At 38.7% G+C, this 56950-nt stretch carries 56 protein-coding genes and 2 tRNA genes (1 of these 58 running past the window's edge); 34 read left to right on the forward strand and 24 right to left on the reverse strand.

Annotated elements, in window-relative coordinates; translation table 11 throughout:
* The 7 genes from EOK74_RS03020 to galU all read left to right on the forward strand — a co-directional run.
* On the forward strand, positions 1 to 59 hold the 3' portion of the coding sequence (locus tag EOK74_RS03020; RefSeq protein ID WP_239023990.1) for a glycosyltransferase family 2 protein. It extends 1645 nt beyond the left edge of the window; 59 of the gene's 1704 nt are visible here — the last part of the coding sequence; its start codon lies off the left edge, out of view; the stop codon is at positions 57 to 59.
* Between the two features lie 4 nt (positions 60 to 63).
* The gene (locus tag EOK74_RS03025) at positions 64 to 1197 is read left to right on the forward strand and encodes a glycosyltransferase family 2 protein (RefSeq protein WP_133468428.1); all 1134 of its coding nucleotides are present in this window, start codon (positions 64 to 66) and stop codon (positions 1195 to 1197) included.
* Positions 1198 to 1361: 164 nt separating this feature from the next.
* Positions 1362 to 1994: a sulfotransferase family protein gene (locus tag EOK74_RS03030; protein ID WP_133468429.1), complete on the forward strand. Its 633-nt coding sequence runs from the start codon at positions 1362 to 1364 to the stop codon at positions 1992 to 1994.
* A gap of 249 nt (positions 1995 to 2243) precedes the next feature.
* Positions 2244 to 3074 (forward strand): glycosyltransferase, encoded by an 831-nt coding sequence (locus EOK74_RS03035; RefSeq protein ID WP_133468430.1) that lies wholly within the window; start codon positions 2244 to 2246, stop codon positions 3072 to 3074.
* Positions 3071 to 3937 (forward strand): glycosyltransferase family 2 protein, encoded by an 867-nt coding sequence (locus EOK74_RS03040; protein WP_133468431.1) that lies wholly within the window; start codon positions 3071 to 3073, stop codon positions 3935 to 3937. Before EOK74_RS03035 ends, EOK74_RS03040 begins: the two co-directional genes overlap by 4 nt.
* 96 nt (positions 3938 to 4033) lie before the next feature.
* The gene (locus EOK74_RS03045) at positions 4034 to 5374 is read left to right on the forward strand and encodes a UDP-glucose dehydrogenase family protein (RefSeq protein WP_133468432.1); all 1341 of its coding nucleotides are present in this window, start codon (positions 4034 to 4036) and stop codon (positions 5372 to 5374) included.
* 3 nt (positions 5375 to 5377) lie between these two features.
* Entirely contained in the window at positions 5378 to 6271 is an 894-nt protein-coding gene (gene galU / locus EOK74_RS03050) for a UTP--glucose-1-phosphate uridylyltransferase GalU (RefSeq protein ID WP_133468433.1), read from the forward strand.
* A 50-nt stretch (positions 6272 to 6321) separates the two neighbouring features.
* On the opposite strand, the gene EOK74_RS03055 is transcribed toward galU, so the two are convergent.
* The 5 genes from EOK74_RS03055 to queF all read right to left on the reverse strand — a co-directional run bounded on the left by EOK74_RS03055 (position 6322) and on the right by queF (position 11302).
* Complete coding sequence (locus EOK74_RS03055; RefSeq protein ID WP_239023991.1) at positions 6322 to 6627, reverse strand: ComEA family DNA-binding protein; 306 nt, start codon at positions 6625 to 6627, stop codon at positions 6322 to 6324.
* Between the two features lie 179 nt (positions 6628 to 6806).
* The gene (locus EOK74_RS03060) at positions 6807 to 8555 is read right to left on the reverse strand and encodes an HDOD domain-containing protein (RefSeq protein ID WP_133468434.1); all 1749 of its coding nucleotides are present in this window, start codon (positions 8553 to 8555) and stop codon (positions 6807 to 6809) included.
* Positions 8556 to 8575: 20 nt separating this feature from the next.
* A complete protein-coding gene (locus tag EOK74_RS03065; RefSeq protein WP_133468435.1) occupies positions 8576 to 8950 on the reverse strand; it encodes a DUF3192 domain-containing protein in 375 nt (124 codons plus the stop codon).
* Between the two features lie 108 nt (positions 8951 to 9058).
* Positions 9059 to 10417 (reverse strand): nucleotide 5'-monophosphate nucleosidase PpnN, encoded by a 1359-nt coding sequence (gene ppnN, locus EOK74_RS03070; protein ID WP_133468436.1) that lies wholly within the window; start codon positions 10415 to 10417, stop codon positions 9059 to 9061.
* Between the two features lie 45 nt (positions 10418 to 10462).
* A complete protein-coding gene (gene queF / locus EOK74_RS03075; RefSeq protein WP_205964474.1) occupies positions 10463 to 11302 on the reverse strand; it encodes an NADPH-dependent 7-cyano-7-deazaguanine reductase QueF in 840 nt (279 codons plus the stop codon).
* A gap of 127 nt (positions 11303 to 11429) precedes the next feature.
* Here queF and syd point away from each other — a divergent pair, with 127 nt between their 5' ends.
* Entirely contained in the window at positions 11430 to 11984 is a 555-nt protein-coding gene (gene syd / locus EOK74_RS03080; protein ID WP_133468437.1) for a SecY-interacting protein, read from the forward strand.
* On the opposite strand, the gene EOK74_RS03085 is transcribed toward syd, so the two are convergent.
* Positions 11961 to 12257, reverse strand: a complete 297-nt coding sequence (locus EOK74_RS03085; RefSeq protein WP_239023992.1) for a hypothetical protein — start codon at positions 12255 to 12257, stop codon at positions 11961 to 11963. The two genes, syd and EOK74_RS03085, sit on opposite strands and share 24 nt — an antisense overlap.
* Positions 12258 to 12430: 173 nt before the next feature.
* Between EOK74_RS03085 and EOK74_RS03090 the strand changes: the two genes are divergently transcribed.
* Together EOK74_RS03090 and EOK74_RS03095 are read left to right on the forward strand one after the other, a co-directional pair.
* A complete protein-coding gene (locus tag EOK74_RS03090; protein ID WP_133468439.1) occupies positions 12431 to 12799 on the forward strand; it encodes a DUF3192 domain-containing protein in 369 nt (122 codons plus the stop codon).
* Positions 12800 to 12919: 120 nt separating this feature from the next.
* The gene (locus EOK74_RS03095) at positions 12920 to 13567 is read left to right on the forward strand and encodes a GNAT family N-acetyltransferase (protein ID WP_133468440.1); all 648 of its coding nucleotides are present in this window, start codon (positions 12920 to 12922) and stop codon (positions 13565 to 13567) included.
* Positions 13568 to 14202: 635 nt separating this feature from the next.
* Here EOK74_RS03095 and EOK74_RS03100 read toward each other — a convergent pair.
* Together EOK74_RS03100 and EOK74_RS03105 are read right to left on the reverse strand one after the other, a co-directional pair.
* A complete protein-coding gene (locus EOK74_RS03100) occupies positions 14203 to 14508 on the reverse strand; it encodes a DUF3301 domain-containing protein (RefSeq protein WP_133468441.1) in 306 nt (101 codons plus the stop codon).
* A 6-nt stretch (positions 14509 to 14514) separates the two neighbouring features.
* The gene (locus EOK74_RS03105) at positions 14515 to 15531 is read right to left on the reverse strand and encodes a DUF3549 family protein (protein ID WP_133468442.1); all 1017 of its coding nucleotides are present in this window, start codon (positions 15529 to 15531) and stop codon (positions 14515 to 14517) included.
* A 91-nt stretch (positions 15532 to 15622) separates the two neighbouring features.
* On the opposite strand from EOK74_RS03105, the gene EOK74_RS03110 reads away from it, so the two are divergent.
* From EOK74_RS03110 to EOK74_RS03120, 3 genes are read left to right on the forward strand one after another with little or no spacing between them, the layout of a single operon-like run.
* Complete coding sequence (locus EOK74_RS03110) at positions 15623 to 15964, forward strand: YqcC family protein (protein ID WP_275404650.1); 342 nt, start codon at positions 15623 to 15625, stop codon at positions 15962 to 15964.
* 1 nt (position 15965) lies between these two features.
* Positions 15966 to 16712, forward strand: a complete 747-nt coding sequence (truC, locus tag EOK74_RS03115) for a tRNA pseudouridine(65) synthase TruC (RefSeq protein WP_133468444.1) — start codon at positions 15966 to 15968, stop codon at positions 16710 to 16712.
* 21 nt (positions 16713 to 16733) lie between these two features.
* Positions 16734 to 17180, forward strand: a complete 447-nt coding sequence (locus tag EOK74_RS03120; RefSeq protein WP_133468445.1) for a flavodoxin domain-containing protein — start codon at positions 16734 to 16736, stop codon at positions 17178 to 17180.
* 94 nt (positions 17181 to 17274) lie between these two features.
* Here the strand turns inward: EOK74_RS03120 and rpsT are convergent, their stop codons facing one another.
* Positions 17275 to 17538 (reverse strand): 30S ribosomal protein S20, encoded by a 264-nt coding sequence (gene rpsT / locus EOK74_RS03125; protein ID WP_133468446.1) that lies wholly within the window; start codon positions 17536 to 17538, stop codon positions 17275 to 17277.
* A 327-nt stretch (positions 17539 to 17865) separates the two neighbouring features.
* On the opposite strand from rpsT, the gene murJ reads away from it, so the two are divergent.
* From murJ to ispH, 6 genes are all read left to right on the forward strand, one after another.
* On the forward strand, positions 17866 to 19422 hold the full coding sequence (gene murJ / locus EOK74_RS03130) for a murein biosynthesis integral membrane protein MurJ (RefSeq protein ID WP_133468447.1): 1557 nt from the start codon (positions 17866 to 17868) through the stop codon (positions 19420 to 19422).
* A 190-nt stretch (positions 19423 to 19612) separates the two neighbouring features.
* Entirely contained in the window at positions 19613 to 20539 is a 927-nt protein-coding gene (ribF, locus tag EOK74_RS03135; protein WP_133468448.1) for a bifunctional riboflavin kinase/FAD synthetase, read from the forward strand.
* Between the two features lie 46 nt (positions 20540 to 20585).
* The gene (gene ileS, locus EOK74_RS03140; RefSeq protein ID WP_133468449.1) at positions 20586 to 23405 is read left to right on the forward strand and encodes an isoleucine--tRNA ligase; all 2820 of its coding nucleotides are present in this window, start codon (positions 20586 to 20588) and stop codon (positions 23403 to 23405) included.
* Positions 23398 to 23892: a signal peptidase II gene (lspA, locus tag EOK74_RS03145; RefSeq protein ID WP_133468450.1), complete on the forward strand. Its 495-nt coding sequence runs from the start codon at positions 23398 to 23400 to the stop codon at positions 23890 to 23892. Before ileS ends, lspA begins: the two co-directional genes overlap by 8 nt.
* Entirely contained in the window at positions 23885 to 24331 is a 447-nt protein-coding gene (gene fkpB, locus EOK74_RS03150) for an FKBP-type peptidyl-prolyl cis-trans isomerase (RefSeq protein WP_133468451.1), read from the forward strand. Before lspA ends, fkpB begins: the two co-directional genes overlap by 8 nt.
* Before the next feature lie 50 nt (positions 24332 to 24381).
* Positions 24382 to 25326, forward strand: a complete 945-nt coding sequence (gene ispH, locus EOK74_RS03155) for a 4-hydroxy-3-methylbut-2-enyl diphosphate reductase (protein ID WP_133468452.1) — start codon at positions 24382 to 24384, stop codon at positions 25324 to 25326.
* Positions 25327 to 25340: 14 nt separating this feature from the next.
* On the opposite strand, the gene EOK74_RS03160 is transcribed toward ispH, so the two are convergent.
* Complete coding sequence (locus EOK74_RS03160) at positions 25341 to 25754, reverse strand: type IV pilin protein (RefSeq protein WP_133468453.1); 414 nt, start codon at positions 25752 to 25754, stop codon at positions 25341 to 25343.
* A 107-nt stretch (positions 25755 to 25861) separates the two neighbouring features.
* On the opposite strand from EOK74_RS03160, the gene EOK74_RS03165 reads away from it, so the two are divergent.
* The 9 genes from EOK74_RS03165 to EOK74_RS03205 all read left to right on the forward strand — a co-directional run bounded on the left by EOK74_RS03165 (position 25862) and on the right by EOK74_RS03205 (position 35517).
* Positions 25862 to 26380 carry a prepilin-type N-terminal cleavage/methylation domain-containing protein gene (locus tag EOK74_RS03165; protein ID WP_133468454.1) on the forward strand — a complete coding sequence of 173 codons (519 nt, stop codon included), beginning with the start codon at positions 25862 to 25864 and terminating at the stop codon, positions 26378 to 26380.
* Complete coding sequence (locus tag EOK74_RS03170; RefSeq protein WP_133468455.1) at positions 26374 to 27003, forward strand: prepilin peptidase dependent protein B; 630 nt, start codon at positions 26374 to 26376, stop codon at positions 27001 to 27003. The genes EOK74_RS03165 and EOK74_RS03170 overlap by 7 nt, the downstream gene beginning before the upstream one ends.
* 52 nt (positions 27004 to 27055) lie before the next feature.
* Positions 27056 to 28126, forward strand: coding sequence for a hypothetical protein (locus EOK74_RS03175; protein WP_133468456.1), 1071 nt, complete (start codon positions 27056 to 27058; stop codon positions 28124 to 28126).
* 10 nt (positions 28127 to 28136) lie between these two features.
* The gene (locus tag EOK74_RS03180; protein ID WP_133468457.1) at positions 28137 to 28706 is read left to right on the forward strand and encodes a type IV pilus modification PilV family protein; all 570 of its coding nucleotides are present in this window, start codon (positions 28137 to 28139) and stop codon (positions 28704 to 28706) included.
* A gap of 178 nt (positions 28707 to 28884) precedes the next feature.
* Positions 28885 to 29514 carry a prepilin-type N-terminal cleavage/methylation domain-containing protein gene (locus tag EOK74_RS03185; RefSeq protein ID WP_275404651.1) on the forward strand — a complete coding sequence of 210 codons (630 nt, stop codon included), beginning with the start codon at positions 28885 to 28887 and terminating at the stop codon, positions 29512 to 29514.
* The gene (locus tag EOK74_RS03190) at positions 29514 to 30371 is read left to right on the forward strand and encodes a PilW family protein (RefSeq protein WP_133468458.1); all 858 of its coding nucleotides are present in this window, start codon (positions 29514 to 29516) and stop codon (positions 30369 to 30371) included. The genes EOK74_RS03185 and EOK74_RS03190 overlap by 1 nt, the downstream gene beginning before the upstream one ends.
* Positions 30368 to 30949 (forward strand): pilus assembly PilX family protein, encoded by a 582-nt coding sequence (locus EOK74_RS03195; protein ID WP_133468459.1) that lies wholly within the window; start codon positions 30368 to 30370, stop codon positions 30947 to 30949. Before EOK74_RS03190 ends, EOK74_RS03195 begins: the two co-directional genes overlap by 4 nt.
* A gap of 12 nt (positions 30950 to 30961) precedes the next feature.
* A complete protein-coding gene (locus EOK74_RS03200) occupies positions 30962 to 35038 on the forward strand; it encodes a PilC/PilY family type IV pilus protein (RefSeq protein WP_133468460.1) in 4077 nt (1358 codons plus the stop codon).
* Positions 35039 to 35046: 8 nt separating this feature from the next.
* Positions 35047 to 35517, forward strand: coding sequence for a type IV pilin protein (locus tag EOK74_RS03205; protein WP_133468461.1), 471 nt, complete (start codon positions 35047 to 35049; stop codon positions 35515 to 35517).
* Positions 35518 to 35536: 19 nt separating this feature from the next.
* Here EOK74_RS03205 and EOK74_RS03210 read toward each other — a convergent pair whose 3' ends face one another.
* The 10 genes from EOK74_RS03210 to EOK74_RS03255 form a co-directional block, all read right to left on the reverse strand.
* Positions 35537 to 35731 carry a YwbE family protein gene (locus EOK74_RS03210; protein WP_133468462.1) on the reverse strand — a complete coding sequence of 65 codons (195 nt, stop codon included), beginning with the start codon at positions 35729 to 35731 and terminating at the stop codon, positions 35537 to 35539.
* A gap of 12 nt (positions 35732 to 35743) precedes the next feature.
* Positions 35744 to 36382, reverse strand: coding sequence for an endonuclease III (nth, locus tag EOK74_RS03215; protein ID WP_133468463.1), 639 nt, complete (start codon positions 36380 to 36382; stop codon positions 35744 to 35746).
* A 29-nt stretch (positions 36383 to 36411) separates the two neighbouring features.
* Positions 36412 to 37110 (reverse strand): electron transport complex subunit E, encoded by a 699-nt coding sequence (locus EOK74_RS03220; protein WP_133468464.1) that lies wholly within the window; start codon positions 37108 to 37110, stop codon positions 36412 to 36414.
* A complete protein-coding gene (rsxG, locus tag EOK74_RS03225) occupies positions 37103 to 37783 on the reverse strand; it encodes an electron transport complex subunit RsxG (RefSeq protein ID WP_205964485.1) in 681 nt (226 codons plus the stop codon). Before rsxG ends, EOK74_RS03220 begins: the two co-directional genes overlap by 8 nt.
* 46 nt (positions 37784 to 37829) lie before the next feature.
* Positions 37830 to 38924: an electron transport complex subunit RsxD gene (gene rsxD, locus EOK74_RS03230; protein ID WP_133468465.1), complete on the reverse strand. Its 1095-nt coding sequence runs from the start codon at positions 38922 to 38924 to the stop codon at positions 37830 to 37832.
* Complete coding sequence (gene rsxC / locus EOK74_RS03235; protein WP_133468466.1) at positions 38921 to 41179, reverse strand: electron transport complex subunit RsxC; 2259 nt, start codon at positions 41177 to 41179, stop codon at positions 38921 to 38923. Before rsxC ends, rsxD begins: the two co-directional genes overlap by 4 nt.
* An 8-nt stretch (positions 41180 to 41187) precedes the next feature.
* Complete coding sequence (gene rsxB / locus EOK74_RS03240) at positions 41188 to 41757, reverse strand: electron transport complex subunit RsxB (RefSeq protein ID WP_133468467.1); 570 nt, start codon at positions 41755 to 41757, stop codon at positions 41188 to 41190.
* On the reverse strand, positions 41757 to 42338 hold the full coding sequence (gene rsxA, locus EOK74_RS03245; protein WP_133468468.1) for an electron transport complex subunit RsxA: 582 nt from the start codon (positions 42336 to 42338) through the stop codon (positions 41757 to 41759). The genes rsxB and rsxA overlap by 1 nt, the downstream gene beginning before the upstream one ends.
* A 167-nt stretch (positions 42339 to 42505) precedes the next feature.
* Positions 42506 to 42582: transfer RNA gene (locus tag EOK74_RS03250), tRNA-Asn, on the reverse strand.
* A gap of 51 nt (positions 42583 to 42633) precedes the next feature.
* Positions 42634 to 42710 (reverse strand) — tRNA-Asn (locus tag EOK74_RS03255).
* A gap of 1000 nt (positions 42711 to 43710) precedes the next feature.
* On the opposite strand from EOK74_RS03255, the gene EOK74_RS03260 reads away from it, so the two are divergent.
* The 4 genes from EOK74_RS03260 (at position 43711) to EOK74_RS03275 (ending at position 49590) form a co-directional block, all read left to right on the forward strand.
* A complete protein-coding gene (locus tag EOK74_RS03260) occupies positions 43711 to 45090 on the forward strand; it encodes an MATE family efflux transporter (protein WP_476704075.1) in 1380 nt (459 codons plus the stop codon).
* Positions 45087 to 47096: an excinuclease ABC subunit UvrB gene (uvrB, locus tag EOK74_RS03265; protein ID WP_133468469.1), complete on the forward strand. Its 2010-nt coding sequence runs from the start codon at positions 45087 to 45089 to the stop codon at positions 47094 to 47096. The genes EOK74_RS03260 and uvrB overlap by 4 nt, the downstream gene beginning before the upstream one ends.
* Positions 47097 to 47262: 166 nt before the next feature.
* Positions 47263 to 48177 (forward strand): LysR family transcriptional regulator, encoded by a 915-nt coding sequence (locus tag EOK74_RS03270; RefSeq protein ID WP_133468470.1) that lies wholly within the window; start codon positions 47263 to 47265, stop codon positions 48175 to 48177.
* A gap of 201 nt (positions 48178 to 48378) precedes the next feature.
* A complete protein-coding gene (locus EOK74_RS03275; RefSeq protein ID WP_133468471.1) occupies positions 48379 to 49590 on the forward strand; it encodes a pyridoxal-phosphate-dependent aminotransferase family protein in 1212 nt (403 codons plus the stop codon).
* Here EOK74_RS03275 and EOK74_RS03280 read toward each other — a convergent pair.
* Together EOK74_RS03280 and EOK74_RS03285 are read right to left on the reverse strand one after the other, a co-directional pair.
* Positions 49581 to 50222 carry a GntR family transcriptional regulator gene (locus tag EOK74_RS03280; RefSeq protein WP_133468472.1) on the reverse strand — a complete coding sequence of 214 codons (642 nt, stop codon included), beginning with the start codon at positions 50220 to 50222 and terminating at the stop codon, positions 49581 to 49583. The genes EOK74_RS03275 and EOK74_RS03280 overlap by 10 nt on opposite strands.
* Before the next feature lie 4 nt (positions 50223 to 50226).
* Entirely contained in the window at positions 50227 to 51399 is a 1173-nt protein-coding gene (locus EOK74_RS03285) for a benzoate/H(+) symporter BenE family transporter (protein ID WP_133468473.1), read from the reverse strand.
* A 221-nt stretch (positions 51400 to 51620) separates the two neighbouring features.
* Here EOK74_RS03285 and EOK74_RS03290 point away from each other — a divergent pair, with 221 nt between their 5' ends.
* Together EOK74_RS03290 and EOK74_RS03295 are read left to right on the forward strand one after the other, a co-directional pair.
* Complete coding sequence (locus EOK74_RS03290; RefSeq protein WP_133468474.1) at positions 51621 to 52787, forward strand: YHYH protein; 1167 nt, start codon at positions 51621 to 51623, stop codon at positions 52785 to 52787.
* A 116-nt stretch (positions 52788 to 52903) separates the two neighbouring features.
* On the forward strand, positions 52904 to 53836 hold the full coding sequence (locus tag EOK74_RS03295) for a 2-hydroxyacid dehydrogenase (RefSeq protein WP_133468475.1): 933 nt from the start codon (positions 52904 to 52906) through the stop codon (positions 53834 to 53836).
* Between the two features lie 78 nt (positions 53837 to 53914).
* On the opposite strand, the gene EOK74_RS03300 is transcribed toward EOK74_RS03295, so the two are convergent.
* Together EOK74_RS03300 and EOK74_RS20790 are read right to left on the reverse strand one after the other, a co-directional pair.
* Positions 53915 to 54550 (reverse strand): nucleoside deaminase, encoded by a 636-nt coding sequence (locus EOK74_RS03300; protein ID WP_133468476.1) that lies wholly within the window; start codon positions 54548 to 54550, stop codon positions 53915 to 53917.
* 680 nt (positions 54551 to 55230) lie between these two features.
* A partial coding sequence (locus tag EOK74_RS20790) for a hypothetical protein (protein WP_166638705.1) occupies positions 55231 to 56950 on the reverse strand: 1720 nt, incomplete at its 5' end.

A 56950-nucleotide genomic window follows, 5' to 3' on the forward strand; every position in this document is an offset into this window, starting at 1 on the left:
CCGCCTATAGTCCCAATTTAACATTGAGAAGAGAAAACTTCTCGATAAAAGAGTGTTGATAAATTGAGTTTAAAAAAATTATTCAGATTTAGGTTCAGTATTTATCTCTCTTACCGTAAAGCCTTTAAATATTTGTTTTGGTTATGGATTTTAATCAACAAGTGCATTAGGAAGAGAAAGCCTTATAGAGTAAAGCTAGTCGCAATTGCAAAAAATGAAGCTTGCTATTTACCTGAGTGGTTGGCCCATCATCAATACTTTGGCTTTGACTATATTTCAGTCTATGTAAATAACACCACTGATAATACTAATAATATAATTCGCAAATTAAGCTCAGTAAAGCATATTGAGTTTTGTGATGGAGATGAGTATTTTCAACCAGATATAAATGTACCGCAGACTCATATATATCAGCGTGAATTAAAGCGTAGTAAGAAGCAGGGGTTTTCTCATGTCATGTTTTTAGATATAGATGAATTTTGGACACCGAAAGATTTAAAAACTACCATTCATGACTTCTTGAAACAAAAGACTACAGATGTAGTTTGTTTCGAATGGTTAAATCGAACTAACGAAGCTAAACCTTTTCTGCCAACAATAGAAAAGAAGATAGACGGAATTAAAGGCAATCATGTAAAATCACTTGTTTCTACGCATATTTTACTTGAGGCTATTAACCCTCACAACATATTGGGTTATAAAATTAAGCATCAATTGGCGGATGGTAGTAGATATCTCGTAGATGAAAATAATTTCGCAAAGATAAGCCCAGAAGAAATAAAATCCCCTTTAAAAGATATTTTTATTTTACATCGAATGTTTCGCAGCCAAGAGGAATATGTGGCGCTATTACTGCGAGGAAGGCCCATCCAAAATCGACCTTTCGCAGATATATTTAAGACGAATAGAAGTGGGTATATACCTCGTAAACCTAAAGCGTCAATATCATTTGACAGTAATGTTTTCGGTGAATATAAGCGCTTTATCGAAAAATTTTTTACTAATTATAAGTTGAATGAAGAAATTGAATTAGGCAGAGCGTTTGTGATGGAAAAAAGAGAACAGGTTTCACAAGTTATTATCGACTCGCCTTTTGAAGTCCTCCCTATCTTATCTAAAATTTTTACCCGAGTGACACTGCCTGACGTTGTATCTGCGTTAAAAACAAAACAAAGCAGTTGCAAGTCTAACAATTAACGACAGTGCTACTGCGACAGGAAATATAGACACATTACCTGTAAATTCAGAATAGGAAGTTTCATAGATACTTACTAACCTTTAAAATTAAATGAAATGCAAAAATGAATTTATTATCGAACATATTAAAAATACTAAAATTTAAATCAGATGGACGGAGTTCAGTGACCTGGTTATCTCACCATATCCCTAAAACTGCAGGAACATCATTAAAGTTGGGGTATGCCAGTGCTTTTGGAAATAATGCTGTAAAATATCTATATGCGCCAGATGAGGTGAAAGTTATTGGTCGTGGTGAAAGTATTCGTCTGCCATACGGTACACGAATACTCCATGGACACTTTCATGCCCACCCTGAGCAAATAGAGCTATATCCAAATGCTAAAAGAATAGTTTGGGTAAGAGATCCTGTAGAGCGAGCTTGGTCTCTTCTTGGACATTTATTGGCAGTGCAAAAATCTAAAGAAGAGTTTCAAATAATTTACAAAGAGTTTGGTGAAAATATAGAAAAAAATAAGTTAGACGTGTTTGAGTTTTTTTTAACGCACCCTCGTTTACAAATATTAAATAGACCCTATCAGAATCATTTTTCTAAAGTGCCTATAAACGATTTTCATTTTGTTGGGCGTACTCACTGTTATACCGAAGATTTGCAACGTTTATCACAATTAATGGGGGCAGAGATTCCACTTCTTGAGAAAAATGTTAGATCGTCTGGAAAAGGTTTGCCTAAAAATAGAGGTTCGTATCAAGAACTCTTGGTAAAAGAGTACGAAATTGTAGATGACTTTCTTTAATGTCTTTAAAGTTTCTAGAAACCTTATCATGACTTTATAGGGTAAAGAATGATAGACGTATTTTCTTTAGCTAAAGCGGTGAATTAAAAAAATAGTCTGTTATACTTCTCCGCCGACCTTTCATCGCTATGCTAATCACTCAAACCGAAATTCTGGAGCAAGTTTCTGAAGTCTTCAAACCATCTGCCACTAAATTTTAAGTTCATACAAGCACCTAGTAAGTATCAAATTTGTGATTCCGTAGTTGGTATGAGTGTTTATATTGAAGACCAGCTTGATTGGGTTGAGCAATCAGTGGAAAGTGTTCTTTCTCAAAGTTATCAAAACTTTCAGCTGATAATCGTGTTAGATGGTGAAGTAAAAGAAGATGTGTTTAATTATCTTTCGCAGTTATGTTCGGAACGAATTAATGTTCAATTAATTCAGTCTGCTGAAAACGTCGGTTTGAGTGCCTGCATGAACCATATTATTGATTGGACGATTGCAAACCTGCCATCCACAAAGTATTTTTTCAGAATGGATGCTGATGATATTTCCCTTTCGGAGCGTTTTGAAAAACAAATTGATTTTCTACAAGCACATAAAAACACCCAAGTACTGGGGACTTCTTTAGTTGAAATAGACGAATATGGAAAAAAAGTAGGGAAACGAACACTTCCGAATAATCATGCTGATATATTTCGTATATTACCTAAGCGTTGTGCCATTAATCACCCTACAGTAGTGGTAAGGATGGATGTGTTTAAGGCTGGTTTTCGATATAATCATACGTTAGAAAATACCCAAGATTACTTTTTGTGGATAGAACTTTGTGCTGCAGGATACAAATTTGCTAACCTTTCAGAGCCTTTATTGCAATTCAGGCGAGTAAACGATTTTTATAAACGCAGAGGTTTAAGTAAGTCTTTAAATGAATTTAAAGCTCGTTTTTATACAATGAAGGTATTAAAACGATACAGTATTGGGAATATCTTTTATGCTTGTGCCGTGCTCTTTTTGAGGTTAATGCCTTCAAAAGTTGTTAAGCTGGCATATAAGGTAGATAGATATTTTTTAAATAAGTCGGTAAATAACGAGTGATTGGCGCAACAATAATTTTATATAAACCTGAATTAGATATGGCTGAAGCCTTACTCAAGGCGACTATGGAGCAAGTTGATGTAGTCAGTATTATTGACAATTCTCCGGCCCCTTCCGATGTTTCATTTGATAAAAACGCATGTCATTATCACCATTTCCCAAACAACATTGGAATTGCAGCTGCTCATAATATTGGCCTTAAAGATCTCAAGTCTGCTGGTTGCGACTACGGATTGTTGCTTGACCAAGACAGCCGCTTTGATGACGATTTTGCATTTAGATTATCTAGTCTTATGGTGGCATCTAAAGTTGAAAATCGCCCATTAGTTGCAATAGGCCCCCGTATTATTTGCTCATTCTCTGAGAAAACTGTAAAACCAAGAGTACAACGTGAAGTCGCTGTATACGACGAGTTAGTGTGTGTAACTCAAATAATATCTTCTGGTATGATGATTGACCTATCTCAATTAGGTAAAATTGGGTTTAAAGATGAGTCTTTATACATAGATGGCGTGGATCATGAATGGTGTTGGCGGGCTAAACAGCATAACTTGTTAGTTGCAGTAGCAGATAAAGTTGAAATGGTGCACCGTTTGGGTGATTCAAGAAGTAAATTTGCAGGCATAACGTATAAAGTAGGGTCTCCTGTTAGGTTGTATTATCAATTTCGTAATATCTTTATTCTAGCAAGAAGAGGTTATGTTCCTTGGTATTGGAAGTTTAGAAATTTGGGGGTGTTACCTATTCGTTTTTTTGCAAATGCATTCCTTCAAAAAAATAGAGCGCAGCGAGTAAAATTTATGATTTGTGGTCTTTGGGACGGCATCTGGAAGCGGGAAGGTGCATTTTCCGATAATTGGTGATAAATAAACATAATTAAAGTTTATTTCAGAAATTCGTAAAATCTTAATAAAACAATAGTATTTTAAATTTGGTATCTGTTTAGGGAATAAATAACAATGAAAGTAACAGTGTTTGGTATTGGGTACGTAGGTTTAGTGCAAGCTGCTGTGATGGCGGAAGTTGGACATGATGTTATGTGTATCGATGTAGACCAAAAAAAGGTAGATCGTTTAAAAGAAGGCCACATTCCTATTTTTGAGCCAGGCCTCACCCCATTAGTTACTTCTAATTATGAAGCCGGTAGGGTAGATTTTACTACTGATGCAGCTAAGGGGATTGAACATGGAGAGGTTATATTTATAGCCGTAGGAACGCCTCCTGATGAAGATGGCTCAGCGGATCTTAAGTATGTGTTAGCTGTAGCAGAAACTATAGCAGAGCACATGACTTCACATAAAATTGTGATTAACAAATCCACAGTACCAGTAGGTACAGCTGATAAAGTCAAAGCAAAAATATCCGCTACTCTTTCAAGTTATTCTAAGTCTATAACCTACGATGTTGTATCAAACCCCGAATTCTTGAAAGAGGGAGCTGCAGTAAATGATTGTATGCGACCAGATCGTATCATTTTAGGTACAAATAGTGATTATGCAGAGAAAAAGCTTCGAGACTTGTACTCTCCCTTTAATCGTAATCATGACAAAATTATTGTGATGGATATTCGAAGTGCTGAGTTAACTAAATATGCAGCAAACTGTATGTTGGCTACAAAGATTAGCTTTATGAATGAAATGTCTAATCTTGCCGAAGTTTTCGGGGCTGACATAGAAAACGTTAGACGTGGTATTGGTTCTGACCCGAGAATCGGTTATCAATTTATCTACCCTGGCTGTGGTTATGGTGGCTCATGTTTCCCTAAAGATGTGCAAGCGCTTGCTCGAAGTGCAACGGCTGCTGGGTATACCGCCAGAGTCTTAGAAGCGGTTGAAGAAGTAAACTATGCTCAAAAAGAGAAGTTATTTGAATACATATCGCGTCATTTTTCTGGAGATTTAAAAGGTAAAACTGTTGCATTGTGGGGCTTGTCATTTAAACCGAATACCGATGATATGCGCGAAGCATCTAGCCGTGTGTTAATGGAAAGTTTATGGGCTGCTGGAGCGAAAGTGAAAGCCTTTGATCCAGAAGCGATGGAAGAAACCCAGCGAATTTATGGAAGTAGAGCAGATTTGGAATTGATGGGAACAAAAGAAGCGGCGTTAGAAGGAGCTGACTTTTTAGTCATTTGTACCGAGTGGCAAGTCTTTAAAGCTCCAGATTTTGAGTTACTCAAAGAAAAGTTATCTATGCCATTATTATTTGATGGCCGAAATTTATTCGAACCTGCTCGAATGATGGAATATGGTTTGCATTATTATGCGATTGGTCGTGGTTTATCAGTAAAGGAACTTTAAAAAATGAGTCAAGTTAAAAAAGCAGTAATACCAGTAGCTGGATTGGGTACCAGAATGTTACCCGCTACAAAAGCTATTCCGAAAGAAATGTTACCAGTGGTAGATAAACCCCTTATCCAGTATGTGGTTTCTGAGTGTGTCGCTGCTGGAATTAAAGAAATAATTTTAGTGACTCATGCAAGTAAAAATAGTATTGAAAATCACTTTGATACTAGTTTCGAGCTTGAAGCAACCTTAGAAAAAAGGGTGAAACGTCAGCTTTTAGAGGCAGTGCAAGCTATTTGTCCTAAAGACGTAACTATTATGCATGTGCGTCAAGGGGTCGCTAAAGGGTTAGGGCATGCAGTATTGTGTGCCAGACCTATGGTTGGAGATGCTCCATTTGCAGTGGTGTTGCCTGATGTAATTATTGATGAGTATACAAGTAATTTGAAAAAAGATAATTTGGCGGATATGGTGGCCAAATTTAACACTAATCGTGTTAGCCAAATTATGGTTGAGCAAGTGCCTCAAGAAGACGTTAGCAAGTACGGTGTTGTTGATTTAGAAGGGCTTGAATTAACTCAAGGTGAATCTGGAAAAATTTATGATATGGTTGAAAAGCCCGCATTAGAGGATGCGCCTTCTGATTTAGCTGTGGTAGGGCGTTATGTTCTGTCAGGTAAAATTTGGGGTTTATTAGAATTCACTCCGCCAGGAGCTGGAGATGAAGTGCAATTAACGGATGCCATTTCTTCTTTGATGGAAACTGAGCAAGTTGATGCTTATTACATGAAAGGCAGAAGCCATGATTGTGGTAGTAAACTTGGATATATGACGGCAAATGTTGAATATGCTTTACGTCATCCTGAGTTGGGTGCTGAGTTTAAAGACTTCTTAACTACTCTTAAGTATTAGTGGTTTGCCGCCCATTCATTTGGATGGGCGGCATTTCTAACGTCTACTGGTTAATTTAGCTTTATTCTGCCTTCTAGTTTTTGTAACATTTTACTTCCAATACCTTTTACATTTGTTAATTCATTTAACGATTTGAATTTTCCATTTTTTGTCCGGTACTCGATAATAGATTGTGCCTTCTTCGCACCTATACCTGGTAATAATATTAATTCCTCTAGTTGAGCTGTGTTTATATTTACTTTTACAGTTTTTACCTGACTAGCCTCGCTCTTTGCAGGTGCCGCGTGAAGAAAGCTAGGTAAAAAGAGTAGGCTTGATATACTAAAGAGAAAAGCTACTGTGTGTTTATTCATCATTAAATTCCTTGTAATTGATTAAATAGTTGGTGTGTATACATCGATTTAACCATAGTCGAGGTTTTTAATGTGGTAAAGTTTTTACCTTATATTTCCATGAATTAAAGCTTGCTAATATATAGCATGTATTTTTTCTTTTACGGTAAGGCTTCAGGCTGGCTGGGGCAGATGGATGACTGTTAACTTGCTATTTTTATACTAATTTGAGCGATAACTTCATTGGTTCTTAGTATTCTTTCTTTGCTTTTTACTAAGTCTTGCTCTGTTATTTTTAATATTCTACAGGCTTTTTTTCGATAGGCAGTTGTCGCATCATCGGAGTCTTTGTTCAACATATATAATTCTCGGGCCAGAATTAGGCTCAAACCTAAAAGATGAGCAATTTTATTGGTTTGAATTTGATTAGTGGTACTGGGTTTAACATCCCAAATTTGCAAACAATGTATAGATTGACTGGGTTGTTGCCATGATTTTGCGAGCAAAATAGCATCTTCATGTAGTTTTTGGTTTCCTTTCTGACAAATTAGACTGGCTAGCTTAAAAGCTGTCTTATGCTCTATTTCCCATTGGGTCAACAACCTGAATGAGGGCATAGTATATAACCTAGATAGTGCGAAATAGACAAGTGATTTTACCATTTCAGGTGACTCTAACTTTGCTAAGACAGCTAGCTCATTTGCAATGTTTGCCATTAATTGACTGAAGTTTAAAAAGCTTTGCTGTAAAGGGAAATGCTGTTGATTCAAACGAGTCATTAATGAATATTGCAGTAATAGTTGACCACTATTTTCCAAGCCTAACATAGCAAGTGCATGTTTAATGGAGTGTACTTTTTGTTTTTGTCTGTTATTTGCTTTAGCTGATTTCAATATTTGATGAGAATAAATCATGTCATTTTCTAATGCTTTTTCGATAACGGATATATTACTATCTTTATAAGTTAACTGGTCTTGTAGTACCAACAAAGATGCAGGTGCGTGCTGGATTGGTAAAATTTTAGGGAATGCTGCAATTGTGTTTTCAGTTCTTTGGGTTTTTATCCACTTATTAAGATCATCATTCCACCATTCATTTAGTTTGTTAAAATTTGAAAGTTGTTGACTGGTATATGTATGGTTAATATCCTCAATTTTAATTTTTTCTAATTTATTTATTTGTTCGTTTGTAGGCTTGATAAGGCGGGCTGTTAATGAGTCCTCAGTTATTGCGATAACAAGGCTTAGGTCACCGCTTTTTTGTTTTATGTAGCAGCCAGGGGGATATAGGCCTGGGTATGTCAAAAGTGGAGCGACTAATGTATACCAAGACATAGGTATTTTTGAAACTAAGTGTTTTAACGTAGTGCCGAATGTTAGATGCTTATATCGAATATTTGGGGTGGTATGGATCGCAATTCTATTTGCTAGATAAGTTGCTGTAATTATTAAGTTGACATTAGTTAATTTTGGTAACTTTGGGCTATGGATCACTTCAGATAATTCGTAAGCACTTAACCAAGGAGCAAGGTTAACCTGGTGCAACAGAGCCTTAAACTTTGGGTTTATCTGGCCAGTTATTTCTTTTGGAGTTTTTAATAAACTATCAGTAGTTTGGTAAAAATCATTTAGCTTGTTTTGATTTAATGCATAGAAACTGATGGACGCGCACATTAGCTGTATTGTAAGTGTAGAGTCGAACTTATTACGGACACCTACTAAACAAGTGTAAATACACGCGTTAAATGTGATATTAACTATGTAAGGAAGTTTTATCTTATATAAATTAGGCTGTGCAAACACCTCATCAGACTTCACCTGAGCTAGCCCATACAAGTTACTACAGAACACATGGGTCTTTTGTAGTAAATGTTTATCAATTGGTTTTTTTGCGTAATAGTTAAGAAGGCTAATTAAATCAATATATTGCTGTTTTATATCATTATTAGCCATATCAGTTTAAGAGCGATTCTTTATCCATCAATAAATGACTGGTAGGCATTATCACCCCATGCAATCAATTCGTTATTTTCAAATAAAAGTGGAGTACATTCGTCTTCAGTAGTTATCCCATCAGCTTGCATGTGTTGAGTCCTGTAAAACATGACTTGAAACTCTTTGTCATTATTTCGCTTAGCTTCAGTAATATCTGGGCTGCCTAGTAGTTCCAATATGTTTGTTTTGTGCAACCCTAGTTCAAGCTTGGATATCTGAACTTTGTTATATGCTTCTCTATCCTGCCAGTCCATATCCTCTGGTTTATCAGGGTAAAGATTTATTACCGCAACAACAAAAATACCATACAAAAATACACCCATTACAATTCTATTTACGATTTTTTTATTCATATTTTTCTTTCTAGTTTGTATATTTACAGAATGATATAAAATTTAGGCATCGCTTACAGCGAGTTAAACGCAAATTTTAGTTAATTTGGCCGAATAATAATACTGGTATTATTTGTTTATTACATAACATGGAATATATTTGGTACCAGGGAGTTTCATTCGTTGTTGTTCCACAAATGAAGTTAGTAGTTCATCCATCATACCCATTAACTGGTTGTCGCCATTTAATTTAAATGGACCATGCTCTCGTATTAACTGTACCCCATCTGATTTTACATTTCCTGATACAATACCTGAAAATACTTTTCGCAATGCGGCTGCTAACTCAGCTTTGGGTTGCTTAAAATAAAGTTTTAATGTCGACATAGTTTCATGATCGGGAATAAAGGGAAGTTGAAAGTCCGATGAAATTTTCAATGACCAGTTAAAGTCGTAAGAGTCACCCGTTGTTTTTCTATATTCTCTTACGCTACTTTGTTTTTGCTTCACCGTATAAGCCACTTTAGCTGCGTCGCCAACTATAATTGTGTATAGACTCTGTGCTTCACTCCCTAATGTTTTACCTATAAAATTATCTATCGCTTCAAAGTACGCTTTGCTTTCCTCGGGGCCAGTTAAAATAATGGGGAGGATCTGTTTTGAGTTTTGAGGATCTAACAAAACGCCAATAATATAGAGTAGCTCCTCTGCCGTCCCAGCTCCCCCTGGGAAAATAACAATTGCGTGAGATAAACGTAAAAATGCCTCCAGTCTCTTTTCAATGTCAGGCATGATAACTAATTCATTTACAATGGCATTCGGTGGCTCAGCAGCAATAATTCCCGGCTCAGTTAATCCTAAATATCTTCCATTTTTATATCGTTGTTTTGCGTGAGCAATAGTTGCCCCTTTCATTGGTCCTTTCATGGCTCCAGGGCCGCACCCTGTACAAATATTTAACTCTCTAAGTCCCAATTGATAACCTACTTCTTTGGTATATTGGTATTCTACATTACCAATTGAATGGCCTCCCCAACATACAACTAAGTTTAGCTCTCCAGTGTTTTTAATTGCTTGTGCGTGGCGTAACATATCAAATACGCTATGGGTTATGAAACTCGAATCAAGGTTTTCTTTAAAGGAGTGGGCTGAATATTTTGTACCCATATGCAGCAAATCCCTGAGCACCGCAAAAATATGCTCATGTACCCCTTTAATTAATTGGCCATCAACAAAAGCATGAGGGGGGGGATTAACTAATTCGACTTTTACTCCACGCTCGCGAATGATCAAGTTAACGTTGAAGTCATGATGGGGTGAAAAAATATCGTCACTATTGTCAATTTCTGCACCGCTATACAAAACCGCTAAACAACAATCACGAAAAAGTTGGTAGAGCTCACTATCAGCAGATTGATTGAGCATATCTACTTCTAATTGGGATAGCTGGCTCATTGCACCTACAGGATTCAATTGAATGCTTTTCATACACACCTTTGTATTAATTGTTTTGAGTTATCATATTGATAATGGTTATTGCCTTGCGTTTCTTTGTTCTGGGGAAATATTCTCAAAATTACTTCTAAATGGATTGATATCTAAACCTCCTCTTCTAGTATAGCGCGCATATACCGTGAGTTTCGATGGCTTACATTGACGCATAATATCCCAGAAAATACGTTCTACACATTGTTCGTGAAATTCATTGTGCTGTCTAAATGAAATTAAATATTTTAATAGCCCTTCATGGTTAATTTGAGGCCCAATGTAATGAATATAAACACTTCCCCAATCAGGTTGATTTGTAATAAGACAATTAGATTTTAAAAGGTTACTGCAGAGCTTTTCTTCTATTATGCCACCACCGGAGTATAGGGTAGAGCTGTCCATTTTATAGTTGTCTATTTCAATATCTAAGTCATCTATATTCAGTGCAGAAAAACTAGATATTGTTAGGTTTGTGAACAACTCAAGTGGCAGAACTTTAACTGTTACATAGTCGCCTGCACAATTCGATAAATCTTTTTGTATTGCATCCTGTACTGATTCACGTGATGAAAATATACTTTGATTAAAGCTATTGAGATATAGTTTGAAGGATTTTGATTCAATTAAGTTAGGAGTTGTAGCAGGTATATCGCATTGTAAAATAGCAACTTGTGGCTTACCTTTTGGATTCAACCAAGATAATTCATAACCATTCCATCGATCACAGCCATGAAATGGCAAAGTACTGGGTAAGTTTAAATCATCACGATTCATACTGCGTGGGACTGATTGGAGTAAACTGGGGGTATAGGTTTCTAGGTAATCAGTTTTTTTACCTAAGCCTAGTGAAGCTAGCGTCGCTTCTTTATCAACAGATATATTCACGATTGTTCTTACTTTGGATAACTATATTATTAAGTTTACCTTATGATACATAGCTCCTAAACCTCAATGTGTTTTTTATTCTTTAAGATGTTAAATTGTTGCTTATTTAGTATGACCTAGGTTTATTATGAGTGGCTCTGTATCAGTAGCATTAAGTCAGTTTGTAGAAAAATATCTTAGAAAAGCATCCGTATCTTCAGAATCATTAACTATCGAATATGATCCACAGTGGCCGTCCTTGTGTTACGTATCAAAAGCTGAGGTAGGTGAGCCAGTAATATGGCAGCCTGTTAAGCGCACATTTAAAAGTGATTTTAGTGATATTGAGAGCGCGCTAAATGTATCTATCCATACAGATTTAATTGAGTTTTACAATGAATATTGGAGTGACAACCTAAATGCTATAGCCAGCAAAGGTAGTCTACAACTTTTACAAGCTTGGAATGAGGATGACTTTGTTCGGTTACAACAGAACTTAGTGGGGCACGTTTTAATGAAGCAAAGGCTAAAACAGCCTATAACATTGTTTTTTGGGTTAACCGATGATGATGATTTTATCATTACATTAGATAATCAATCTGGTGAGGTAATGCTAGAGCAAGTCGGTCTGCTCCCCAAAGAAGTTCTTGCACCGAATTTAGCTTCTTTTCTTCATAGTTTAGAGCCTAATTTTGCTCTTTAGCTCAGTCATTTCGTTAATAGTCTGAGCTAGTTGTTGTTCTAACTGACTAACCCTTTGTTCTAGTGACTGAGAAGTTGGTATTTTTTGTTTGGATATTATTTTTTCAGCACTGGGTCGATATTCAGGGTTAGCCTTCCAATATTTTATTGCTTTAATAACATCGGGAATAGGTAAAGGCATTGAAGCAGTACTCCGAACTAATGCTACTGAAGGCGTTTTACCTTGTTGCTGCATATCATGGCAAAGGTTAATAATATAATCAGTATTACTCATAGAGTTGGTCAAATTTCCTAATTTTTTACTTTAATCACTAAGTTAACCCTATCTAATTATCTTAACCTTATCAATATTTATATAAAAAACAAATGGTTACATAATTGGCTTTGTTTTTGAATAGCACTGTCGAATTATCGTTTTATACAAATTTAATAATTAAGGAATTGAAAATGAAAAAATTACTACTTGCTACAACTTTGTGTACTTCAATGTTTTTGAGTGGTTGTGTTATTTCAGTGGATGGAGATGGAGATTATGGTAACTCTTCATCTTGGCACGATAGCGCAAAGGTGAACCGTAAGCATTTGTCTCGGTTACAGCCAGATACCACTTATGAAGAAGTGTTGAGTACTATGGGAGTCGCCGACTTTAATGAGTTCTATAAAACAAACGGAGATCATTATCAGGTTTTATATTATCGAACCCAAAGAGTCGAGGGTGATGGTGTAACTAAGAAAGACGAGTGCACCCCTTTGGTTTTTAAAAATGGTGCTCTTGCAGGTTGGGGGGATAGCGCTTATAAAATGATAAATAATTAGATATAGATTATATGCAGTAAGCTTATGTTTAATAGTTTTATTATTTATTCCTGAATAACATTTAGTTAACAATTGACTGGCCATGATGTAAAGTTATAGAAAATGTAAATGGTTATAAATATGCGCAAGTCAATAGACAATAAAATAGAAGACGTTAGCAATATAAAGGCTATCTATTTAGCGGCTGAAGATTTGAAAATTGCAGCCTCCATTCTTTATCTTGCTTATCATGACGATCCCCTCTTTGTTGATATTTTTCAATACGACAAAGAGGGGTATGAGTCTCGTTTACGTTCTGCAATCAGAGAGGAGTTACATGCATTTTGGGTTGCTAAACAGCCCATGATAGGCCTATTCGATGATAGTAGACTTATAGCTGTGGCTTGCTTAGTTAGTCCAAAAAATCAATTAGCACCAAGTAGATTTTGGCATTGGCGTTTGAAGATGTTACTGACTGCAGGTTACTTTGGTACTAAGCAAATGGTAGAAAAAGAGTCGCTTGTGAGGGAGCGCATTCCAGCAAATCATTTTCATATGTTGTCTTTAATTGGAGTACATCCTGATCAACAACACTTAGGTTTAGGGCATGTTTTAATGAGTGCTGTAGAAGGAATCATGTTAGATGACAAAGCTAGCGAAGGCATAGGAATGTATGTGACTTTGCCTAAATGCTTGTCTTTTTTTGAAGATGGAAACTACTCTATGATTGAAGAATTAGAGTTTGGAAATATTAAAGGGCATTTAATGTTTCGCCATAGAAAGTCCTAATCTGCACTGTAAGATTTTCGCCCATTCCGTGTAAGATATTTCGTACAGAGATGTAAGATAAGTCGTCAATACTACAATGTCTTTAACTTACACGCTAATTAACTCATTGTTTTTTATATAAAATAAAAATATACAAATGAGTTAGAGCATTTTTTCTCACTTTCTTTGTAAATCCTTTGTAGTCAATTCTTAGAAATCCTCTATCTTTAACTCGTCACAAGGAAACACGACGAGTCAGGATGACATAAGGATAGACAGGATAGCTTAAGGAATTAAGCAGATATTACATGGTAGTAGTATTAAAGGATGGGAACTTAGGATGAGGGCTTTAGAGGGAAATAAAGCTAAAGGAATGGAATACAGTGATGTAGGATTTGCTTTGGATGGCAAGTTAAAGGAGATGGACACGCTAGGATAGCGCCCCTGAAGGAAAAAGGGATGGAAGGGATAAAGGACACACTCAGGAGGAGTGGCTCATTGGGATAAATGAGATGTAATGGAAAGGGTAAAAAAAGGATTTTTTAGGACAATATTGCTAAGGATAGCTGAGAAGGAACTTCAAAATTCTACCAAAAGGCATTTCTTGATTTTCAAGTTATGCCTTTTTCAATTTTAAACACTCAATAAAGCTACAATTAATCAATTTTATATGCGGGTGTCTCTACTTTTACCGAGCGTAGCCCAATCATTAATATTCTTCCTCGATAACTATCTTCACCATTGCCTGAAAACTCAAAATAAAACTCTGTGTGAAAGTCAAGTTTTCCTCGATAGCTTTTAATGCGAGTACTGACCCTAGCTACACTAATAAGTTGGATATTGTGTGTCTCACAGTAGTGTTCCAATGATACTTTTACCTGTTCGGATATAGCTCTGAATCGCCAAAACATCGCAATAAAACATAGTATTAAAATAAGTACAATTAAGTCATACAGATTCATTAGCTATTATTGTCCAAATACTTTGCCTATTGCCTGTGTAAGGCTAGGGCTTTTATTGGTCCAACGTAATATTGCTAACATTGAAGGACGTGTTTCTGGTATCTGAACCAAATCAGAGTACAGCCCAATAAAAGAAGCTGCATCATTTTGTGCCAAGTTTTCTATATATAACTTTAAAATTTTTGCATCCGCCAGTTGTTTCCAATGTCTGGCTGCAATCAGCATTAAAATGGTGTTGTCTCTCCCCAAATGACCTTTCAGTATAGAAAAAATATAATCCTTAACTTGGCTCCTAGCTTGGCTTTGGCTTAATGCTCTAATTACAGATAGAGTTGTCTCTAGATTTTTTGGCTCTTGCAAACCCCAATCAATCAACAGTTGACTAAGCTTTGAATTAAGTTGATGGTTCTCTAAAGATGCACACAAAGCTTTCTGAATTTGAGGGGCTAGATTCTCAAAACTGGTTAGCAATAAGTTTTCAAAATGCAATGTTTCAAGGGAGGTGCAGAAGTCTGCTATACCTTGTAGTGGAATATTTCTCCAATCTTCATTTTGTGAGTGCTGGATGTATTTAACGGTACTTTCTAGGTGTTCAGAAAAAGGTAGCCCTAGTCTTGTTTTACATAAACTATTAAAGTCGGCCAGTTGCTGCTGTCCTGGAATAAAAGTAAAAGGGTTGTCTGGAAGTTGATTGTTAGGGTTCTTCTCATTGTTAAGAGTTTCTCCTAGTGCTTCAACGACAATATGCAAGAATTGTTGTCTACCTGCTTCAATCACTAAGCCTTTTTCATCAAGTGGTAACTTTATAAACCAAATATAATGTTCAGAACTTGCTAATTTATTAAAGAAGATAATTCCGAACCATGCATGTTGCTGCCTTGGCCTAGGCGCTGGTTTTTGTGCGCTTTCTATTTCTAGAAAGTCTTGTGAATTTACACTTATTATCCCTCTTGCCATATCAAACACGTGGCACTCAGTGCCTGCGTGTAGTAAAAATTCACTGATTGTATTAATGTGACTCATGGTATTCTTACAACTGAAATTAGAATTAGATTGTAAAGCCTTCAAGAGTTTAGTCTCTATTCAGCTTAAGCAAATATTTAAGTTATTGATCATGCCATGTAGATACAAAGAAGTCGAAGTTCTACTTAAAAAATTAGAGAAGCAAATGACTTTAGCACTATTATGGTCGGATGCTCCTCCATCTGACGTCGACTTAAATAGTCAGGCTCCTTTTGCTTGCGATAAAATTCCCTTTGAGCATTGGTTACAATTTATTTTTATTCCTAAAATGACTATGGTCGTAAATTCAAGAAATAGCTTACCCCAAAATTTATTACTGATGCCTATGGCTGAACAGAGTTTTCTGGGGAGGTCACATTTGTCGAAAGTATTGTTGGTAATTGCAGAGATTGATAGATGGTTTGAATGTTTTTCAAGAGAGTCGAGAGTATGAAGTGCAATTAGATATTATTTATCAAGATGAGTTTTTAGTAGCTATAAACAAACCGTCTGGCCTATTAGTACATCGAAGTTTAATTGATAAACATGAAACTCAGTTTGCCATGCAGTTACTAAGAGATCAGATAGGACAACATGTGTTTCCTGTACATCGTCTTGATAGACCTACTTCTGGCGTGTTGGTGTTTGCTTTATCTTCAGGAGTGGCTAGAACGTTAGGGGAGCAATTTTTTAAACAGAAAGTAGCCAAAACATATTTGGCCCTAGTTCGTGGGCACGTAGCGGATGAGGGAGAGATTGATTATGCACTTAAAGAAAAGTTAGACAAAATAGCTGATAAAATGTCGAGACAAGATAAGCCGGCTCAAGCTGCGGTAACTTTTTTTAGTAAACTGCATGCGTTTGAGTTGTGCTTTGCTGTTGGCCGATATCCAACGGCACGTTATTCATTAGTTAAGCTAACACCAAAGACAGGGCGAAAACATCAACTAAGGCGTCATTTAGCCCATATCAATCACCCTATCCTAGGTGACACTACCCATGGCGATGGTAAACATAATCGTTTTGTCCGTGAGCAATACGGATTGCGGCAATTGGCGTTAACATGCAAGTCTATGCATTTTCAGCATCCAGTTAGCCAGGAGAGTTTGTCACTTCACTGCCCATTGAATAAAGGCTTTTCTAACCTACTAGAAGCATGGCAAGTCAGCCAAGCTGAATTAACTGAATTATCCAAACTATAAGATAAACTTAAAGGTTACTTTATGAAAGATGTAGGAATTTTTGTTGGATCTGTATATGGAAACTCCCAACATGTAGCTGAAGCAGTTGGTTCGGTATTAACATCAAATGGTTACTCCGCAAAAGTGTTCTTAGATCCAAATATTGCTACTTTTTCAAAAGTATCTAATGTGCTTTTTATTACATCAACCACAGGGAACGGAGATATACCGCCCAACCTTGAGTTTTTTATACATGACTTAGAAGTTCAAAAAATTGAGATTGAGCATAAGCCATTCGCAGTAGTTGCTTTAGGTGATAGCAGTTACGGTGATAGCTATTGTGCTGCTGGAAAGAAAATATTTAGCCTATTAACTGAGTTAAAAGGTGAGGCCATTGCTGAAATATTAGAGATTGATGCTTGTGAAACACTGGAGCCGGAAATAGAAGTGGTGCCTTGGGTAAAATCCATAATGGCTAAGTTTCCATAAACGCTTGAGAGTACCAACCAATTTTACTGTAGATCTGCATTTTTAGGCACAAAAAAAGCGCCTAAGGCGCTTAATTTAATATACGTACAAATTTCTAGCTTAACGCTTTGATTTGTGCCGCCAGACGACTCTTATGACGAGCAGCCTTGTTTTTGTGGATCAATCCTTTAGTTGCCATACGGTCAAGCAAAGGTGTTGCTGCGTTATAAGCAGCTTGTGCTACTTCTTTATCACCAGAGGCGATAGCAGCGATTACTTTTTTCAAAGATGTACGTGTCATTGAGCGACGGCTAGCGTTGTGTTGGCGACGCTTTTCGGCCTGTATTGCACGTTTCTTAGCAGACTTGATGTTAGCCAAGTTGGAACTCCCAAAAAATTCTAGTCAAAATTCAAGGGTGCGGATTATGGAGAACAAGCTATCCAATGTCAATCATTTTTGAGCTATTTATATACAAATAGTAATGAATATTCTTTGTGATAATTCTGGCAATAAATTTTAAGCATTATCATAGATTTTCCATGTTGCTTTTTTTCAATTTAACTCTTTGTTGTAAATAATAAAAATTTTGAATGCATATATTTTAATACTGTAAATTATTTCGTTAACTTGACGGGGCGAGAATCACTATAGATTGGTTCTGTCAATTGCCGCATAATAGAACTTTTGTATATTGGAATTAAGTGATTGTCACGTAAGTTATTAAAATCTGGAGTTATTGTCAGCTTTATGACATTTATCTCGCGAATTCTAGGCTTGGTTAGGGATGCGGTTATCGCTAATTTAATGGGGGCTGGCGCGAACGCTGATGTTTTTCTATTTGCAAATAAAATTCCTAACTTTTTAAGACGACTTTTTGCAGAAGGGGCTTTTGCTCAAGCCTTTATTCCAGTTTTGACTGATGTCAAAAATGAAGGCGATGAGAATCACTTAAGAGAGTTTATCGCCAAAGTGACAGGCTCCCTTGGTGTAGTTGTAACCATAGTTACCATTATTGGGGTTATTGCTTCACCTGTATTGGCGGCGTTATTCGGTACAGGATGGTTTATCGAGCATTTGCAGGGTGGTCCTAAAGGCGCTAAGTTTGAATTAGCATCGATGATGTTAAAAATAACCTTTCCGTATCTATTATTTGTTTCTATGACAGGCTTAGCTGGTGCTATTCTCAACACATTGAATAAATTTGCAATGGCAGCATTTACCCCTGTCTTGTTAAATGTGGCGATTATTAGTTGTGCAATATATTTGTCCCCCCATTTTGCAGAGCCTGCATTTGCCCTAGCATGGGGGGTGTTTATAGGCGGATTATTGCAGCTTTTATTTCTCATCCCTTTTTTAATAAAAGCAAACGTATTAGTAAAACCAAAGTGGGGTTGGAACGATCCTGATTTGATTAAAGTGCGGACGTTAATGATCCCTGCATTATTTGGTGTATCTGTTGGGCAAATAAACCTGTTGCTAGATACCATGATTGCAAGTTTCTTAGGTACGGGAGCGATTTCATGGCTTTATTATTCAGATAGGTTATTAGAATTCCCTTTAGGTCTGTTTGGTATTGCCATCGCTACGGTTATTTTACCTACACTGTCTCGAAATCATGTAAGTAAAGACAGCAAGTCTTTTAACAACAATATTGACTGGGCAGTTAAGATGGTTTGCTTTTTAGGTATTCCGGCCGCTGCGGGGTTGTTTATGTTGGCAGAGCCTATGTTGCTAACTATCTTTCAGCGAGGTGAGTTTACCCCTCTTGATGCAACCTATGCTTCACATAGTCTAAAGGCTTACTCATTTGGTTTGCTGAGCTTTATGTTAGTTAAAGTACTTGCCCCAGGTTTTTATTCCAGGCAAGACACTAAAACGCCTGTTAAGTTTGGGATTTGGTGTATGGCAGCCAACATGTTGTTTAATTTAATTTTGGTATGGCCTTTTGGGTTTGTGGGTTTAGCTATGGCAACTTCACTGTCTGCTTGTATGAATGCATTATTGCTTTATGTAACATTACATAAGCAGGGGGTATACCAAGCTTCATCAAAAACGATCTGGTTATTGATAAAAATATTGTTTTCGAGTGGCCTAATGGCGCTTGTAATATTTAAAGTTAATCCTGAAATCACTACTTGGCTTGAGTTCTCATTGTTAATGAAGGTCATCGAATTAACTAAATTGGTGGTGGCTGGTGGAAGTGTATTTATGATTTCATTATTGCTATTAGGTGTAAGAAAAAGAAGTTTTATCGCAGTATAAAATATCGCTTTTTACCAATATCAGACGGTGATTATCTATTCTTAGAGGGTTTATTTGATTAGTATTGCTCAAAAAACTTGATTCATGCTGCTTATCACTTTCAATCATGGCTTAGTCGGTTATAATCCGCGCTTTTAATATTTTCCCTGTAGTCATTATGGTTTGACTGCATTCAAATTAGAGACGTTAATTGGAACTAATCCGCGGTATTCATAACATACGTGATAAACACAAAGCTTGTGTGTTAACAATCGGCAAGTTCGATGGTGTTCATCTTGGCCATCAAGCAGTGTTAAGTCAGGTGATCATTAAAGCTAGAAGCCTTGGTTTACCAGCAACAGTTATGGTGTTTGAGCCACAACCAGAAGAGTTATTTACACCAGAACAAGCTCCTGCAAGGTTAAGCTTGTTGCGTGATAAATATATTCAACTTAAGCGTTTAGGAGTTGATCGTTTACTGGTTGTGAATTTTAACTGTACATTTGCCAACCTCAGCGCCCACCATTTTGTTGAAGAGCTATTAGTCAATAAGCTCAATGTTCAATATCTTGTTGTGGGAGATGACTTTCGTTTTGGTAAAGACCGAACTGGTGATTTTGCACTATTAAAACAAGAAGGTGAGCAATATCAATTTGATGTGGTCAGTACTCAAAGCTTTAAAGTTGAAGATGATCGGATTAGCTCCACAGCGATTAGAGAAGCGTTAAACCATGATGATTTTGATTTAGCTCAACAGATGTTAGCTAGGCCTTTTAGTATTGCTGGTAAAGTTTTACATGGTGATAAAAAAGGACGCACTATTGGTTTCCCTACAGCTAATGTTTTACTAAAGCGTTGCAAAGCACCTGTAAATGGTGTGTTTGCAGTTAAAGTGCAGATTGCTGATAAGTTTTATATGGGAGTCGCTAATATCGGCCATAGACCAACTGTCAATGGACAACGCTCGCAACTAGAAGTACATCTATTTGGTTTTAGTGGAAACCTATATGGAAAATTTATTTCTGTTGCTTTGGTTCGTAAAATTAGACAAGAAATGAAGTTTGATTCTTTTGAGTTACTTCACAAACAAATACAAAAAGACGCATTAGAAGCCAAAGTAATACTAGGTGTTTCTTAAAAGCTTAAATTTTTAACTACATTGACCAATTTGGATTTAACCAACAATGAGTGATTACAAACATACCCTGAATTTGCCTGAAACAGATTTTCCAATGCGTGGAGGGTTAGCTCAGCGCGAGCCAAAAATGCTCAAGCAATGGACAGAAAAAAAATTATATCAGCAAATTCGAGAAGCCAAAAAAGGAAATACTCCCTTTATATTGCATGATGGCCCTCCATACGCAAATGGTGATATTCATATTGGTCATGCGGTAAATAAAATATTAAAAGACATTATTGTCAAGTCTAAGACTTTATCTGATTTTGACGCACCTTATGTGCCTGGTTGGGATTGTCATGGTTTGCCTATTGAGTTAATGGTTGAGAAAAAAGTAGGTAAGCCAGGTAAAAAAGTGACGGCAGCCGAATTTCGACAAAAATGTCGTGACTATGCGGAAAAGCAAATAGCTGGTCAGAAAGCTGACTTCATTCGCCTTGGTGTATTGGGTGAATGGGATAAACCGTATAAAACCATGGACTTCACATCTGAAGCTAACATTATCCGTGAGCTAGGGCTTATCGTGCGTTCAGGCCATTTAGAGAAAGGCTTTAAACCTGTGCATTGGTGCACCGATTGCGGTTCAGCGCTAGCAGAAGCCGAAGTTGAGTATCAAGATAAGAACTCTCCTTCTATAGACGTAAAGTTTAAAGCAGTCGATACAAATGCAATAAGTGGTCTGTTTGGAAGTTCAAATGGCGAAGGAAGCGTATCTCTTGTTATTTGGACAACTACTCCTTGGACTATGCCAGCTAACAGAGCTGTGTGTGTTCACCCTGAGCTAGAATATAGCTTGATTCAAGTGGTTGATGAGAAAGGTCCCGAGCAATTAATTGTAGCTACTGATTTGGTCGCTGATTGTATGCAGCGCTTTGGTTTTGAAAAATATGAGACGCTGGGTTTATGTCAAGGAAAAGCTTTAGAGCTTCAACAGCTTAACCATGCTTTTTACGACTTTACCGTACCTGTGATTTTAGGTGACCACGTCACTACTGAGTCTGGTACTGGCTGTGTACACACCGCTCCAGGCCATGGTGTTGATGACTTTAATGTTGGTAAAAATTATGACTTAGAAGTCGCTAACCCTGTTGGAGCAAATGGTGTATACCTAGAGGGTACCGAGTTGTTTGCTGGAGAGCATGTATTTAAAGCTAATGATCATGTAGTCGAAGTGTTGAAAGAGCATGGCGCGTTATTACATCATCATGTCTACAATCATAGCTATCCTCATTGCTGGCGTCATAAAACCCCTATTATCTTCCGTGCGACCCCACAATGGTTTGTGAGCATGGATAAAAATGGCTTACGTGAAGAGTCTATTAAAGAAATACATAATACTCAGTGGATCCCTGAATGGGGAGAAAGCCGTATTGAAACTATGGTAGCTGGACGCCCTGATTGGTGTATCTCTCGTCAACGTACTTGGGGCGTACCCATTGCATTATTTGTGCACAAAGACACGGGTGACTTGCATCCTCGTACAGATGAACTAATTGAACATGTTGCAAAGTTGGTTGAGAAAAAGGGTATACAAGCTTGGTGGGATATAGACACTGAAGAGCTACTTGGAGAAGACGCTGAAACTTTCGTTAAAGTACCCGATACCCTAGATGTATGGTTTGACTCAGGTGTAACACACTACTTTGTTGTTGACGCCAGAGATGACATCCCTGCATCTGCAGATTTGTATTTAGAGGGGTCAGACCAACATAGAGGTTGGTTTATGTCTTCACTGATGACATCTGTTGCCACAAAAGGTAAGGCCCCCTATAAACAAGTGTTAACACATGGTTTTACAGTTGATGGTGACGGTAAAAAAATGTCTAAATCTCTTGGTAATACTATTGCTCCACAGCATGTTACTGGAAAATTAGGGGCTGATATTTTACGTTTGTGGGTAGCCTCGACTGATTATCGTAGTGAGATTGCTGTCTCTGATGAAATTTTAAATCGTTCTGCAGATGCTTATCGCCGTATCCGCAATACCGCTCGCTTTTTATTAGCTAACTTAAACGGCTTTGACCCTAAGAAAGATTTGGTTGCCATTGAAGATATGGTTGAGTTAGATAAGTGGGTTATGGGTAGAGTGCACGATATTCAACAAGATATTATTGGCGCTTACGAAAAGTATGACATGCTAGTTGTTACTCAAAAATTAATGCAATTTTGTTCAATAGAGTTAGGTAGCTTCTATTTAGATATCATTAAAGATAGACAGTATACAGCTAAGAGTGATAGCCATGCTCGTCGTTCATGTCAGAGCGCTTTGTATCATATTATTGAAGCCCTAGTTCGCTGGATGGCTCCAATTACTAGTTTTACTGCTCAAGAGTTATGGCAAGAAATGCCTTGGCAACAGGATGAGTTTGTATTTACTGGAAAATGGTATGAAGGCTTACAGCAAGTTAAGCTCGACAGTGAGTTTGATAACGCTTTTTGGCAGCAAGTCTTAATGGTTAAAAATGAAGTTAACCGTTGTATTGAGGCCACGCGTAAAGAAGGTAATATTAAAGGGTCGTTACAGGCAGAAGTTACTTTATATGTTACCAGCGATTTATTTGCGGCTCTTAGTAAGTTAGAAGATGAATTACGCTTTGTCTTAATTACCTCTGGTGCAAGTGTAGTTGAAGTGAGTGAGGCTCCTACAGGGGGATCTGAGACTGAATTACAAGGTCTGTGGGTGGATGTAGCTGTATCTAGTGCAGAAAAGTGCAGTCGCTGTTGGCATCACAGAGAAGATGTGGGCCAAAATGCAGACCACCCAGAGCTTTGTCTTCGTTGTGTAGATAATGTGGAAGGGGATGGTGAAAAACGCTCATATGCTTAATTTGTTTACACAAACAGGCTGGCGATTTTTATGGATCTCAGTTTTGGTAATTGGCTTAGATCAATTCACCAAAGCGTTAGTATTAAAAAATATTGAGTTATATCAGGCGATTCAGATTTTACCTTTTTTTAACTTAACTCACGTCTATAACTATGGTGCTGCTTTTAGCTTTTTGCATGATGCAAATGGCTGGCAGCGTTGGTTTTTTACAGTGATAGCTTTCACGGTCAGTGGCTTTGTTCTTTGGTGGTTAAAACAAACTACTAAGCCACAAATAATGGTTCCAGTGGCTTTTAGTCTAATTATAGGTGGTGCTCTAGGGAATGCCTACGACCGTTTGATATTGGGGTATGTGGTGGATTTTTTAGTGCTGTATTATCAGCAATGGCAGTGGCCTGCTTTTAATGTAGCCGATAGTGCAATATGCTTTGGCGCTCTGTTATTGCTTATTGATATGTTTAAGAATAAAGAGGAAAAACATGACTGATCTAGGCAACAATGCCATTACTCAAGGTAGCGAAGTAGTGCTACATTTTGACTTGAAATTAGCTGATGGTTCGGCCGCTGATAGTACCAGAGTTAACGATAAACCTGCAAAACTAGTGATGGGAGATGGCAATTTAACAGCTAATTTCGAAGCCTGTTTATTAGGATTGAATACTGGTGATAAGAAATCTTTTACTTTAGAAGCTAACGACGCTTTTGGCCAACCGAACCCAGACAATATACATCATTTAGAGCGCAGTAAATTTAGCGCTGATACACCTGCTGAAGAGGGTATGATTATCGCTTTTACCCAACCAGATGGAAGCGAACTGCCAGGTATTGTTAGGGAAGTGACTGGTGACTCAGTGACAGTTGATTTTAATCACCCATTAGCAGGACAAGTCATCACTTTTGATGTGGAAATATTGTCGGTTAATTAAACGTTTTTGAGTTGACACTCACTTTTTTGATTATTTATTGAGGAATACAAATGCACATTCATTTGGCAAATCCAAGAGGATTTTGCGCTGGTGTTGATAGAGCGATAACTATAGTTGAGCGCGCCCTAGAAATGTTCCCTGCTCCTATTTTTGTGCGCCACGAAGTGGTCCACAATAAATTTGTAGTTGATGGTTTAAAAGAGCGCGGTGCTGTATTTGTGGATGAATTGTCAGAAGTGCCAGATGATTGTATTGTTATTTTTTCTGCTCATGGTGTATCTCAAGCAGTTAGGATTGAAGCTGACTCTAGAGGCTTAAAAGTATTTGATGCAACTTGCCCTCTAGTAACAAAAGTACATATGGAAGTGATGAGAGCCAGCCAGAAAGGTATTGAATGTATCTTAATTGGTCATCATGGCCACCCAGAAGTAGAGGGTACTATGGGGCAATATGCTAATGCTGAAGGTGGGATTTACTTAGTCGAGTCTGCCGTTGATGTGGCTGATTTGAGGGTTAAAAATGAAGCTGAATTGTATTATTGTAGTCAAACCACTTTGTCTGTAGACGATACAGCTGATGTTATTGACGCTTTACGAGCGAAATTCCCCGCGATTCAGGGACCACGAAAAGATGATATCTGTTATGCGACGCAAAATCGGCAAGATTCGGTTCGAGAGTTGGCATCTGATTGTGATTTATTGTTGGTGGTTGGTGCTCAAAATAGTTCTAACTCTAACCGTTTAAGAGAGTTAGCTGAAAAAATTGGTGCCAAAGCTCATTTAATTGCAGACGCAAACTGTATTCAGAAAGAATGGCTAGAAAACTCTGAGAATATTGGTATTACTGCAGGAGCTTCTGCTCCAGAGGTCTTAGTACAAGGAGTAGTCGATAGACTAAAAGAGTGGGGAGCCACAAGTGCTACCGAAAGAGCTGGTCGTGAAGAGAACATCGAATTTGCCGTGCCAAAAGAGTTAAGAGTGAAACAAATAACCTAATAGAATTAGTCTTTTTAAAAGCATTCCTTGGGTGTTTTTAGCATTGATTGGTCAATACTAATATTTATACATTGGGTATCTTCGACTTGGCCGTTAATGGCTGTAGCGGTCAGTGTATATGCTGTAGCTGATTCATTACTGACACTAAACTTATAATACTCACTGACAGGCAAGCTTAGCTCTGTTGTTGATGCGTAGCTAATATTCTCCAATCTGAACGCTTCTTGTTGAATCTTTAATTGTAACAACTGTGTGACGCCATCTCCTCTCCTAGATATTAGTATCTGGTTGTTAAAAGAGGGGTAAGCGAATATTGCCATTACGCCAATAATAACAACCACAAACATTAATTCTAGTAAGGTCATACCCTTTATTGAAATCTCTGAGGGACTTACATCGGTTGAGCTTTTTCTTTGCTTAAGTGACATTTCCGTTCCTTAGTTATGCCTTTTTCAAAAATTGAACTACTGTTTATTTAATGGAATGAATAAATTATAGGCTTATTTTTTGTAAGCACTAAGTACGGACGCTTGTTATGTTTAAATATCAAGGTTTAACACTTCTCGAACTTCTAGTTACGATTTCAATACTTGCCTTATTAGTGACACTTGGGGTACCAAGTATCAATAGTGCTCAAAAGACATTGCAGTTAAAAGGAGCTGCTGAAACCTCCTATTTTGCTTTTCAAAAAGCTCGCTCGTTTGCCATTGCTAAAGGTGTAGATATCTCCATTTCTTTTAGAGAAGGGGATGATTGGTGTGTCGCCTTGAGTACAGTCGGAGAGTGTGATTGCCTAATCACTAAGCAGTGTTTGGTTGATGATATCGATTATTCAGTCAATGCTAGTGATTATGGGTTTATTTCAATGCAGCAACTTAAGTTTGGAAAGTTGCAACTCACTACTTTTGATGCTGCCAGAGGGCTGTCTATGGGTCATGCGGGGTCACTGGTTTTTTCAGATGGTCTCAATGAACTAAAACTTATCTTAAGCAATATGGGGAGAGTACGAATATGTTCTGTCAATAATGCCTGGGGAGGGTATGCAAAATGTTAAGTCAAAAATCTAAACAAAATGGCAATAGCTTAGTTGAGTTAATGATCTCTATTGGTTTAGGGTTTGCGTCGATGACAGCAATGTCATCTCTAGTTGGGCATGGTATTGCGTTAAATAGTCAATTAATGACCAAATCTAGGTTGAATGCAGAAATAAATGCAGTATTGGCCGTGGTAAGCCAAGATTTGGGAAGGGCTGGTTATCAAGCTTTTACGAAAGAGTTATTAGACGATCCAACCGCATTTATTAACCCTTTCCACAAATCAGTGGCTTTGTCTGAGTACGATAATGAGTCAGCTAATAGTTGTATTACCTTTGCCTATGACAGAAATAAAAATGGGAAATTAGATGTCATAAATACAAACGAAAATTATGGCTACCGACTAAGAAACAATGCTATAGAAATGAGAGTTGATGGCCTTGGATGTGATAAAGGTGGCTGGCAAGACCTCACCGATTCTACACTTATTAAGGTAAACACACTGAGTTTCGAAACAAGTAAAATTGATGATAAGAATATTGAACAAACTAGGGTAACCATCCAATTGGAGGCTGAGCTACTTAGCGATCCAGATCTCTCTCGCACTGCTGCACTAAGTGTCAGTATTAAAAATTATGATTAGTTGCTCAACATCAAAAGCCTTATGTGGCTTAAGGCTGCAGCGTGGAGCAATTGTGTTATTAACAGTTACCTTGTTACTTGTCATTGTAAGCCTGGTAACACTCTATACGGGCAAGATTCAAAATTTTGAACATAAAATTGTTGTTAATGAACAAAGTCAAATATTAGCAAAAGCGAAATCAGAGGAAGGCCTACAAAGAGTCATAGCTCTGTTAAATGCAGATAAAGGTCTCATTAAAACAATATCAAATACAGCAATAATTTCAGATGGGTTTATAGCTGTTTATGGAGCAGTAGAAACAATATCTAATAATAGAATATTGGTTAGTTTGACTTCCTATGGTTCTTCTCCAGATGGCTTAGCTTCCGCACAAACGCAACAGCAAGTTTTAATTTACCCATTAATGTTCAATGGTCTTATTTCACCAATTCTAGTGCAGGGAGGGGTAGTAAATGAAGGTGAAATTGAGATTGTAGCTAATCCGGATGGATTAGGAGTAGGCAAGCCTTTAAGTATTTGGTCTGATTTACCCATTGACTTTACGTCCAGCGATCATCATTCATGCTTAAAAAATGAATTTGATCAGGGGACATGTAGTACTTCGACTCTTTCAGATTACCTAATGCAAACTAGTGATCTAGCTGAATCTTCGATGACTTTTCCACTTAGTTTGTCGGAGTATCTTTTTAATATCGAAACAACAGACTTGTCTGAACTAAAATCAGAAGCGAAATTTGTTTTTTCTGGGTGTGAGCAACTTACAGATACAAGCTACGGCTTTATATGGATAGAGGGGGATTGTGAAGTAGATTTCAATATCAAAGTAGGTAGCCCTTCAGAACCTGTTGTATTGGTTGTAATGGATGGCGACATTAATTTATTGGATGATGCAATTGTATATGGCCTTGTGTGCTCTTTTCGTTCAAATTACACAGCTCTGAGTTTATCGGTGAATATGCATTCAGGGGCATTTATAAGTGGAGGGCTTGCATCTAACTATGCTCTGGGAATCCATAATACCATTATTCGTGTTGTTTATGATGCTCAGGTTGCAAATGCATTAGTTAGTTTAGATAGTTTGCAAATGTTAGCTAAAGTCCCTGGTAGTTGGAGCAACTTTTAGAGTACCTACTATGTTCAATCAAAAGGGATTTTCATTGGTAGAAGTACTGGTTGCGTCACTTGTCATTGTTATAGGGGTGACAGGCTATGTCACATTGCAAAGTCAATATGTGGTTGCCAACTCTAATTTAAGTTTACGAAGTATAGCGGTTCGGCTAGCAGCAGATAAACTTTCTGATCTTCAATTTTTTGAGCAACTAGATGGCTCAAGTTTCAGTTATGCGATAATAGGTGACAATACCGGTGGTAGCATACCGTTTGGAGACAGAGATATTATTTTATCAGCTAATAATGTGGCACAGACTCATTCCTTTACTATTAGCTGGCAGGTAAGTGAATACTTTTATATTGATAGTGATTTTGACGGCCTGTGCGATATGTGGGTGAAAAGTGGTGACCTAGGCTACCCAGATCCTGAGCCTCAGTATTCAGACATGAAATCTATCAATGTAACTATAGAGTGGACGGACTTGGGCGGATCTCAAAAAATATTTTTACTGTCTGGAGTAGTAATCCCTATTGCAATGGGAAATAGCTTTCAAGCTTTATACAGAGCTTCAAGCTCAACTTCAGTTCCATAGCTCATTAAGTGAGAAAATCCCCCCTTCTTTGCTATGTTTATTACTTAAGATAAATTTTGGTTAAATCAAATTTTATACCTTTAGACGACACCTCATAACTTAAATTTAAAAATATTAGATAACATAGTTTAAGTAAGACCGGGTATGCATGCCTTTTATTTTAATTTGAGAGTGGACTGTGAAAAACAAACAAGCGACAAATTCAAAACATGCTCAATATGGGCTTGGTATGATCGAAGTGCTAGTGACTTTGTTCATATTATCTGTTGGCTTGTTAGGTGTGGCATATTTGCAGTTTGTTGGCTCTTTTACTAATTCAGAAGCGTTGAGCCGCTCCCAATCTGTATTAGTTGCTCAACAATTAACAGAGAGATTGCGGGCCAATGCTACGTTTTCTGCGGTAGGAAATGGGTTGATTGTTGACAATACCTATTTCGATGAAGATATCTACAATTTTGAGACCTTGAGCTGTACCTCTGGTCTTCCCCATGAGTGTTACTGTCTTGAGCGGCCATCAGCTATTCCAAACTGCAATGATAATACTTGTACAGAAGCTGAAGTAGCTGAGTTTGATGGATATGAAGTTTCATGTTCTGCTGTAGCAGCTAATCCAGATTTAGAGATATCTTTAAGCTGTGAAGATAATGACAATGGTGATGCGGTCGCATGTAGTGTGGGCTCTAAACATATAGTGAAATTAACTTGGCCTGTTGAAAACTGGCAAAACATTGAGCGCACGGTTAATAGTGACTGTAATGCCAACAAAAGTACTCCGCATGATTGTGTCTTGATAGAGGTGACATTGTGATGGGGAGACGTAAGCAATCGGGTTTTACTTTAATTGAGTTAATGATTGCTCTTGTTCTCGGCTTAATTATATCTTCATCTATTATTCAAGTAATGGTAAGCAATAATATGACAGAGCGTTTAAATAGGGCTATAGGCTCTGCTCAAGAGAATGGTCGTTTTATTATTTCTAGGATGCGAAATGAGTTATTGATGACGGGGCGTTATGACACCTTACAACCCAACCTCAACACTGACGTTGATACGATCGTTGAATCTGCTTTTGTGTTAAATAATCCAGTGCCTGTGGTTGGAGATTTTACAAATGCAGCAACAAAAGGTTCGATTGAAGGAGCAAATGGATCCAATGACATTCTAATGGTTGGCTTTCAAGGGTTAGAAGACTGTCATGGAAATAAGCATAGTTATCTAGCTGATGAAGAATTTTATGTTGTTAACGAATATTTCGTTGAGGACGCTACTTTAAAATGCCGGGGATACGACGGCAGAGTTTTAAGAGGCCTGAAAGGGTCAGTATCGACAAATGATCCCTATGCTATTTTAGATGACGTTTACAGCTTTCAAGTACAATATGGCATCACAGATACTTTAGCCTCACAAGATAATTCAGCACGGCCTGTTAAGTTCATTGACGCTGACACATTAGCAGCGGAAAAAGCCGCAGGCGCGCAAGTTGTTGCTATTCGCTTAGCCATTTTGTTGAAAGCCGACTCAGAAGTGTTAATCGATCCCGTTCCTTTCTTCAAATTATTTAATGAAGATTCAATCCAACCTTCAGAGCAAAGGCTTTATAAACAATTTGAAACCACTATCACCTTGCGTAATAGCAAAAACTTTATTCGAAGTAGAAATATATGAATTATTTATCCCTTAAAAAACAGTCTGGCATGGTCATGGTTTTTGCTCTTTTAATATTAATGAGTATGACCATTTTGGGCGTTTCTTCAGTTTCAAGCAGTTTAATGCAGAGTAAAATGGCTTCATCTATGCAAAGTCGCTCTCTAGCCTTTGATGCAGCAGAATCTGCCATCGCTGGCGTTATGTTTGAGTCAGAAGATGAAGTTATTCTCAGTGATGATGATTTAAATGACCCTCTCTCAGAGGCTCGGTCTGGGGTACCTCTTGATTTAGAAATTCAAGAATTGAGTTGTTTTGAAGATGCCACATGGACAAATAGAAGCCTCACAAAAGATGGCTTAACTCAAGGCCAACAACATGTTGCTCAAGGTAATTACTCTGATTCTCCTAATGTAAATAGTTGGTCTAGGGCTGCCTTTGTAAGGGAGCAACCTTGTGTTGGCTCTAGCAATGTCATAGGTGGCAGTAACATTAGTTGCCATGTATTTATAGTCAAAGGATGTGGGCAGCTAGAAGACAGTAATTATGCAGTGGCAAATTCTGTAAACGCATCTGTTTTTGCTCCGGCAACTAACTAAGTGGAAAACAATATGACCTTTAATAAAATATTCAGAGTTGTGTTGTTAACATGCTCATTATGCTCTTTTATAACCCTAGCGGATGACTTAGAAATTTATTTAGGTACCGCCGGAAGTGAGGTTACTTACGACCCAAATGTTTTGTTTATAATGGATACGTCGGGCAGTATGACTGGTAAAGATGGAACCACTGAAACTAGGATGTTGCGGGTTCAGAATGCCCTTAAAGAAACCCTTAACTCAGTGACGAATATTAATGCTGGTTTAATGCGTTTTTCAGATTACGGCGGACCGGTTTTATATCCGGTTAGACCTATTGATGATCCTGTATCTCCTGAAATAATTACGTCAATCATACAAGGCACTGATGATGCTTATGAGTTATCCTCATATGTTGATACAAGCAATGACACTTTAAAAATGTCTGAAGGCTTAAACAAAGTTACTTTGGGTTTAAGATTCCAAGCTCTTAATATCCCTACTGGTGCAACCATTACCAATGCTTATATTCGATTTAATTCTGAAAATTTTGATAGTAGTGCCACTAATCTAACATTCAGCGGAGAACTGACTGGAGATTCAACGACCTTTACTGCAGCAAACAATGATATCTCTAATCGTACAAAAACCAGTAGTTCAGTTTTATGGGAAAATGACAATGACTGGCCCGTTTCAGGTGAAACCACTTCAAGTCCAGACTTGAGCAGTGTGATTCAAGAAATTGTAAATCAGTCTGATTGGTGCGGAGGTAACTCTTTAAATATTATTGTGGAAGGGGAAGGTCTTACTTCAAGTAGTGCAAGATTATCAACTGCTTTTGAAGAAGGGAATGGTCTAGGGCCTCAGTTAGTGGTGATCTACGACGACGACACGGCAACAGGTTGTGTAAAAGGGAGCTTAAGCTATCAAGTGGCTTCACAAGATAATAACGCTGAAGAGCGTAATGATGGTTATGAGTCAACAGGAACCGAGCTTACATTTAAATCAAGTTCCAACGCATATGCTGCAGTTCGCTTTAATAATGTAGCTCTGCCACAAGGAGCGACTATTTCGAATGCCTACCTTGAGTTCACGGCTTATCAAACTAGCTCTTCAACTACTGCAAGTTTCAATATATCCGGTGCAGATGAGGACGACCCTAGTAGCTTTCAGAGCTACTCTAGGTACCTTTTAAAAAATAAAAGTAAAACGGCACCGGTAGCTTGGACAAATATTTCAAAGTGGACAAAAAATTATAGCTATCAGAGCCCTTCTGTTGCCTCAATTGTCGAAACTATTGTAAGCCGTTCAGGCTGGGAGTCTGGCAATGACATGGTGTTTATTTTTTCTGACTTCGTTGGTACTCGAGGTGGGTATACCTACAATGGGAAACCTTCTGGCACAGTTCGTTTAATTATAGAATATGAAGGGACTGCTACACCGGGAAGTACCTCTACTGTAAGAGAATATCTAATTAGTCAGGTAGACTCACTTGCCGCCAGTGGTTTCACTCCAATCGTCGATACCTTATATGAGGCGGCTAGTTATTACGGTGGCTTAGATGTTTATTATGGTTTAACCCGAGGCCAAAGTAGCGTTTCTACAACTGTGAGGAAAAATACTAGGGTAAGTCACCGTCTTTCATACATTGGTAGTGACTCAGTTTTACCTAATGGATGTAGTGAAGATAACCTCAGTAGTAGTGATTGTGTAAATGAGTATATTCCTAGTGGCGCTAAATACATCAGCCCAGTAGTTGATAAAGTATGTCAAACTAATAATCACATTGTATTGCTGTCAGACGGTGTAGCTAACTACAATCACAGTGTGGGTGAAATTGAGTCCTTATTAGGACAGTCATGCTCTGGTAGTGGCGGTGAAGAGTGTGGGGTCGACCTTGTAAAGAACATTGGTGACGGCGATGACTCTAAAATTGAAACCAGAGTGTTCACCCATACGATTGGTTTTGCTGCTAGTAACACTGCAAATGACTTTTTGAGTGACCTTGCATTGTATGGCAATGGGGATTTTTATACAGCTGATAACACTGAAGATTTGGTCACTGTTTTTCAATCCATTTTAAAGACTGTAAAAGATGTTAATGCTACCTTCGTTTCGCCAGGTGTAGCTGTTAACCAACTGAATAGGCTGACACATAATGATGAATTGTATTTTGCTTTGTTTAAGCCGGCAGAAGGATCTTTATGGCCAGGTAATGTAAAACGTTATCGCTTAGATGGCTCAGATATACTCGATAAAAATGGCTTGAATGCCGTTGATAGTGTCACAGGCTTTTTCAACGATAGTGCACATAGTTATTGGTCAGTATTAGAAGATGGTAATGATGTACGTGAAGGTGGTACGGCTGCACAAATGGACCTACCAAGAAATGTATATACCTTTGAAGATACCGGTACCATAGTTAAAACTACTAATGTGCTAGATGAAGATAATAGCGATATTACTATTGATGATTTGGCTGTAGCAACAACGGCAGATCCAGAGGAAACCCGTGAAGTATTATTGAAGTGGGCTAGGGGAGTTGATGTCAAAGACGATGACAATGACGGTAGCGCTACTGACGCTCGTTTATCTATGGGCGACCCTATTCATTCTCAGCCTGTAATTGTCAACTACTCTACAACTGAAAGTGCAGTGTTAGTGGCGACTAATCATGGGTTTTTACACTCATTTGATCCTGATACAGGTGAAGAAAATTTTGCCGTTATCCCCAAAGAATTATTAATAAACTTGTATGACCTATACCAAGACTCATCAACGTTTAGTCATATATATGGCTTAGATGGTGACATGGTATTACGTACAGAAGGTTCAAATATATATTTGTATGTTGGAATGCGTCGTGGTGGTGACAATTACTATGCGTTCGATATCACAAACAAAACCTCACCAAAGCTACTATTCAAAATTGATGGTGGGGTTGGCGACTTTGCTAATTTAGGTCAAACCTGGTCTAAACCTACTGTGACTCAAATTAAAGTTGGATCGGCAACAAAGAATGTTTTGATATTTGGTGGTGGCTACGACGAAGACCAAGACAGTAAAGCAGTACGAAGTGCTGATTCAGTTGGTAATTCTGTATTTATAGTCGATGCTGATAGCGGTGATTTGATTTGGTCAGCAGGCAAGCAAGACGCCGACTTAATCTTAGATGATATGCAGTATAGTATCCCTGCTAGAATTTCTGTTATTGATAGAAACAACGATGGATTGGCTGATCATATGTATGTGGTCGATACTGGTGGACAGTTATTTAGACTGGATATTATGAACGGTGAGTCGGTAAGTGATTTAGTTAGTGGTAGCTTACTTGCAGACTTTGGTGGCGATACTGAAGAAGACAATAGGCGCTTCTACTATGGTCCTGATGTAGCTGAAATTAATATTAGCTCAGATTTATATTACGCGGTTACCCTGGGGTCTGGTTACCGAGCTCACCCATTAGATGATGTTATTAATGACCATTTTTACATGGTAAAAGATACAGGGATTTTTAATTTTGATGAAGATGGATATTATACTTATCCAAATGCAGCTTTTGGATTAAGTGATTTATATGATGCAACAGATCACTTGCTTACCTCCTCAGACTCAGCAGCACAGCAATTGGCTACAGATGAGTTTTCGGAATTAGATGGTTGGTATATACGATTAGACACGGGTGGAGAGAAGGTATTAGCGTCTCCATTGATACTCGATTACCAAGTAATCTTTACAACTTATTTACCCGCTACCGCTAGTGAAAGTTCATGTGCACCACCAACAGGTAACAGCAGAGCATATTTAGTTGAGCTCATTAATGGTAACGCAGTAGTCGACCTCAATGATGATATGTATACAGAACATGAAGATAGGTATGCACTGCTGAAGCAAACAGGTATCGCTCCAGAAACAAAAATTTTAATAGAAGATATTATAAACCCCGTTATTTGTTTAGGTACTGAGTGTGCATCCACTGTGATTGAGCTAGACGAAGATGGTAATCAAGTTGAGTGTGGTTCAGATTTCGAGTGCCTTGCAGAAAATATATATAGCAACTTTGAAAGAGTGCAACAAAGTAGCTGGAAAACAGAGACAGAAAGAGAGTGATTAATAAAATGAGATTAAATAATAAACAAAAATACAAAGGTTTTACCCTAGTAGAGCTGATGATTACAGTCGCAATTGTTGGGATCATTACAGCCATTGCATTTCCAAGTTATCAAGGCTTTATAAAAAGCACCAACCGAGGTGCAGCACAAGCTGATTTAATGAGTTTAGCATCAGCTCTTGAAAGGCATAAAGCAGCAGCATTTACCTACAAAGCGGCGGCAGAGTCATCTGCTGATACAGGCAAGCCAGAGATTTTTCATCAACATTCACCATCTAATGAACCCTACGATGACCGTCAGTATGACTTATATATCAGTGAAGCAAGTGGCAGTGCATATGTTATTGAAGCTCGACCTGTTACAGGTAGCCTTCAGGCTTCAGATGGCAAGCTTGCCTTTTATAGTGATGGCAGGAGAGCGTGGGACGAAAACAACAATGGTAGTATTGGTAGCGATGAATATTGTTGGAATTGCTAACTTACAAAAGTACTAAATTTTAGCTGTGGATAGCTTTAACGCGACCCACAGCGCCATCTTCTAGTTTAACTTTTATTCCATGGGGGTGTTGTGGAGAATTTGTTAATATTCTTGCTACATAACCTTCTGTTAACTTGCCACTGCTTTGGTCTTGTTTCAATACAATAGATACCATTTCACCTATTTTTATATTTGCACGTTCATTACCTTCCATTGATATACCCCTTTAATCGTCACTTGTTTTATCTTTAAATTCACACAGGTCTTCTATGATACAACTGCCACAGCGCGGTTTACGAGCAACACAGGTATAGCGACCGTGAAGAATAAGCCAGTGGTGCACATCGACTTTGAATTCAGCTGGAACTACTTTTAGTAGCTTTTGTTCAACTAAATCAACATTTTTGCCCATAGCGAATTTAGTACGGTTAGATACTCTAAATATATGTGTATCTACCGCAATGGTAGGCCAGCCAAAAGCTGTGTTCAGAACGACATTAGCAGTTTTGCGTCCTACACCGGGTAGAGCCTCTAGGGCTTCTCGGCTCTCTGGCACTTCACCATTATGCAAGTCTACAAGCATTTGGCAGGTTTTCATGGTGTTCACTGCTTTGGTGTTAAATAAGCCAATAGTTTTTATATAGGACTTTAAGCCCTCTAGCCCGAGATCTAATATGGCTTGAGGAGTATTGGCAATCGGGTATAGCTTATCTGTTGCTTTATTTACCCCAACATCGGTAGCTTGTGCCGATAAAAGCACAGCTATAAGTAGTTCGAAAGGGGTGCTGAAATTGAGCTCTGTTGTAGGGTGAGGATTGGCATCTCGCAAGCGAGTTAATATTTCTAGGCGTTTTTGTGTATTCATGTTTTGGTCTTTATTTAGCTGCTTTTCTTCTAGCTTTCTGTAGTCACTCTAGCCCGTTCGACTACTTTTGATTTTTTGTTAGCTGCAAAAATGTTTTCCATGTGATTATCGAGCACATTTTTTAAGGCGATCAACAACCCCATACCCAAGAATGCTCCTGGTGGCAAAATAGCCAATAAAAAAGGACTATCTGTTTCAAACACGGTAATTTTTAAGCTGGTGGCCCAATCACCTAAAAGTAGATTCGCCCCATCAAATAAAGTACCGTAACCCAATAGCTCACGAAACCCACCCAATAATATTAATACCAAAGTAAACCCCATCCCCATCATGAAACCGTCAAAAGCTGACTTTCCTATGGTATTTTTAGAAGCATAGGCCTCCGCTCGGCCAATAATGGCGCAGTTTGTCACGATAAGTGGGATAAATATGCCTAAAGCTTGATATAACTTAAAGGTGTATGCGTTCATTAAGAGTTGCACTATGGTTACAAATGCAGCAATGATCATCACAAAAATAGGGATTCGAATTTCGCTTGGGACCCAGTTTCGTATAATGGATACACAAGTATTTGAGCCAATTAACACTAAGGTTGTTGCTAGGCCCAAACCCAATCCGTTGGTTAGCGTAGCTGTAACCGCTAGTAATGGACATAGGCCAAGTAATTGCACCAAGGCTGGGTTGTTTTTCCAAAGACCTTGCCAAGTTAACTCTTTAAGCTCATTCATCGTTAGAAACCTTTTGACTGGCTTGCTGGGTAATTGAGCAGCCATTTACCTCGCTTGAAATATCTACTTGATTAGCGAGGTAATATTCGATGCTCTTTTTAACTGCATTAACAACTGCTCTTGGGGAGATAGTCGCTCCTGTAAATTGATCGAATTGACCACCATCTTTTTTAACAGCCCAATTTGACAGTAAGGCGTCTGAATAGATTTTGTCATTAAAAGATAATACCCAGTCATTTATTCGTAAATCTATTTTATCACCTAAACCAGGGGTTTCTTTGTGTTTGATTACGCGAACGCCAGTTACCATAGCTTCACCTGGGACTGATGCTGTTTTTACGCCGACCAATAACTCTATTTTTCCGCTATATCCATCAGGTGCAGTAGTCTCAATGGCTACTGCGGTAGGCTCACCTTTTAATGTTGCTCGATAAATGTGCTTTGGTAACTTATCACCGAGTAAAGGCGCTGAATTTACAATAACGCAATCAAACTGAATTTGGTTATCATATGAGCTTTTGTCTATTACTGCATTTAACGTATCTAATAATTTCTTTTGTTTTTGAGCCGCTATTTGTTCTACTGTTCCAAAATAAGTAATTGATATTAATGCCGTGGTGACAAGGGCGAAGACGGCTAAAATAATGCCATTTTTCCCCATAGAATCCTTGATAGTCGTGGGTGTTTCTGGCTGTTGCTCTACTTGCTCGCTTTCATGCTCACTCATCGTTTATTCCCCGTTTGTTCGTCTTAATAGGGCTGTGACCATAGGTACGAGGTCGGGTGTAATAGTCAATAAGTGGCACAGCCATATTCATTATTAATACGGCAAAAGCGACAGCATCTGGGTAACCGCCCCAAGTGCGAATAACGTAAACCCAAAAGCCAATTGCGGCCCCAAATACCAATCTACCTTTATTGGTAGTGCAGGCTGATACCGGGTCTGTGGCAATAAAAAACGCACCTATAATGATGCTGCCATTTAATAGATGGAATATACCTGAGGGGTAAACATCAGAGTCAGCTATAGACATAATAATTGCGCAAACTACAGTAGTGGTCAGCATTCCTACAGGGATGTGCCAGTTGATGACTTTTTGCTTGATAAGATATAAACCGCCTAATAAATACCCTAGACTTATCCAGCTAGACGCCACACCTATGCCGGGTACTAAGCTATCAAAAATTGGTAACTCTATACTTTCTGAGTAGGTTAGGTTCTGTGCTATGGCTGTTTTTGCTGTATCTAATGGCGTTGCCATGGTGACACCATCATAATCAGTTTTTAATTGCGCAATGCTAAAACCATCCACACTAAAGCCAGTAAAAATAACATACAAGGCATCATTAAAGTTATGACTGTATTGTGCCAACCCTGCAGGTGGAAGCCACTGAGTCATTTGTACAGGAAACGAAATAAGCAACATTACGTAGCCAGCCATCGCGGGATTAAATACATTAAACCCTAGGCCTCCATATAGCTGTTTTACTATGGCGATAGCAAAAAAACTGCCTAAAACTACTATCCACCAAGGTGCAAAAGGGGGGATACTAATCGCCAACAGCACGGCTGTTAATATTGCACTGTAGTCTTTAATTGCACTTTCAAAATCTTTCTTACGTAACTCCAAAATGGCTGCTTCTGTCACCACTACTGTAATAATGGCTAACATTACTTGAACTAGCGTGCCCCATCCAAAGAACCACGTTTGTAATAATACTCCGGGTAACAAGGCTAAGATAACCATTCGCATTACCTGCCCGGTGTTTCTGCGGACATGTTGGTGCGGAGAGCTGGCTAATTTAAAATTCATGATTTATCGTCTTCTGTTTTCTGTGAAGCATCTTTTGCGGCCTTTTTTGCTTTTGCTTTTGCCACAGCTGCTGCAATTCTTTGCTTTTTCTGATCTAGCCCTTGTGACTCTTTATTGTCTTTATCTAGGGACTGAAGCGTATCTTGTTTAGTCGTTACGTCATCCGCTATTACTTGGTCTGAATTGGCGGCAAGTTTTTTAGCTTTGGCTTTAGCCACAGCGGCGGCTACACGCTGTTTTTTCAGTGCTAAATTTTCAGCTTGGATATCGTCTGATTGTGTCTCTTTAGTATTTTTTTCTACAGCACTATTAGCGTTATCAGGGTACCCAATGCTATTTTCGGCTTCTTTTTCTTCTCGTTGTTGAGCTAGCTTTTTAGCTTTTGCTTTAGCGATAGCTGCGGCTACCTTGGCTTTTTTATCTATTGCCGGTTTGTCTTTATTGTCTAACGTGTCGGCTACGTCTGCATCTTGAAGCATTACTTTAGAATCAGCTGAATCGGTATCACTGATTTCAGTGGGCTCTAAATTAGCTGTTTTTGACTCAGTTTGCTGTAGCGCTTTTTGTGCCGCTTCTTTTTTAGCCTTGGCTCTGGCAATGGCTGCTTGGACTCTTTCGTTAGAACTAGCTTTGGTGCCACTATTCTCGTTAGCTTTGTGGGGGGCTATAGACTCATCAGCATTACTCATACCCTTAGCTGTAGCTTCTTTTTTGGCTTTGGCTCTTGCTAAAGCAGCTGCAATTTTATCTTTTGCAGTATTACCACTATCAGACATTGCTTGTTTTCGGGCTTCTGCCGCTAAGCGATGTTTTTCATCTCTCGCTTCTTGTTCTGCTATTAATCTGGCTGCTCGTTTTTCAAAGCGCTCTCTTGCTTTGTCTGCTTTGACTTTTTCGTCTTGTTCTAACTTAATCTCAGATTTAGCTACTCGATAATAATGAACAAGAGGAATATCACTTGGGCAAACATAGGCACATGCACCACATTCAATACAATCAAATAAATTGTAATCTTGAGCTTTGTCTAATTCTTTTCCTTTAGCATGCCAAAATAACTGTTGTGGGAGTAAATTAGCAGGACACACATCAGCGCAAGCGCCACATCTTATACAGGCTTGCTCTTTTCGTGTTTGGCTTTCTTTGGCGTCGGGTAACAGAATACAGTTTGTGGTTTTAACTACAGGTACACTTTCATCCGTGATGCTAAAACCCATCATAGGACCACCCATGATGGCTTGGGGTTGTTTTTGAGCTTTACTATTGTAATTTGCTTCATTAAATAAATGTGAAACAGGGGTGCCAATCGGGGCCCAAAAGTTTCCAGGTGTTTCGACTGCTCCACCAGTTACCGTTACAACTCTTTGCACTAAGGGCTTTCCTGAAAATATCGCATCAGAAACCGCAAAACAAGTACCTACATTATGCATGATAACGCCAACATCAATAGGTAAACCCTTAGCCGGTACTTCCCTGTTGGTTAATACTTGAATCAGTTGTTTCTCGCCACCTGCAGGATATTTTGTTGGAATATCAACTACTTGGTAGTTGGAATTTTCCTTGCAGGCCACTTCCATGGCTTCTATCGCTTCGGGTTTATTTTTTTCAATAGCGATAACAACACACTTCGGATTTAGCAAGTGACATAATACGTCTATACCCTGTCTAATCTGCCACGCATGTTCACGCATTAATCTATCATCTGACGTAATGTAAGGTTCACACTCAACGCCGTTAATAATTAAAAATTCTACCTGTTTTGTTGTGCCTATTTTGATATGGGTTGGAAATCCTGCTCCTCCCATGCCGCTGATCCCCGCATTACAGATAGCACCTATTACGTCCATCTTGGACTGTTTTTGATAATCAACCATGGGAGTGAGGGGGAGCCATCTATCTTGTTGATCTGTTTCTATTTTAATAGTTAGTTCTGGTAAGCCAGAAGGATGGGCTGAAACATGCTCGCCTATCGATAGTATTTTTCCTGAGCTTGGGGCGTGTATTGGTACTGCAAAAGGGTTGCTACTTTGGGTAAGTGGCTCGCCTTTTAATACAGCTTGCCCCTCAGAAACAATCACCTGGCCTTCTACACCTATATGTTGTTTTACCGGTACATATAAATATTTTGATAAGGGTAACTGTGCAATTAGGTTTTGATTTGATAATGTTTTTTGCTCAGCAGGAAATACTCCACCGTGGAAATCCCACAGCTCGTTGTTCTCTAGCTTCTTAACAATGTCATCAAAGTTATTGTCCATACTTGTGCTTACTTCACCTGTTTAATGGGTATGCTTTTATCTATATCCCAGCGCCAACTCGCAGTGCTTTGCGGTACGGGAACCATATCAATACAGTCAACAGGGCAGGGCGCCACACATAAATCGCAGCCAGTACACTCATCAGTTATGACTGTATGCATTTGTTTAGCAGCACCTAAAATAGCATCCACAGGGCAAGCTTGAATACACTTAGTACACCCAATACATTCAGCCTCACGAATAAAGGCTACTTTTTTGACATCTTCTGTACCATGGGCCGCATCTAAGGATTTAGCTTCAACTCCCATCAAGTCAGCGAGCTTTTTTATAGTCGCTTCGCCACCTGGAGGGCATTTGTTAATGTCATCACCGTTTGCAATAGCTTCTGCATAGGGTTTACATCCTGGGTAACCACATTGCCCACATTGGGTTTGTGGTAGAATTTCATCTATTTGTTCAACTAAAGGGTCGCCTTGTACTTTGAATTTTACAGCGGCAAAGCCCAATACCAAACCAAATATTAGGGCTAAGACCCCAATGGCGCATAATGCGGTAAATATTGCGAAACTTAATGACATTAAAATTTCACCAAGCCAGTAAAGCCCATAAATGCTAATGACATTAAACCAGCTGTAACCATACCAATAGATGCGCCTTTAAAGGGTTTTGGAACGTCAGCTATCGCTAATCTTTCACGCATAGCTGAGAATAAAATGAGAACCAAAGAAAAACCTAATGCTGCACCAAAACCATAAATAATAGATTCTACAAAGTTGTGGTCGTGATTGATATTAAGTAAGGCTACGCCGAGCACCGCGCAATTTGTAGTTATTAAAGGCAAAAATATTCCAAGTAGACGATACAAGGTGGGACTAGTTTTATGAACTACCATTTCTGTAAATTGTACCACTACAGCAATAACAAGAATAAAACTTAAGGTGCGTAAATAACCCAAACCCAAGGGCAATAAAATATAATGCTCGACTAAATAGCTAGATAAAGAGGCAAGGGTGAGAACAAATGTTGTCGCCATGGACATACCAATAGCCGTTTCTAGCTTTCCTGACACTCCCATAAATGGGCATAAACCAAGAAACTGTACTAATACAAAGTTATTGACTAAAACGGTGCCGATTAAAAGTAGTAAAAATTCACTCATCTTAAGTGGTATGTGCCTGAGGTTGTTATAGGGTACTCATTATCTTTATTTCAGAGCCTATTAACAACTTGATATTCAAATGTTTACTGGGAAAAGTTGAATAGTGGAAGAAAATCTTAAAATCATAAGAATAAAGAAGGTTGTGATTACATAATAGAAGCTTGAATTGGCTCCCCCTCCCCGACTCGAACGGGGGACCTGCGGATTAACAGTCCGTCGCTCTAACCAGCTGAGCTAAGGGGGAATTCAATTTGTGTTGAATATGAATTATCAAATTCATTGTCTGCAGCGATATTGGCTCCCCCTCCCCGACTCGAACGGGGGACCTGCGGATTAACAGTCCGTCGCTCTAACCAGCTGAGCTAAGGGGGAACATCTATCGTCACTTCAAAACAGAAGATTTAGTAAATCAAGCTNCATCTATCGTCACTTCAAAACAGAAGATTTAGTAAATCAAGCTGCTTTTCAACGGTGGCGAATCTTAATGAGCATACTGCTCCCTGTCAATACTCGTCGGCAAGTATTTTAATGTTTTTAATGAATTAATTTTTTATGGCAAAATCATTGTTTTATTTTTGTGCAAATTGTTCAAATTCTATGTGTTTTTACTTAAAGATCGTTTTTATGTTTTGTTATAGCTTTTTGTTATTAATAATGTGTTGAGTACTGTTTTTAATTACAGTGTTTAACGAAACTGTAACCTTTGAAGGCCTTGCAAAAGGTTAGTGGTTACCAACGTAAAGTCGGAGGGGATCTATCTTCACCCAGCGTAATATAAAGCGCCTAGGCAGTTATCCACTTAACCTGTGGATAAGGTTGTGCATTAAATTGTAACTTAATAAAATTTGAACACGATTTCATTGTCAATAGGTCAAATTAAAAAGATCATAAATTTTTTAAAATTACTTTAATATCAATTGCTTATGCGTATTTTACGCGATTGCGTTAATAAAAAATAAATTTTATATTTTTATTTACAATTTCTTGTGTGTTGTTTTTAAAGAAAAAAATAAAAGTTGCCTCATATTTGTTTTTTTAAATTTAAAACTAAGGGTTTATTTTCTTTATGCTTTGTACTAGACCGCTGTCACACAAATGTAATAACGGAAAAGCGTCAAAATTTAGACTAAAGTATGTCTTTTATTTGATACACTTGTAAATATTGTTTTTGTTAACAATATAACAACATTTTTAACTTGGAAAATAGCCAATAACTCAACCAAAATCGCGTATTATTGAGCTGAATTATTATAATGCGCTGTCTTTAGGCAGGTTTGAAATTTAACTAGCCATTTTTATGTCATATGCTTGACCCAATCTTTAGTTCTATTTCCACGCAAAACTTAATCAAATATAGTGAGTATTTTTAGTCTTGAAAACAAAAGCTAAGCAGTCCCCAGATTTGTTGAATAACAATATTGCAGTGACGATTCGAAAAATGACTACTCCAATGATCATCGGAATGGTCGTTATGATGACCTTTGGTTTAGTTGATACGTTTTTTATCGGTATGCTGGGCACTCAGGAACTCGCTGCTATTAGTTTTACATTTCCGGTCACCTTTACCGTAATTAGCTTAAATATTGGATTAGGGATTGGCACTTCTGCCGTTATTGCAAAATTATTAGGAGCAAGAAAACAAACCCAAGCAAAAGAAACGGCTACAGGTGCATTGATGTTGACAATGTTGATGGCAGTTGTGCTGGCCGTCCTCGGTGTATTCACAATCGACCCTATTTTCAAATTGATGGGGGCAGATGAAGCACTATTGATATTTATTCGTGAGTATATGGTGATTTGGTATGGTGCTGGTGTCTTTTTGTCTATGCCTATGGTGGGTAACAGTGTATTACGGGCTGCTGGAGATACCAAAACACCCAGCATTGTCATGGCCACAAGTGGTGTCATTAACGTTATTTTAGATCCACTTTTAATTTTTGGCTTGGGTCCAATACCGGGAATGGGAATTCAAGGAGCCGCTCTGGCAACACTTATCGCTTGGGGACTAGCGGTTATTTATATATTCTATATTTTGGCGATACAGCGGCAGTTAATAGAGCCTAGGCTGCTTAATTGGCAAGAATTAAAGCGTAGCTCAGGTGGTATCTTAAAAATAGGTTTGCCAGCGGCGGGGGCAAATATGCTAACACCGATCTCAACGGGAATAGTTACGGCTATTATTGCAGGTTACGGGCCTTCTGCGGTGGCTGCTTGGGGAGTAGGTGGTCGGTTAGAGTCAATAGCATCCATAGTGGTGTTGTCTTTATCTATGTCATTACCTCCTTTTATTAGTCAAAACTTAGGGGCAAATAAGTTAGAGAGAGTGAGCGAAGCTTTTTCGGTTTGTGCTAAATTTGTTTTGGTTTGGCAAGGCATTATTTTTATTATTGTTGCGTTATCGTCTAAGTTCATCGCTGGTATTTTTACAGATGAGCCTGATGTAGTAAAAATCATTGTGTTATTTTTAGTTATTGTACCTATTGGATATGGTTTCCAAGGGCTCACCATTTTAGCGAATTCATCTTTTAACGCTATGCATATGCCAATGGCAGCTTTATCTCTAAATATTATAAGGCTTTTTGTTTTTATTGTGCCCTTTGCATTTATTGGTAGTCACTACTTTGAGTTAGTGGGGCTGTTCTGGGGGTCGGTTGCAGCAAATGTAATGGTTGGATGTATTGCATTTATTTGGTTTAAAAAAGTGTTAAAAACACATTTGGCAGTTGAAGATATGAAGAAAGAGTTGGTATGAGCAGAGCATTTGAAATTTCGTCAGAGTATTCACCAGCAGGGGATCAACCCTCCGCAATAAAAGCATTAGTTGAAGGCTTAGAAGATGGACTTGCTAGGCAAATTTTACTAGGGGTAACAGGCTCTGGTAAAACTTTCACTATGGCCAATGTCATCTCTAAAGTGCAACGGCCTACTTTAATCTTGGCTCACAATAAAACCTTAGCTGCGCAATTATACGGTGAGATGAAAGAGTTTTTCCCAAACAATGCGGTGGAATACTTCGTATCTTATTACGATTACTATCAACCAGAAGCTTACGTTCCTTCTAGTGATACCTTTATAGAAAAAGATGCATCTATTAATGAACATATTGAACAAATGCGTTTGTCTGCCACAAAGTCTTTAATGGAAAGGCGAGACGTTATTATTGTATCTAGTGTATCTGCTATTTATGGTTTGGGTGATCCTGAGTCTTATATGAAAATGTTAGTGCATTTTCGTCAAGGGGATATCATGAACCAAAGGGATATCTTGAGGCGCCTAGCTGAAATCCAATATACCCGCAATGATGTGGCTTTTGAGCGCGGTACTTTTCGAGTACGAGGTGATGTGATTGATGTATTTCCAGCCGATTCTGAACGCCATGGTATCCGCGTAGAGTTATTTGATGAAGAAATTGAACGGATCAGTATCTTTGATCCTTTAACCGGGGCCGTGGAGAAAACCGTTACACGTGCCACCGTTTTCCCAAAAACCCATTACGTGACACCCAGAGAAAAGATTTTAGATGCCATTAAACATATTAAAGTTGAGCTGAAAGAGCGCCAAGAGCAGTTGAAGTCAGTCAATAAGTTAGTAGAAGAACAAAGGGTATCGCAGCGTTGTCAATTTGATATAGAAATGATGCAAGAGTTAGGTTATTGCTCTGGGATTGAAAACTATTCGCGGTATTTGTCTGGTCGTAATCCCGGGGATCCGCCTCCAACATTAATAGACTATTTTCCAGCGGATGGTTTGATGTTTATTGATGAGTCTCACGTTACGGTTTCTCAAATTGGGGCTATGTATAAAGGTGATCGTTCCCGAAAAGAAACCTTAGTAGAATATGGGTTTCGATTGCCTTCAGCTCTAGATAATCGACCATTAAAATTTGAAGAGTTTGAACAGATTACCCCGCAAACTATTTATGTTTCAGCTACACCAGGTAAGTTTGAATTAGCTGCAGCTCCTGACGACATAGTAGAACAAGTGGTTCGTCCTACAGGTTTAATTGATCCTGAAATAGAAATCCGTCCGGTTGCCACCCAAGTTGATGACTTGTTATCTGAAATTCATATCTGTGTTGCAAAGAATGAGCGGGTATTGGTTACAACCTTAACCAAGCGTATGGCTGAAGACCTCAGTGATTATCTTGATGAACATGGCGTTAAAGTGCGTTATCTACACTCAGATATCGACACTGTTGAGCGAATTGAAATTATAAGAGACTTGCGGATTGGTAAGTTTGATGTGCTAGTGGGTATTAACTTACTTCGAGAAGGTTTAGATATGCCCGAAGTATCTTTAGTTGCCATACTTGATGCAGATAAAGAGGGATTTTTACGGTCAGATAAATCTCTTATTCAAACTATGGGAAGGGCGGCAAGGCATATAAATGGTCGAGCTATTTTATACGGTGATAGAATTACCGGTTCGATGCAACGGGCCATTGATGTAACAGATGCAAGGCGTGAAAAACAAATTGCCCATAACGTGGCAAATGGTATTACCCCCAAACAATTAAATAAACCTATTACCGACATTATGGATTTAGGGGATGGTACATCTGATAATAAAGTGAAACTTAGGTTGGTGGCCGAAAGCTCTAAGAAGTATCAAGCTTTAAGTACGCCACAGATTTTGCAGAAAATTACTGAATTAGAAAAAGTAATGTTTAAGGCCGCAAAAGAGTTAGAATTCGAAAAAGCGGCGAATTTAAGGGATGAAATTGAAGCATATCGGGCCCAGATTGTAAAAAATTCTTAATTTTTTAAAACCTCCCCAAGCTAAGCAATTCGTGGCTTGAGTAAGATTTTGGGCGCTTTAAAATTGGTGTGATTAGATATTATGCTAAAATTTACGTTGTAATCCTCTCGGGCCTTTTTTAATATGGTTATTAGTATCAATAAACATACCTATATATGGATGCGCCATGTTAAACCGTCTTCAAGAATCGGATATCAAATTATTACGAGTTTTTTATGCTGTAGCTTCATGCAATGGCTTTACTGCAGCAGAACCAGTGCTTCGTATGCAGCGCCCTAATATTAGTGCTGCAATTAAAAAGTTAGAAGAGCGTTTAGATTTAGTTTTGTGTCACCGTGGCCGCGGTGGCTTTCAAATGACAAAAGAAGGCGAAGTCGTTTTCCAAGAAACCAAACGTATCTTCAACTCTTTTGATAACTTTGTGTTTAACTTAAAAAGTCTACATGATGATTATTCTGGTCACATTACTTTAGTGATGATGGCTGGGTTACCTCTGTCATATCATTTAGCCGTCAGTAAGTCTGTTAAAAGTACCATGAAAAAGTTTAATGATATTCATGTCAATATACAGACACGATTATATAACGAAGTTGAACATGTTGCTCTATCTGGAGAATGCCACCTTGTATTATCAACTTACGATATGGTTAAACCTGAGTCTGTCACTTTCCATCCTATAGAGATAGCATGTAAAGGACGTTTATATTGTGCGCCATCTCACCCTCTAGCAAAGTACAAAGACGGTTTACCAGCTAGTATTAATATTAGTGATTATCCTGCTATAGGTATTTCTGGCTTGTCATCTGCCAATTATATTTGTGATGATATACGCATGGGTATTCAAACATTCTCTGATTCTTTTGATGCGTGTTTATCAGCCATTATGACAGGTGAATATGTCGGCTTGTTACCGGACTATATGTTAACTAACCAAGCGGCTGGTTTAGGACTAGTACCAGTGGGTGGCAGCATGTTTGAATTTAGCCATGATTTGTTTGTGATGAACGGTAAAAACACCCGTTTAAATCCAGTCCTCAGGCATTTGATTAAAGAAATCTCCTACTTTATTCAACAAGTCTAATTCATTTTTACCCTTGTAAAATCAGTAGGATATCCAAGGCCATTGGTGTTCTACTGTTAATCCCTTATTAAATACTCCTGTTGTTAGTTATTTTAAGCATCAAATATAAATAACTGAAGTGAATCTTGACTATTTTAAGCACTACATGCCCATAAATTTCAGTATACTCATTGACTTACCTCATAATACTAAGGAACCAATGTGCGAATTAAGTCGCCTGACAATATCTTGTCGTTAGATAATATTTTACCTGAAGAACCACTATTAATGATGGGGGCGGGACCTGTGCCTATTCCTGCCAGAGTTGCGGCTGCTAATGGTATTGTTATCAATCACCTAGGCGATACGATGGCGCAAATTATCGAGCAAGTTAAACTGATGTCTCGATATGTTTTTCAAACTGAAACTGGGCACATTTTAGGTGTCGCAGGTCCAGGTTCAGCAGCAATGGAAATGGCCGTGGCAAACTTGGTCGTACCAGGTAGTAAAGTGTTAAGCGTGTGTAATGGCTTTTTTAGCGGCCGTTTAGCTGAAATGGCAGAGCGTGTTGAAGCTGATGTTGTGCGTTTAGTCGTAGAAGAAGGCCAAAGTGCAGACCCTGAAGTCGTTGCTGATTATATTGAAAAGCACCAGCCTCAAGTATTGACCATAGTCCAAGGTGAAACCTCGAGTACAGTATGTAATTCTGAGTTGGCAGCAATAGCCGCTGCTGCGAAAGAGCGCAATTGCTTAGTGATTGTTGATGCCGTGTGTACTTTAAGTACCATGGAGTTCGATATGGACGCTTGGGGAATAGACGCGGTTATTACTGGAGGGCAAAAAGGTTTGTCGTGCATACCTGGGGTGTCACTCATTGGGTTTTCAAATAAAGCGTGGGAGCATATCCAGTCTCGTTCAGATCAATTACGTCATTGGTGTTTAGATGCTAAGTTGGCTGACCAGTTTTGGTATAAAAAGTCTTATCACTATACCGCACCCGTATCAGGCATTTTGGCCATCCATGAAGCATTACGTTTAGTTTGCACTGAGACTCTAAAAAGTAGATTTGATAGACATCAACGCAGTTCATTAGCCTTGCAGGTTGGTATAGAAGCTATGGGATTAGATTTATATGTTAAACCTACTGCCAGACTCAACTCAGTGGTTGGGATCTCTGTGCCAAATGGGATAGATGCAAAGCAGCTATTAAGTACTATGTCTAACCGGTACAAGGTCGAAATATCAGGTTCTTTTGGTGCAAATATAGTGCGTATTGGGCAAATGGGAGAGCAGTGTAGGGCCCATAATTTGTTTCGAACCCTACACGCTTTTGGTACCAGTTTTAATGCCCTTGGTCACAAACTCGATGTGCCTGCTGGCATGGCTGCTTTAGAAAGCTCATTAGATAAAAGTGGCTTTGAGGATCACATATGATTGTTGAGGTAGGCCACTAAATTTTTTCCTGCCTGACTAATATGTTGTTTTAGAATTTGTTGGGCTTGGCCTAGTTGTTTTTTCTGCAAGGCATTTAATAATTGATAATGTTCTTTTTGACTGTTTTTTTGATAGTTTAATTCCATATTTTGAAAGCCAATATATCTAGAACATAATTGATGTAAGTTGTTTATATTATTAAAAAGTGTGGGCCTGTTTGCTGCTTGATACAAGACTCCATGAAACTGCCAATTCAATTCACCATGGGTTTGTATTGTGAGCCCCGGCTGCTCCAATTGCTCTAATATGTCGGTCGCTTTGCCAATTATTTGATGATTGAGATGGGTCATTGCGTAGCCCAAGATAAGAGGCTCTAAGTCGCTACGCATCAGATATAAGTCTTCAGCTTCAGTGGCGTTTAGTGGATTAACCATGGCCCCTCGTTTACCACTAGTAATAAGCCAGCCTTCATTTTTTAATCGTTGTAATACATCTCGTATGGGAATTCGACTTACCCCATATTGATTTGATAGTTGCTCTTGCTTTAGGGGGGTGCCAAGGGGCAGCTTATTGTCTCTAATATCTTGCTTCATCTGTATATAGAGAGTCTCTGCAGGTTGTTTAGATATCATCTGATTATCCTTTTTTACTCAAGCCTAAGGCACCCAAGCCGATCAATATTCCCCAGAATGCCGATGCAACATCAAAAAAAGATACCCCAGACGCCGTCACTAAAAATGTGATGAGTGCGGCATCTCGATACTCGGGTGCTTGAAATGTCCCATGCAAACTGGCACTGATTGTACTAAGTAATGCTAAACCGGCTAATGCAGAAATCATGGCTGTCGGAAACGCCGCAAATAGGCTAACAACAGTGACACCGAAAACACCAAACAAAATATTAAACAGGCCAGCAAATACCCCTGCAATATAACGTTTTTCTGGGTTTGGATGGGATTCAGAGCTGGCACAAATGGCAGCCGTTATTGCTGCTAGGTTTAAAGAAAAAGCCCCAAAAGGTGCAAATACTATATTAAGTAAACCCGTCCAACTAAGGATCGGTGATATGGGTGTTTGTTCATAATTAGCAGAGCGCAATATAGCAACACCAGGCATATTTTGTGATGTCATAGTGACAATGAATAAGGGGATCCCAACACCTATTAGTAAGCTTAAATTAAAGTTGGGAGTGGTCCAAATTGGAGTAGAAAGCCCCCATGTTACTTGATTCAAATCGACTAAATTCAAAGTGTAGGCACACATAAAGCCACTTAAAAGCACCGCTAGAATCGCATACCTGGGCAACCATCTTTTAGCAATGAATAAGGTGATGATCATTACCCCTACCATAAGCGGTTCGGCTTGCAAGGATACAAATGTATTTAGACCAAATTGCACTAAAATACCCGCTAGCATTGCCGAAGCTAGTGGCATAGGGACACGTTTAGTCAGCGCGTCAAACCAACCAGAAAGGCCAGTCAACAAGGTTAAGGCGCCAACAAAAACAAAAATACCCAATGATTCGGAAATAGTTGTTCCCGTTAAACTGCTCGCTAATAATGCCGCTCCCGGAGTAGACCACGCAATAATAATAGGGCGCTTGTAATATAAGGATAGCCCTAAGCAGGCTAGACCCATACTGATACCTAAAGCCCATATCCAAGAATTTATCATTGCTTGGCTTGCACCGGCGGCAACCGCTGCTGTATATACAATAACCCAAGCACTTGCGTAGCCCACTAACACAGCGACAAAACCAGCAGTAATAGCTGATAAACTTACATCTGAGGTGAATTGCTTAACTTTCAATTTTTGTATTCTTTTTATAAAATGTATACAAAATTTATCATGTTTTTATCCATGCTCATAGTGAAAAAATAAGAGTTAGGGGTTTATGCAAAGTTTTGAGAAGTTACCAAGTCTTGCAACTAAAGTGTTTAATCAAGTTCCTAATGAACTAAAAAATACAACTTAGTTGTCACGCCGTGAGGCGGATTGTTGCGGGCCAGTTTTATATAGGAAAAAAAGTTATGAGAACATTAAGGACTAATACGCTAGTTAACTTAGTCTCGGCCATGGTGTTACTAGGTAAGCCTCTATCAGTATGGGCCCATGCTGATGCTGCTGGTATCAGTAAGGATGCATTAGTGAGCGAACCCCAAATTGTAAGTTGTGAACTTGAAAATGGTGACGTCAGTAAGTGTATTAAGTATATCGTCAAGTATTTACCAGACAATTTAAGCATAGGACCATTTTGCCCCCAAACGACCGCAGAAAAAGGAGGAGTTTGGCATTGGGATGGAGATGAAACCGGCCTGTATCGTATTGGTGGAGCTTTCTTGAATATGCTAAGTGAGCAAGGTTATACTTTTTTTGATGAAAAAGGAGAGGTCTTCATCACTGATGTGCGTACCACACAACCTGCTAGTGAAAATACGTGCCTACAAGCCTCTGTAGATACGTCAGTCGAAATGACAGTATTGTTACCTAGAATACCTATAAAAAGCGAAAAACTTACAAAGCTTGGAACCGTTGCTAAAGTAGGGCTTGCCTTAGATGGTGTGCCGATTTTTGCTGATGCTCCATCTGTTTTAGATACTGGACACATGCCTGCATTGGATACTTGTGGTGGTCATGTAGACCCAGGCGGCTGGTACCATTGGCATGCAACCTCTACAGATATTAATAGTGTATTTAAACGTAATGCTGTGGATGCAGAGTGTTCCTTAGAGCAAAATGCAAATGCCATGTTTGCCTATGCTTTTGATGGTTATCCTATTTATGGAAACATTGATTACGATGGTAGAATTCCGACGGACCTAGATACCTGCAATGGCCATCTTGGCCCGACGCCAGATAGTGCTGAGCCCATTTATCATTACCATGCTTCAGCTACTTTTCCTAACCTGCCAACTTGCTTGAGTGGTGTGGTAGCTAAAAACAACTTCTCAACTAATGCGGCACAAGGTATTGGTGCAGAGGGAGGAAAAGGTCCCAGGCGTGGTGGCCCCGGACATAAAGGGGGAACACCTCCAGGTTTTGAGCAAGCTGCGAACAAACTGGGTATAACCGCAAGTGAACTTTTTAAAGTGGTTAAGAAAAACGGGGGCAGAAAGCTTAATATAAGTGCTGCGGCTAAAGAATTAGGTATCAGTGAAGCTGCATTAAAAGCGGCACTACCTCAACCACCTAGATAAGATTCTTTGCTGCTAGGAATCTAATGTAGTTTGGTATCTAGCAAATAAACAAGTTTAAATCTCCTTTAAACCGTGGCTAAAATGGTTATATCAATACAAGGTAAAAGATAAATTCAATGGCAACTCATATCTTATTTCGAGGACCACAAGACCGTAATGATTGTTGGCGCGCAATGTTCGCAGATGCTTTACCTAATTTAGTATGGCAACACTGGCCTAATGCAACAGACAAGGGCGCTATCGAATTGATGATCGTTTGGAAACTACCAAGAGACTATCAGCAAGATTACCCCAACTTAAGAGTGATTTTTTCAGTAGGCGCCGGTGTCGATCAGCTTAACCTAGATACAGTGCCAGAGCACATTAAAGTGGTGCGTATGCTTGACCCAGGCATAGCCAAAGGCATGGCGGAGTTTATCGCGCTGCATGTGCTCAATATTCACCGTGATACCTTCCATTACATAAATGCAAATAAAACGGCTACTTGGAAGCAACTGCCTACAAAGGCTACTTCACAAAGGCGGGTGGGGATACTGGGGTTAGGTACCTTGGGGCAAGTTGCAGCTAATAGTTTATTAGCCCTAGGCTTTAGTGTTAATGGCTGGAGTCGCAGCGCTAAGCAGCTAAAGGGTGTCAGGTGTTTTAGTGGTATGGAGCAACTTGAAGAGTTTTTATCTCAAACTGATGTGCTCGTAAGCTTGTTGCCCTTAACCATACACACTCAGGGGATCCTCAATAACAAGACCTTAAGTCAATTACCTCAAGGGGCCAGTATTATCAATGTGGGGCGCGGTGAGCAATTAGTTTCCCAAGACCTGCTCACGTTACTTGATAAAGGGCATTTGAGCTTTGCGGTATTAGATGTGTTTGATACCGAGCCCTTACCTGATTCAAATAGGTTGTGGCAACACCCTAATGTGATAGTTACCCCTCATATTGCCGCTATTACCCAAGATGAAAGTGCTGGTAAGGTGCTAGTAGAAAATGTACAGCGGTATGCCAAAGGCCAAGCCATGATTGGCACAGTGGATAGAGCCGTAGGATACTGAACTAAGAGATTGTCTTATGACTGGTCACTTAATAACTGAGTCACTTGTTTGGTAGCGCCAAATTCAAAACAAAATTTACTATTTCCAGAATGCTTGATGAAGCGCGGCTATTTCAGGTACGACTTGGTCTATAGGGCCCCAAACACGGATTGCCTTTTGACCTTTTGAAAAGACATATCTGCTAGGGACATCAAGTGTTGGGTTTTGCTCGTGATTACCTGTAAAATCAAGTAATTGACGCTCCGACATGCCATAAACTAGCCTACCTATATTCGCCCAATACTGTGTGCCTGCGCACATAACACAGGGCTCGGCTGTAGAGTAGAGGGTCATACCCCACAATTGCTCAGGGCTAAATTTCTCGGCGGCACGTTGTGCTAGGGTAGACTCTGCATGAGCCACAGAGCTTACATTTCCTTGCTCAAGCACAACCGTTTCATTATCTGCATCAACCAAGACAGCTCCGAAAGGATGGTGACCACTTTGAACTGCTTTATTTGCAACATCATTTGCTCTTCGTAAGTGTTTAACCATCTGTTTAAGAGCGGGATCTTGACCCGGAGGGTGTTGTAAACTTGGGTTTGATAGTGTTTCTTCAAGCTTGGCATCATCAGCTTTTGATCCTTTCGCAAAACCTAGGGGAGTAAGACCTAAACCTGCAACAGAAAAACCAAGATATTGCATTACTTTTCTACGATTTAATGTGTTACTCATGATTTGCCCTTCAAGTTAATCAACGACTGTGTGGATTAATAGGCAGCACGAAAGATGCCAAGAGTTAACTATTGTGGGCAGCGTTGTTGAGCGCTCTATATTAATTGATAATTAACAGTGAAGGCTCTTTACCAAAGCATGTTTAACCTTTGATTTAGGCATTTGGTGCTGATTGTTCCGGTGCGGAATCAATTGATTTGCACGAATTTTGTGCGAGCTTAATTTAAAGAGGACTTGTGACTTTTATTGGCTTTCTTAAGCAAATAATAAAAGATTTGCTTGTTAGTGTGTTTTGCTCGAACACATGCCAAGTTGGCGATTTTATTGGAAAATTAAAGTCGAAGTGAATCCTAGGTATGGCTGCGCAAAACGCAATCGTGCTAGCTCCGCGATAATAAATATTTCCATTACCCTGCTGGAAATCTAAACAGGCTTTGATCATTCATTTAGGGGAGCTGGCTCAGATGTTACTTAAAATCACGTTAACATCTTTTATTCAGGCAACTTAATGGCTCTCTAAGATCAAATCGTGGTCAGCTAAAGGGCTACAGAAAAATTCAAAATATATAAAGTTAATCTACCCAAACCCGATGTGAGGTCAATATTCACATCGGGTTTGGTTATAGAGTTTATCAACAAACCCAAAATTTATAGGTTATAGATGAAGACGACTCTGCTTTTTAAAAATGGATATTACTAGAATCACTGAATCCTACATTCAAATTGCTGGCACTAGAAATATCGATTTCAACAGGGCGCTCGTCTAATTTGAGCCAATATCTTTCCCTAGAACTTTGTAGACTTAGAGCATGCTCTGTGTAGCTGATGTCATGCTCTCTCACCCTATAATCGTTAAAATATTTGTGAGTGTTTAGCGTATGAACTCTTAGTTGGTCATTGACTGTTTTTATACTGAATAAATCTAATTCACGTTCATGATAAAGGTTACAAATATCCTGTGGTGTCGGATCAAAAACCTCAGATTCGCAGACGGCTCTGTCAGCATCTCTATAGCGCCTTATAGACAGTATACCGCTATCTTGCAGCTGCCATAGGATGGGTACAGTGTAGCTTGTTATTTGTTCTGTTCCTGACCGCGTATTGACCTGTAGTCCAGTACCATCCTCATAAAGTTCAATCCAGAATACATCGTTTGGATCATCTAAATAGCTCAAATTAAGTGCATAAATACCGACAATGTTATCTTCCGTCCATGCGCTGATTCGTTTTAAATGCCTTCCAGAATCTGAAATTTTAAAGTTATTAGTCTCTTCTTCAATTAACACTGATGCTATGGGCGTAGTATTGTCTTCGTAACTTAATATGTTTGATTCTATATAACCGTCAATGTAGTCAATAATAAGTTGGCCAATATCTGAGATATACCAAGTTGCCGTTACTTGGTTGTAGGTGGTGTTGCCCTCATAGCTTGCTTGAGGGTAGTTTAAAATGACATCGCCACCCGTGTTGGGCTCACCAGAAAATACTGCATACACATGACCATATGTGACCTCACTATCGTTTAGCGAATTTAGATTATCAGGTGCTTCAATCACCTCTGATAAAATAGGAATACTAAGCGCATATTCCACCCCCATCTCTAACACGCCGGCAGCATCAAGAATACCTGACGATTTTGTTATTGAGTTAATTAATGGAATTGATTCTTCTGTATCGGAGTCATACTCGCCGTTTGGATATTCAATTAGTGTAAAATCAACGACCTTGACCAATAAACTATGTTCAAATTCGCTTACTATGTTCATTTCAGTTGAACTAAGCGTGTAGTCAGCAGTGACATTGCCAACTGCTGGGTCAATTGTGTAATAGTAACTAAAGGTGTCTTCTTCGGCATAGTTAAGAGTAAGGCTTCCACTATCTATGCTCCATGTTAGTTCGCTTTCACCTGAGCCGGTTGCTTGGCGCTCATGGCTAAGTTTTACTCCAGTATTGTCGTTGTTTAAAATCAATTGATATCCGCTCACATAACTGCTGCCATCACTCGAAGCTACGTAAAAAGTACCCACCAACGAAGACTCACCTAAGCTGCTATCAATCAATGTACTATCTTCTAAAATAGCATCTTGCGCTACGGTATAGCTGTCACTGTATTCATCTTTAGCGTAACTAATATAAGAATAGATGGCCTCTTGATCGCTGATAAGTGCGAAGGTATCTGCCACTGTGTCGGGTAAAGCTAAGTCTGGATTGCTACCTGCGTAATCAATCACCAGTTTAATGGCAGTGGCAAATGGTAATATAAGACTGCCATCGATAAGCACCTGAGCTGCTTCTAAAGCTTCTGCAGTGGTTATTTCGCCGTCTGCGGCTAACTCTAAGGCTACAGCAGTTGCTGTAGTGACATTGGTGATATTGGTATTAAATAGTTCGTCTGAAGTA

Origin of the sequence: Paraglaciecola marina (genome assembly GCF_004360155.1) — a bacterium.
In the GTDB taxonomy this organism is placed as follows: Bacteria; Pseudomonadota; Gammaproteobacteria; order Enterobacterales; family Alteromonadaceae; genus Paraglaciecola; species Paraglaciecola marina.

Coding starts and splice junctions, on each gene's coding strand:
- EOK74_RS03035 (WP_133468430.1), top strand. CDS start 2,244: ATGAGTGTTTATATTGAAGACCAGCTTGATTGGGTTGAGCAATCAGTG.
- EOK74_RS03045 (WP_133468432.1), top strand. CDS start 4,034: ATGAAAGTAACAGTGTTTGGTATTGGGTACGTAGGTTTAGTGCAAGCT.
- galU (WP_133468433.1), top strand. CDS start 5,378: ATGAGTCAAGTTAAAAAAGCAGTAATACCAGTAGCTGGATTGGGTACC.
- EOK74_RS03055 (WP_239023991.1), bottom strand. CDS start 6,627: ATGATGAATAAACACACAGTAGCTTTTCTCTTTAGTATATCAAGCCTA.
- EOK74_RS03060 (WP_133468434.1), bottom strand. CDS start 8,555: ATGGCTAATAATGATATAAAACAGCAATATATTGATTTAATTAGCCTT.
- EOK74_RS03065 (WP_133468435.1), bottom strand. CDS start 8,950: ATGAATAAAAAAATCGTAAATAGAATTGTAATGGGTGTATTTTTGTAT.
- ppnN (WP_133468436.1), bottom strand. CDS start 10,417: ATGAAAAGCATTCAATTGAATCCTGTAGGTGCAATGAGCCAGCTATCC.
- syd (WP_133468437.1), top strand. CDS start 11,430: ATGAGTGGCTCTGTATCAGTAGCATTAAGTCAGTTTGTAGAAAAATAT.
- EOK74_RS03085 (WP_239023992.1), bottom strand. CDS start 12,257: ATGAGTAATACTGATTATATTATTAACCTTTGCCATGATATGCAGCAA.
- EOK74_RS03090 (WP_133468439.1), top strand. CDS start 12,431: ATGAAAAAATTACTACTTGCTACAACTTTGTGTACTTCAATGTTTTTG.
- EOK74_RS03095 (WP_133468440.1), top strand. CDS start 12,920: ATGCGCAAGTCAATAGACAATAAAATAGAAGACGTTAGCAATATAAAG.
- EOK74_RS03100 (WP_133468441.1), bottom strand. CDS start 14,508: ATGAATCTGTATGACTTAATTGTACTTATTTTAATACTATGTTTTATT.
- EOK74_RS03105 (WP_133468442.1), bottom strand. CDS start 15,531: ATGAGTCACATTAATACAATCAGTGAATTTTTACTACACGCAGGCACT.
- EOK74_RS03110 (WP_275404650.1), top strand. CDS start 15,623: ATGCCATGTAGATACAAAGAAGTCGAAGTTCTACTTAAAAAATTAGAG.
- EOK74_RS03120 (WP_133468445.1), top strand. CDS start 16,734: ATGAAAGATGTAGGAATTTTTGTTGGATCTGTATATGGAAACTCCCAA.
- ileS (WP_133468449.1), top strand. CDS start 20,586: ATGAGTGATTACAAACATACCCTGAATTTGCCTGAAACAGATTTTCCA.
- lspA (WP_133468450.1), top strand. CDS start 23,398: ATGCTTAATTTGTTTACACAAACAGGCTGGCGATTTTTATGGATCTCA.
- fkpB (WP_133468451.1), top strand. CDS start 23,885: ATGACTGATCTAGGCAACAATGCCATTACTCAAGGTAGCGAAGTAGTG.
- ispH (WP_133468452.1), top strand. CDS start 24,382: ATGCACATTCATTTGGCAAATCCAAGAGGATTTTGCGCTGGTGTTGAT.
- EOK74_RS03160 (WP_133468453.1), bottom strand. CDS start 25,754: ATGTCACTTAAGCAAAGAAAAAGCTCAACCGATGTAAGTCCCTCAGAG.
- EOK74_RS03165 (WP_133468454.1), top strand. CDS start 25,862: ATGTTTAAATATCAAGGTTTAACACTTCTCGAACTTCTAGTTACGATT.
- EOK74_RS03170 (WP_133468455.1), top strand. CDS start 26,374: ATGTTAAGTCAAAAATCTAAACAAAATGGCAATAGCTTAGTTGAGTTA.
- EOK74_RS03180 (WP_133468457.1), top strand. CDS start 28,137: ATGTTCAATCAAAAGGGATTTTCATTGGTAGAAGTACTGGTTGCGTCA.
- EOK74_RS03190 (WP_133468458.1), top strand. CDS start 29,514: ATGGGGAGACGTAAGCAATCGGGTTTTACTTTAATTGAGTTAATGATT.
- EOK74_RS03195 (WP_133468459.1), top strand. CDS start 30,368: ATGAATTATTTATCCCTTAAAAAACAGTCTGGCATGGTCATGGTTTTT.
- EOK74_RS03200 (WP_133468460.1), top strand. CDS start 30,962: ATGACCTTTAATAAAATATTCAGAGTTGTGTTGTTAACATGCTCATTA.
- EOK74_RS03205 (WP_133468461.1), top strand. CDS start 35,047: ATGAGATTAAATAATAAACAAAAATACAAAGGTTTTACCCTAGTAGAG.
- EOK74_RS03210 (WP_133468462.1), bottom strand. CDS start 35,731: ATGGAAGGTAATGAACGTGCAAATATAAAAATAGGTGAAATGGTATCT.
- nth (WP_133468463.1), bottom strand. CDS start 36,382: ATGAATACACAAAAACGCCTAGAAATATTAACTCGCTTGCGAGATGCC.
- EOK74_RS03220 (WP_133468464.1), bottom strand. CDS start 37,110: ATGAATGAGCTTAAAGAGTTAACTTGGCAAGGTCTTTGGAAAAACAAC.
- rsxD (WP_133468465.1), bottom strand. CDS start 38,924: ATGAATTTTAAATTAGCCAGCTCTCCGCACCAACATGTCCGCAGAAAC.
- rsxC (WP_133468466.1), bottom strand. CDS start 41,179: ATGGACAATAACTTTGATGACATTGTTAAGAAGCTAGAGAACAACGAG.
- rsxB (WP_133468467.1), bottom strand. CDS start 41,757: ATGTCATTAAGTTTCGCAATATTTACCGCATTATGCGCCATTGGGGTC.
- rsxA (WP_133468468.1), bottom strand. CDS start 42,338: ATGAGTGAATTTTTACTACTTTTAATCGGCACCGTTTTAGTCAATAAC.
- uvrB (WP_133468469.1), top strand. CDS start 45,087: ATGAGCAGAGCATTTGAAATTTCGTCAGAGTATTCACCAGCAGGGGAT.
- EOK74_RS03270 (WP_133468470.1), top strand. CDS start 47,263: ATGTTAAACCGTCTTCAAGAATCGGATATCAAATTATTACGAGTTTTT.
- EOK74_RS03280 (WP_133468472.1), bottom strand. CDS start 50,222: ATGATATCTAAACAACCTGCAGAGACTCTCTATATACAGATGAAGCAA.
- EOK74_RS03290 (WP_133468474.1), top strand. CDS start 51,621: ATGAGAACATTAAGGACTAATACGCTAGTTAACTTAGTCTCGGCCATG.
- EOK74_RS03295 (WP_133468475.1), top strand. CDS start 52,904: ATGGCAACTCATATCTTATTTCGAGGACCACAAGACCGTAATGATTGT.
- EOK74_RS03300 (WP_133468476.1), bottom strand. CDS start 54,550: ATGAGTAACACATTAAATCGTAGAAAAGTAATGCAATATCTTGGTTTT.